A 53,543-nucleotide genomic window follows, 5' to 3' on the forward strand; every position below is an offset into this window, starting at 1 on the left:
GTACCGCCTCGCGGTGACATCGTTTTTATGTCAACCTTGGTCTAACAGAGCCATACAAAAAGGAGGTGCTCGGTTGAATCTGACTTTTGAGGGATTTTTGAAAGGCTATTGCCGGGAGCTATCCGGACAGCAGTCGCTGAGTTTTAGAAAACTGGTTGAGCAGGCGACGACGGTTGCGCCGCGCGTGGCGGAGCCTCTGTTTTTGCTCGCTTTGGCGCAAGGAAAAGCCGAATACGTTCTGGGTTTATCCGAGGGCTCGTGGATGGAAGAGGATTACCGAGGCGTTTTGTCCTTGTACGATCAAGCGGGTGGCATGGCGTCTCTATGCGCCAAAAGTGAGCTCCCTAACCGTTATGCCAACGTTTGGCGTGCGTATAGAGCGGTGAAGGAAAAGCCAGTGGCGGACAGAAGGATCAACGCCCTGATGCGAAAAAGAACATTGGGGGCGCTAGGGGAATCGGGCGTAACGTGCTACGGTCTCTGCCGCGATTTGAATCTGAATAAGGGAAACGTATACGCATACTTGGCCGGCGATGACTCAAAGGTGAGCAGGAAAACGGCGCGCCGCATTATGGAATATGCGGAGGAGAGGGGCGCCCAAGAAGGGGCCGGGCGCCCAGTGTGTGTGGCGGGGTAAGATTGATCGCGGCTTTGATTGGTGCTCGATTGGGTTTGTTGGGCGGAGTTTATGTCTGCTATTGATATTGTGCTTGTTGTGATCGCCTTGGTGGCGGTGGGGGTTGCTGTGGCTTGCGCCCTGCAGCTTAAAGGTCTTCGTGCCGAGTTGCGAGAGCGTGGCGGCAACGAAGCGGAGACGCTCGCGGCGCTCGAGCAGGCCAACAGCACGCTCGATGCCCTCAACGTCGCGCTTGCCGAAACCCGCCGCACGGCAAACGCCATCGCGCAGCAGCAAGCGACCGATGCGGCCGTGGAGCAGCAACGCTACCTGACCATCGCGCGTGAGTTCTCGCAGGCCGGCGACCGCATGGACGACCTGCGCCGCGAGACGGCCCAACAGCTTGGCGCCAACCGCGAAGGCATCGAGCATCGCCTGGACAAGGTGCGCGAGACGGTCGATGCCCAGCTGGGCGCCATTCGCAAGGACAACAACGTGCAGCTCGATCAGATGCGCGCAACGGTGGACGAGAAGCTCTCCCGCACGCTCAACGATCGCCTGTCTGCATCGTTTAAGCAGGTGAGCGACCAGCTCGAGGCCGTGTACAAGGGCCTGGGCGATATGCAATCTATCGCCACCGGCGTGGGCGACCTTAAGCGCGTGCTGGGCAATGTGAAGGCGCGTGGCATTTTGGGCGAGGTGCAGCTGGGCGCGATCTTGGCGGACATCCTTACGCCCGACCAGTATCTGGAAAACGTGGCCACCAAGCCTGGCGCCTCAGAGCGTGTTGAGTTTGCCGTCAAGCTGCCGGTAGACGAGGGCGATCCCGTGCTGCTGCCGATCGACTCCAAATTCCCGGGCGACGCGTACGAGCATCTGCTCGACGCCCAGGAGTCGGGCGACGCGGAGGCCGTCGCCGCTGCGCGCAAGACGCTCGATGCGATGGTCAAACGCGAGGCCAAGGACATCTGCGAAAAGTACCTGAGCGTGCCCGCGACGACCAACTTTGGCATTCTGTTCGTGCCGTTTGAGGGCCTGTATGCCGAGGTCGTCAGCCGTCCCGGGCTTATCGAGACCCTGGGCCGCGACTATCACGTCAACGTTGCCGGCCCCAGCACCATGGCCGCCATCCTCAACAGCCTGCAGATGAGCTACCAGACGTTTAAGTTGCAAAAACGCACCGATGACGTGCTGCGCGTACTTTCCGCCGTCAAGGCCGAGCTGCCACGTTACCAGGCAGCACTGCGTCGCGCCCAACAGCAGATCGAGACCGCGGGCAAAACGGTCGAGGGCATCATCACCACGCGCACCAATGTTATGGAGCGCAAGCTTAAGGATATCGACGCGCTGGAAGACGTGCGGGAGGCCGACGAGATTTTGGGCTTGGAGTCCGCAGGGTTACTTGCGGGCCAGGAAGACGAGGACTAGCCGCAACGGACGGCGGCGCGCCGGCGTAAACGCGGGGCGCGGGCGCTTTTCGCATTGCACTTGCCTAAAGCGCACTTTAATGTGCAACAATGGCCTTTCGCCCTATCAGACGCGAAAGGAAGCCCATGTCTCAGAGAAGCACCAGCCCGCTCAAACGCTCAACCGTGCGCCGCACGCTGCAGCGTTTTTGGGATGTCACGCGCACGCAGCCGCTGATCGTCTTTCTCTCGGTGTTCTCGTCGGCGGGCTACATCTTTTTGCTCACGTTTGCCAACACCTACGTGATGGCCCTCATCGTCGACCGCGTTCAGGCCGGCCCCGTGGCAGGCGATCAAGTATTCGAGGTCTTTGGCCCTTACATTCTGGCGCTCGTGCTCGTTAACCTGGTGGGTCAAATCCTCTCCAAGCTGCAGGACTACACCGTCTACAAGCTCGAGATTGCGGGCAACTACCACCTGGCGCGCCTGTGCTTTGACACGCTTTCCAATCAATCCATGACATTTCACACCAGCCGCTTTGGCGGGTCGCTCGTCAGCCAGACGAGCCGTTTTATGAGCGGCTATACGGGCTTGGTCGACGTGACGGTGTATTCGCTCATCCCCACCATCACCTCGGTCATCTGCACCGTGGCCGCACTCGCTCCGGTGGTGCCCACATTTACCGTGATCCTGGTGGGCATCATGGTCGTCTACATTGCGTTTGTCTGGCTTATGTACAAGCGCATCATGCCACTTTCGGCCGCGACGTCCGCCGCGCAGAATAAGCTCTCGGGTGTGCTGTCCGACGCGGTCACGAACATCTTGGCCGTCAAGACCTGCGGGCGAGAGGACTTTGAACGCGATCTGTTCGACACCGCCGATCGTGCCGCGCGCGACGCTGAGACGGTCTCGATGCACGCCATGATGCAGCGCAACTTTACGACCTCGGGCCTTATCGTCATCACCATGGCCGTGGTGAGTGTGTTCGTGGCGGGCGGCAACGCGTGGTTTGGCATCTCGGCCGGCTCGCTCGTCATGATCTTTACCTACACGTATAACCTCACCATGCGTCTGAACTACGTGAGCTCCATGATGCAGCGCATCAACCGCGCGCTGGGCGATGCGGCCGAGATGACGCGCGTGCTGGACGAGCCGCGTCTGGTGGCAGACGACGAGAACGCCCCCGAGCTCAAGGTGCGCGAGGGCGCGATTGATTTTGAGCACCTGAGCTTTGCATACCGTGATGCCGCGGCGGGCGAGAGCGTGTTCGACGACCTGACGCTCCATGTGGCGGCGGGCCAGCGCGTGGGCCTGGTGGGCAAATCGGGCTCGGGCAAGACGACGCTCACCAAGCTGTTGCTGCGCCTGGACGACGTGCAGGGCGGCCGCGTGCTCGTGGACGGTCAGGACGTCTCGCGCTGCACGCAGCAGAGCCTGCGCCGCCAGGTTGCCTACGTGCCGCAGGAGGCGCTGCTGTTCCACCGCTCCATTCGCGAGAATATCGCCTACGGCCGCCCCGATGCCACCGACGAGCAGATCCGCGAGGCCGCACGCCTGGCCAATGCCCTGGAGTTCATTGACCGCCTGCCCCGTGGCTTCGACACCATGGTGGGCGAGCGCGGCGTCAAGCTTTCGGGCGGCCAGCGCCAGCGTGTGGCCATCGCCCGTGCCATCCTCACCGACGCACCGATTCTGGTGCTCGACGAGGCGACGTCTGCCCTCGATAGCGAGTCTGAGGCGCTGGTGCAGGAGGCGCTCGAGAACCTGATGCGCGGCCGCACCTCCATTGTGGTGGCGCATCGCCTGTCCACCGTGGCCTCGCTCGACCGCATCGTGGTGCTGGCGGATGGCGAGATCGTCGAGGATGGCACGCATGCGCAGCTCGTCGAGGCGGGCGGCGAATACGCAAGCCTGTGGAGCCGTCAGACCGGCGCATTTTTGGAGGCGTAACGACCCCATACGTGGGACAATCGTGCCCGTAGTTTTGTTGTGCCGCTGAGCCGAGGAGTCGTTATGCCACGCGAGACCAATGCCGCCAAACGCGAACGCGCCGTTGAGGTGTGCGAGCGCCTCAACCGCCGCTATGGACCGGTCGAGTGCTTTTTGGACCACGAGAATCCCTTTAGGCTGCTCATTGCGGTACTGCTCTCGGCTCAGACGACCGACGCGCAGGTCAACAAGGTGACGCCCCAACTGTTTGCCCAGTGGCCCACGCCCGAGGCCATGGCGGGGGCAAGTGTGACCGACGTGGCGGACACCATTAAGTCACTCGGCTTTTATAAGAGTAAGGCCAAGCATGCTGTGGAGGCTGCGCAGATGATTGTTGCCGACTACGGCGGCGAGGTGCCGGCCGACATGAAGGAGCTTGTAAAGCTGCCGGGCGTGGGGCGCAAGACGGCGAACATCGTACTCAACGTTGGGTTTGGCATCGTGGAAGGCATCGCGGTGGATACGCACGTCAACCGCATCGCGCACCGCCTGATGCTGAGCCCCAAGACGCATGCCAAGGAGCCGCTCAAGACCGAGCAAGATCTGCTCAAGATTTTGCCACACGAGTATTGGGAGTCGGTCAACCACCAATGGATCACCTTTGGTCGCGAGATTTGCGATGCCCGTAAGCCCAAGTGCGACGAGTGTCCGCTGGCAGATTTGTGCCCCAGCGTGCGTGTGACGGGGTAGGGCGGAACGCATCTTCGTCTGGCGTTTTTTGCGGGGCTGGGCGTACGCTTGGGCTGGAGTTCTCTCCATGCGTTACCATGACAGGCAACGAATTTGACGAACGACCCGCCGAGCTTGCCTCGGCGGGCTTTTGGCGTTGCAATGCCGGAGGAACAGCATGCTCATTCACCGTATAGCCGCGCAGCTCTACACTGCCGAGGCACTGCAGACCGTCGAGGCCGGGCTCGATTCTGGCGAGGACGTGACGCTGGCCGTGTCTCAGTCGGGCCGAACGCTTATGGCCGCCGCCCAGTTTGCGCGTCGTCCGCGCCCCACGGTCTACATCGTAAGTGGCGAGGACGCGGCCGATCGAGCCGCACGTAGTCTGGCCGCCTATGTGGGCCTGGCGCACGTGTGCCGCTTTCCCGAGCGCAAGGACTATCCTTGGCGCGAGCAGGCGCCCGACGACGCCGTGGTGGCCCAGCGCTGCGAGGCGCTCGGGCGTATCGTGCGCGGGGACAACTGCATCATGGTCGCCTCGGCCCGCGCACTGCTGCGCTGCGTGCCGCCGGTCGAGAGCCGCTACTGGGAGTCCACTACTTTTGCGGTGGGCGAGGAGATTCCCTTTGACGAGGTGCCGCAGCGACTGGTGGGCATGGGCTATACCAATGCCGGCGCCGCCGACGCGCCCGGCCTGTTCCGTGTGCACGGCGACACCGTCGAGGTGTTTCCGGCGCAGGAAAAGGCGCCCGTGCGTATTGAGTTCTTTGGCGACGAGATCGACCGCATCCGCCGCATGGTGAGTTCAACGGGCCAGACCATCGGCAACGAAGACAGCATCGAGATCTTCCCCTGTCGCGAGCTCGCGCTTACCGACGAGGCCGTCCACAACATGCATGTGGCGCTCTACCGCGCCAGCCAGGACGACAGCAAGCTGGCGGCGCTGCTCGAGATGGTGGATGCGCGCATCGTCACGCCTGAGCTCGACCGCTTTTTGCCGGTGATGTACGGCCAGACCGTGAGCCCGCTGTCGCATGTGAGCGGCAAGGCGCTCGTGGTGCTGTCCGAGCCGCGCTCGCTGTTCGACGATTGCCTGCGCGCCTACGAGGATATCGAGGCACGTGCCGGCGAGGCGGGGGTCGACCGTCTGGACGGCCTGTACGTGCGTGCCCAGCAACTCGACTTTGGCTCCCAGCAGCGCCTGAACTATGTGAGCCTCATCCGTGCCGGCGGTGCGGTGACGGCCGAGCTCAAGATTGAGCAGCCGGCCATCGCAGGCTCGGACAACCGTTTTATGACGCGCATCCAGGAGGTCGTGGGCAAGCGCTATGCCTGCGTGTTTGCCATCCCCGACCGCGGTGCGCGCGAGTCGATGGAGCTCACCTTTGGCGACGAGGGCATTACCTTTGAGGAATCGCTGACCGCGGCGCCCGAAAACGCCGGCGCTATCGGCGACCGTGTGCGCGTGGCAACGGCGGATTCTGCCGATCGCGCCGCCCGCCAGGAGGCCCATGCTGCAATTCGCGAGCGCAAGGCCGACGCGCTCAACGCTCGCTCACTCGAGGCGGGTGCCGCCCAGGCTGCCGCCGGTGCCGCCGTGCCCACCATCTCGCACGGACGCGTAACCTTTGTCGATGCCGCCCTGCCGCAGGGTGTGGTGGTGCCCGATGCCAACCTGGCCGTGTTCTCAATCGCCGACCTCAACGCCCGCATGGACGCCAACCGCGCGCGCAGCCGCCGCAAGGTGGACATTACGCAGATCACCTTCCCGTTTAAGCCGGGTGACTACGTGGTGCACGCTACCCACGGCATCGCGCTCTTTAGCGAGATCGCGCGCCAGGAAGTGGGCGGCAAGGAGCGCGATTACTTTTTGCTGGAATATGCCGACGGCGACAAGCTCTACGTGCCGTTGGAGCAGGTCGACCGCATCACACGCTATGTTGGCCCCGACGGCGACAAGCCGCGCCTGACCAGGCTCAACACCGCCGACTGGACGCGTGCCACCAACAAGGCGCGCAAGAATGCCAAAAAGCTGGCGTTTGACCTGGTCGACCTGTATACGCGCCGCTCTTCGATTACCGGTATCGCCTGTCCGCCCGATACGCCCGAACAGATCGAGATGGAGGAGAGCTTCCCCTACGACGAGACGCGCGACCAGCTGGAGGCTATCGCCGACATAAAGGCCGACATGGAGGCACCCAAGCCCATGGACCGCCTGCTGTGCGGCGACGTGGGTTTCGGCAAGACCGAGGTCGCCCTGCGCGCGGCGTTTAAGTGCGTGGACTCCGGCCGCCAAGTCATGGTGCTCTGCCCCACGACCATTCTGGCCCAGCAGCACTACGAGACGTTCTTTGAGCGCTTTGCCCCGTTTGGCCTCGAGGTCGAAGTGCTCAGCCGCTTCCGCACCCCGGCGCAGCAAAAGCGCGCGCTCAAGGCGTTTGCCGAGGGCACGATCGACGTGCTGATCGGCACGCACCGCCTGCTTTCTGCCGACGTGAACCCCAAGAACCTGGGCATGGTGATCATCGACGAAGAGCAGCGCTTTGGTGTGCAGCACAAGGAGCAGCTCAAGAACCTGCGCGAGCAGATTGACGTGCTCACGCTTTCGGCAACGCCGATTCCGCGAACCATGCAGATGGCCACGAGCGGCGTGCGCGACATGAGCCTGATCACCACGCCGCCGACCGGGCGCCGCCCCGTGATCGTGCACGTGGGAGAGTACGATCCCGACGTGGTGAGCGCGGCGATTCGCCTGGAGGTGGGCCGCGGCGGCCAGGTGTATTACGTGTCCAACCGCGTCAAGACCATCGACGACGCCGTGGCGCGCGTGCACGAGGCCGCGCCCGAGGCGCGCGTGGGCGTGGCGCACGGCAAGATGAGCCCGCGCGAGGTCGAGGACGTGATGATCGAGTTCGCGACCAAGAAGATTGACGTGCTCATCGCCACGACCATCGTGGAGAGCGGTATCGACAACGCGACCGCCAACACGCTCATCATCGAGGACTCGCAGCGCCTGGGCCTGGCACAGCTCTACCAGCTCAAGGGCCGCGTGGGCCGCTCAGCCACGCAGGCATACGCGTACTTTATGTTCCCAGGCGAGCTGCCGCTTACCGAGGAGGCCACGGCACGCCTGACCGCGCTTTCCGAGTTCCAGGACCTGGGCAGCGGCATGCGCATCGCCATGCGCGACCTGGAGATCCGCGGCGCCGGTTCGCTTATGGGTGCCGAACAGCACGGTAACCTGTCGAGCGTGGGCTTCGACCTGTTTACGCAGATGCTGGGACAGGCCGTGGCCGAGGCGCGCGGCGATGACGATGCCGGCGTGGAGGCGGCGAGCGTGGGCATCAACCTGCCGGCCGATTACTTCTTGTCCGAGGAGTACATGCCGGCGGTGGATCAGCGCGTGCTCGTGTACCGCAAACTTGCGGCGGCCGAGGACCTGGAGAGCATCGATGAGGTGCAGGAGGAGACCGAGGCCGCGCACGGTGAGCTGCCGTTGGCGGGGCTCAACCTGTTCAACCGCGCGCGCATCCGTATCCGCGGCGAGCGCCTGGGACTCGAGAGCGTCACACTCAGTGGCGGCCGCATCACGTTTTTGGGCGTCGACGTGCCCAAGAAGGTGGCTTTTGAACTAAAGACCCGCTATGGCGCGGTGAACTTTCCCAAGAGTCGCAAGCTCTCCGTGCCCTACAAGGCGGGCGCCGGCGCGGGCAGCGGCCTGGGTCGCGGCCTCGATGCCAACGACGGCACCGGCCCGGTGGCGGCTGCGCTCATGCTGCTGCAGCAGCTGGGCGCGAGCGACGATGACTAACGGGTCGACGCTGCAAACGCCCCATTTGGGCAATCTGGTTCCATCGAAAGGAAAGCATGTTCGGGTACATCTATAAGAAAGACGCCGCTGCTATCGCGGTTATCCTTGCCCTCTGCCTGGGCGTGGGCAGTTTCTTCGATTATCAGATTTCGAGCGCGCTGTTCAACATCGGCAGCATGTACGGTCGCTTTGTCGAGGCGGCCGGCGAGCTACCGTTTGAGCTGACGGCGAGCATCGCGGGCGTTATGCTCGTGCGAGCGGTGCGCCCCGATTCCAAGGCAAGCAAGTGGCTCGCCGCGCTGGGCATTCTCATCAACGTGGGCCTGCTCGGCTACGAGATTGTCGGATCGCAGCGTGTCGGCGGCAAACTCATCGCGTTTCAGCTGGTGCTGACGTTTGTGCTGGTCATCGCTGCCAACCTTATCGCCTACCGCCTCACACGCGACACCGATCCCGACGAGCTCACGCGCTGGGCGTTGATGGTGCTTGCCGTGTGGGTCGCTCAGGCCATTATCCTCAACGTGATCGTCAAGCCGCTGTGGTCGCGCCCGCGCATGCGCGTGATCGAGGTCACGCCGGGGCTCAATTTTCAACCGTGGTGGGTAATCGGCAATCCCGATAAGTGGAGCTATATTGCCGCCGGCGTGATCAAGGACGGCTTTAAGTCGTTCGCGAGCGGGCACACCGCGCACGCGGCGATCGGCCTTATGCTCGCCGGGCTTCCCGCGGCGGCCTTTAAGGAAAGGCCGTCGCGCCGCCGCGTGGTCTTTTGGGCTGCCGCTGTGGTTGCGGCGCTCGTCGCTTTTGGCCGCATCGTGATCGGAGCGCACTTTTTGAGTGACGTGAGCTGCGGCTTTGCCCTGGTGCTGGCACTTGAGTGCCTTGCCGCGCGCATTGCCTATCCCAACGGCGTACAATAGCCCCGTTTGAATCATCTGGCCGATACCCGGTAAGAGAGGATTGTCATGCTCGCGTTTAACAACGACTATTCCCACGGCGCCCATCCGGCGGTGCTGCAGGCGCTCGTCGACACCAATATGGAGCCGCAGCCCGGCTACGGCACCGATGCGCACACCGAGCGTGCCAAGCACCTTATTCGCGAGGCCTGTCAGGCCCCCGATGCCGACGTGTTTTTTCTGGTGGGCGGCACGCAGGCCAACGCGACGGTGATCGACATGCTGCTTGCGCCCTACGAGGGCGTCGTTGCTGCTGAGACTGGTCACGTCGCCTGCCACGAGGCGGGCGCCATCGAGTTTGGCGGCCACAAGGTGCTCACCATCCCCGGCTACGAGGGCAAGATGCACGCCGAGGACCTCGAGAACTATATCCAGGTGTTCTACGAAAACGAGAGCTACGAGCACACGGTGTTCCCGGGCGCCGTGTACGTGAGCCTATCGACCGAGTACGGCACGCTGTACTCCAAGGCCGAGCTCGCGGCAATTCATGCGGTGTGCCAGAAGCGCGAGATTCCGCTGTTTGTGGATGGCGCCCGACTGGCCTATGCGCTGGCAGCCGACGAGTGCGACCTCACTCTGCCCGAGCTGGCACAGCTGTGCGACGTGTTCTACATCGGCGGCACCAAGTGCGGCGCTCTGTGCGGCGAGGCCGTGGTGTTTTGCGGCATGCACGCTCCGGCGCATCCCATTCCGCGCATTAAGCAGCACGGTGCGTTGCTGGCCAAGGGCCGCCTGACGGGCGTGCAGTTCGAGGCTCTTTTTACCGATGACCTGTATTATGAGATTGGTCGCCAGGCGATTGAGACCGCTCAGGCGCTGCGTCGCGTGCTGCACGAACGCGGCTACCAGTTCTTCTTGGAGACGCCCACAAACCAGCAGTTTGTGATTCTGCCCAACGAGGACATGGCGCGCATTCGCGAGCATGCCGCGATCGAGTATTGGGAAAAGTACGACGAGACCCACACCGTGGTGCGCTTTTGCACCAGCTGGGCCACGACGCAGGAGGACATCGACGCGCTGGCGGCTGTCCTGTAGCTTGATGTAATGACGAGGGGCCGCCCTACGCCTGGGTTTGGCGCAGGGCGGCCTTTGCTTTTGTGGGGGAGGGGCTGTATGCCCGAGATGTCCGAGCCGACGATTCGCCTGGCGACGCCCGATGATGCGCCGGCGCTGCTTGCCATCTATGAGCCGTATGTACGCGAGACGGCGATAACCTGCGAATACGAGGTGCCGAGCGTTGAGGAGTTCGCCGGGCGCATCGAGCGTACACTCAAGCGCTATCCGTATCTGGTGATGGAGTTGGACGGGCGTCCAGTGGGCTATGCCTATGTGAGCGCGCTTAACAGCCGCGAGGCCTATGACTGGTCGGTCGAGACGTCGATCTATCTGGCGCGCGACGTGCGCCACGGCGGGCTGGGCCGCAGGCTGCACGACGCGCTCAAGCAATGCTTGGTCGCGATGGGCATCACCAGCATGTGCGCGCTCATCGCCGTGCCGCACGATAAGGACGACGAGTATCTGACGCACAACAGCCAGGATTTCCATGCCCATATGGGATATCGCCTGGTGGGCGCCTTCGATCGCTGCGCCCAAAAGTTCGGTCGCTGGTACGACATGTGCTGGATGGAGCTGGTCCTGGCCGAGCGCACGCCCAACCAACCCAAACCAACCTGGTTTCCCGCACTTGTCGTCCAAGGTTTCAAACCTACCATATAGGGACAGGTTTTTGGCTGTCTTGCGGTATCAAATCGCCGCAAGAAGTGCAGCGTTCGTACGCTATTTTGACCTGAATCGTCCCTTCGGGACGCCTTGCGAGCTAAGTGAGTAGACTTTTTGGCGCAAAGCGAGCACAAAGCGTATCTGTTTTAGTAAAACCGCAGGTCACGGAGGCGGCTGTTTTGGGTGTGCTCGGCAGGTCGCGAAAAATCTACTCACTTAGGTTTACGGTGCTGGATATTCTGAGCAGGAACAGTTGAGCTTGGACGGCGCGTATTGCCAGGCGATGCCGGCACTTGCGCCATGCTGGCTTGAGATTTAATAAAAACCGCAGGTAAAACGTTTATTAGGTACATTTTGCCTCGTTTGGTGCGCTAGCCGATGGGCTCGGTGTATTTGGCGCGGTCGGTGCGTTGGATACGCTTGGAGACATGGAGCGGGCGGCCGTCGGTGTCGTAGACGTAGTCGGTGATCAAGATCAACGCCTGCCCACGCTCAACGTTGAGCAAAAACGCCTCGTTTTGTGAGGCATAGCACACCTCAAAGGTCTTATGTCCCTGTGCCGGCGCGCGATGGAATTCTTGGCGCAGCGTGGCGTAGAGCGAACCGTTGATATCGCGATCGATGAGTGCCTCAAAGCTCGGCGGTAGATAGGTGGTTTCCAGGCACAGTGGCGCATCGTCCAGATAACGCAGGCGGACAAGTTTGACGAGCTTGCTGCCCACGGCGGCATCGAAGAACTTGGCCACGTTGCCCGTTGCCTTGGCAAAGCCCGAGTCCACCGTGCGCGTGGTGGGCTTCATGCCCTGGCCCTGGACCTGTGCCGTGTAGCTCGAAAACACCAGGTTGTTCTCGTGGAGCGCTGGCGTTTCGGCCACAAAGGCGCCGCGCCCGCGCTCGGTACGAATCAGGCCCTCGTCAACTAACACCTTAAGCGCGTGGCGCACGGTGCTGCGCGAAAGCCCCGATTCGTCCATGAGTTCCATCTCGGACGGCAGCTTGTCTCCGCGTGCGTAGATGCCGGCGGCGATGCGGTCACGCAGCGTACCCGCCAGACGCTCGTATTGGGCCAAGTTCTTTTTCGACGAAGTGCTCATGCGAACAATCTGTATCTAACCTGTATGCTTACTGAACCAAGCATGTATCCAACATGACAACAAAACCGCTGATAATGGATTGCCGAAAACTTTACCAGCAAAATATCTAAGACAAATATAGCATACAACTAGTCGACATAACCAAAACATGTATGTAACTTGTATGCCATCAAGAGCATCAAACGAGAAGAAAGGCTGATGCACGATGACTACTCAGGAACAGGTTAAGGACGTCGTCTCTCAGGTTTTGGCTGACAAGGCAGACAAGGGCGGCATCAAGCGCGTCGTGTGGATTGGCGCCGGCGGATCCAACGGCGGCAACTATCCTGCCCAGTACTTTATGGAGCACGAGGCCACGCAGGTCGTGAGCTCCAGCTACACCAGCAACGAGTTCGTGCACGCCACCCCGGCCTACGTCAACGAGAACACCCTGGCCGTCGTCGTGTCCATGCGCGGCACCAAGGAGACCATCGTCGCCGCCCAGGTCGCCAAGGACCACGGCGCCAGCACCATCGCCATCTATGTTGACGAGTCTGGCCTCACCGAAGTCTGCGACTACAAGATCCAGTACGACAGCCTTGCCATCGACGAGTCCTGCATGGGCCGCACCAACTCCGCCGTCGTGACCATGATCGCCATGGAGCTCACGCAGCAGATCGAGGGCTATGCCGAGTACGAGACCGCTATGGCCGCCTTCGACCTGGTCGATCCCATCTATCGCAAGGCCGTCGAGTACACCCGTCCGCTCGCAGCCAAGTGGGCCGAGCAGAACGCCGACAAGCCCTGCATCAACGTTATGGCTCAGGGCCCGCTCTTTGGTGCCGCCTACGTCTTTAGCATCTGCAACGTGCAGGAGATGCTGCAGATCGACTCCTGCACCATCAACACCTGCGACTTCTTCCACGGCCCCTTCGAGATCCTGGACAAGCGCACCTCGCTGTTCCAGCTCATCAGCGTCGGCCGCAGCCGCTGCAACGACGAGCGCGGCATCCGTTTCGTCAACCAGTACGGTGGCGATCGCGTCTATCAGCTCGACGCCAAGGAGCTTGGCCTCAACGACATCAAGGACAGCGTGAGCGAATACTTCAACCACCTGATCTTTGCCCCGATCCTCAACAACGTCTACATGCGTGCGCTCTCCGCCGTCACCCACAAGGATTACATGACGCGCCGTTACATGTGGAAGCTGGATTACTAAGGGATAGAGCGGCCTAACAGCCCAATACCCCTCATGAGTTGCGGTGGAATAGTTCCTGTTTGGGAGCGTGAAGCCTCTGTTTGAGAACTATTTCACCGCAACTGCTAGAGCGGCACTTGGGGACGTTCCCTTTCTGCCGGCACCTGCGACACTCCTTGTTTCAAGAGATTTCCCGTTCGCCGATTTGTGTCTTGAAAAATGTATATAACGACTATAACGTAGTATGAAACATATTGGAAACAATACCGAGGAGGCTGCGTTGAAGAGGAGCAATCTGGGCTATGTGCTGGTGCTGATCGCCGCGCTTATGTGGGGCAGCATCGGAATCTTTGTAAACGGCATCTCGGCCATGGGCGTTACGTCTCAGAGCATGGCGGCCTTTCGCCTGTTGTCGGGTGCCGTCTTAATGGCTCCGGTCTTGGCATTCATGGGTTGCCAGGGAGGTGCTCGTGAGGGAAAGGCATCGGGTCCCCTGGCACTGTTCAAGGCAAGTCCTAAAGAGCTTGTTCCTTGTGCGCTTCTTGGCATTATCGGCCTCGCCACCGCTAACACGCTTTATTACGAGTGCATGGGCGAGGTGGGCATGTCCACGGCCTCGGTGCTGCTCTACACCTCGCCGGTGTTTGGCGTCATGCTCGGCCGCGTACTTTATCGCGAGGATGTGACTCCCAACAAGCTCGTTGCCATCGCTTTTAACATCGGTGGCTGTGTACTTGCAGTGACCGATGGCGACCTTTCCGGTTTTCATTTTTCGGTTTGGGGCGTCACGTCGGGCGTGATTGCGGGCTTTTGTGGCGCGTCGCTCGCGGTGTTTAGCCGGATCGCAACCAAGACGGTCCACCCGCTGGCTGTCACGTTTTGGGGCCTTGTTTTTGGCGGTGCGGTTATGGCGGCTATCGCGGCTCCGTGGCCAGATGTCGCCGCGGCAATGTCGCCACAGCTGCTGCTGCTGTTCCTTGGCTTTGGACTCATCCCCACAGCCGTGGCCTATGTCTTATATATGCAGGGTCTGTCCATGGGGCTCGAGACGTCGAAAGTTCCCGTCGTAATGTCATTCGAGACAGTCGTCACCGTACTGCTGGGCATTGGTGTCTACGCCGAGCCCGCCGGCGCGATCAAAGTTCTGGGCATCGTTTTGGTGCTCGCGTCCATCGTGATTATGAACACCGACTTTTCCAAGCTGCGCAACAGTGTGTTTGTCGGTCATGTCGTTGAGAGCATGACCTTTAAGCCCAACGCGTGGTGGACGGAGAAATCGCAGGACATGGATCTCTTCCGCGAGCGCACCGGCATCGCGCTGGAGCCCACCGTGCAGGAAAGCCCCTGGTACTTCGTGCGATAGGGGATTGCGCACAGGGTCCGACTTGGGGTTATCCCGCCAGTGCCGGCCTGCCCAGCCCCAACGTTTCAAGTACGTTAAACCCGTCAACGGTCGATTTTCACCCGCGAACGGTCTTTATACTAATTAGCAATATCCGCAACGTATAAGACGTTATAATGACCATAACGAAAAGGAGGAGGCAAGATGAATCAGATCATTCTCGCATCTCATGGCGGCCTGGCCGCAGGCGCCAAAGACACGCTCGAGATGGTTCTCGGCGACGTGTCGAACGTCCACGTCGTGTCGCTTGCTCGTGACGACAAGGAGCCCATCACCAACAAGGTGGACGCCATGATCGCCACGTTCAACGCGGACGACACCGTGTATGTGCTAACCGATATGCTCGGTAGCTCGGTCAACAACAACATGGTCGAGCTTTCCAAGAACGGCACGAAGTTCACGGTTGTCAGCGGTTTCAACATCCCGCTGGCGCTCACGCTTGCTATGAGCCCCGCCCCCGTCAAGGGCACCGAGCTCGCGGCCCTCATCAACGAGGCCCGCACCGGTCTGACCAACCCCAACGCACCGGTCGAGGTCGCCGCGGCTCCCGCCAAGAAGGCCAAGGCGTCCCGTCACAGCTCCGGTCCCGCCAAGATCGTCCTCGCACGTCTTGACTACCGTCTGCTGCACGGCCAGGTCGTCTTTACCTGGACCACCAAGGTTCAGGCCGAGCGCATCATCGTCGTCGACAACGCTGCCGCCAACGATGACATCAAGAAGGGCGCTCTTAAGCTGGCCAAGCCCCAGGGCGTGCGCCTGAACGTCTTCACCGTTGAGCGTGCCCTTGCCAAGATGGACAAGCTCAACACCCTCGGCGAGCGCGTCATGTTCGTCTTTGGCAACACTGCCGAGATGCTGCAGTTCTGCCAGGGCTACAAGCTCGACGCCATCAACCTGGGCGCCACCGCCAACCACGACGGTGCCGAGCAGGTCGGCGGCAAGGACAGCTCCGTCTTCTTCGACGCCACCCAGAAGGCCGACGTCAACCAGCTGCTCGACATGGGCATTAAGCTCTACGTCCAGCAGACCCCTACGTATCAGAGCGTCGACATCGACGCCAAGCTGTAATCAACCAGGCGTTTGCCTGACTGAAAGGAGAAGGGTATGAATACGTTCATCAGTGCGGTGCTCGTCGGCCTCGTCGGCGTGTTCTGCATGTGGGACTCCCGCCTGCTCGGTCGTCTTAACTTCGAGCAGCCCCTCGTTGGCGCTACGCTCGTCGGTTTGCTGCTGGGCGATGTGCCCACCGGCCTTGCCGTCGGTGCCGCCGTCGAGCTCGTGTCCATGGGCCTGGTGCAGGTCGGCGCTGCCGTTCCGCCCGATATGGTCCTGGGCGGCATCGTGGCCGCTGCCTTTGCGTGCCTGACCGATGCTTCCGCCGAGACCGCCATGACGATCGCCATCCCGGTCGCCGTCCTGGGCCAGCTCCTCGGCATCGTGTTCCGTTCCATCATCGCCGCCCTCACCCATGTGGCAGATAGCGCGATCGATAACGGAAAGTTCAAGACCGCCTACCGCATGCACATCTGCGCCGGCTCCGGTCTGTACGCCGTCATGTACTTCCTGCCGATCTTCCTGGCCGTCTTTGTTGGCACCGACCTGGTTCAGGCCATCGTCAACATGGTTCCCGAGTGGCTGTCCACTGGTCTTAACGTTTCGACCAAGATCATGACCGCCTACGGCTTGGCCCTGCTGCTCACCATGATGATCAAGAAGGGTATGACTCCGTTCCTGTTCATCGGTTTCCTGCTCGCCGCTTACCTCAACCTGTCCGTCATCGCGGTCGCTTTGATCGGTGTGTGCCTGGCTGTCGTCTTCATGGGCTTCAAGTTCAACGGTTCCCATGCAGCCGCCGGTGTCGATTCCGACTACGATCCGCTCGAAGACGACGAAGACTAAGGAGGAACACACTATGGCAACCGCAACCAAGGACGTGTCCCTGAACAAGAAGGTCAGCCAGTTCTTCTGGCGCTCCTGGGCCATCCAGGCCTCTTGGAACTACGAGCGTCAGATGAACATGGGCTTCCTCTACGGCATGGTTCCCACGCTCGATCGCCTCTATCCGGATGAGTCCGATCCCAAGCAGCTCGCTGCTAAGAAAGAGGCTTACCACCGTCACATGGCGTTCTACAACTGCACCCCGCAGACGAGCGCTTTTGTCCTAGGCCTCGCCGCCTCCATGGAGGAGGAGTACGCCAAGGATCCCGAGAACTTCGATCCCGATTCGATCAACGCGGTCAAGACCTCCCTCATGGGTCCGCTTTCCGGTATTGGTGACTCCTTCTTCCAGGGCACCATCCGCGTCATCGCCTTTGGTCTGGGCGTCCAGCTGGCTCAGCAGGGCTCCATCATGGGCCCGATCCTGGCCATGCTCATCTCCATCGTGCCTTCCGTGCTGATCACGTGGTTTGCCGCCAAGATCGGCTACCAGGGTGGCCACGAGTACCTGAGCAAGCTCCAGGGCGGCGACCTCATGGAGAAGCTCATGTATGTCTGCGGCATCGTGGGCCTTATGTCCGTGGGCGGCATGATCGCTACACTGATCGGCGCCACCACCCCGCTGCAGTTCGCTGAGGGTACCGTCGTTATCCAGGACATCCTGGACGGCATGATGCCCCAGATGATCTCCCTCGGCCTCACCGGCCTTATGTACTGGCTCATCAAGAAGAACGTCAACACCGGTTGGCTTCTCGTGATCGCCATTGTGGGCGGCATCGCCCTCTCCGCGGCCGGCATCCTGGCCTAGTCGCGACCCAATGCTTCCCCCGGGGGCCTGCCTGGCATCCCATACCCCAGGCAGGCTTCCATCCCTAACATGTGACAAAGGGACAGTTCCTTTGTCACATCCTCAACGGGCCGGCGACTCGGTCCTAACCACGGTAACCCTGCGAGCGTCCGGCAATGTGGCGCCGCAACAAATCGAAAGGAATGTGTCAGATGTACGAGATCGACCTTAACCTCCCTAAGCAGATCGTCGCTGACGTCCTGTCCAACCACGAGATTCACAGCGTCGCTTTCGTCGGCTGCGGTGCTTCCATGTCCGACCTTTACCCCGCCAAGTACTTCCTGGCCAACAACACGGACAAGCTGAACGTTCAGATCTTCACCGCTAACGAGTTCAACTACGACACGCCTTCCTGGGTCAACGAGCACACCTTCGTGATCACCTGCTCCCTCGGTGGTTCCACGCCCGAGACCGTCGAGGCCAACAAGACTGCCAAGAAGCACAACTGCCCGGTCGTCTCCCTCACCAACAAGGCTGGCTCCGCTCTGACCGTCGACGCCGACCACGTCATCGTTCACGGCTTCCACGCCAACTTCGCTGCCAAGTGCGAGAAGCCCGGCTACGCCATCGCTCTTGCTCTCGAGATTCTTCAGCAGACCGAGGGCTATGACCACTACGAGGACATGATCACCGGCCTCACCAACGTCTTTGAGCTCTGCGAGAACGCTGCTCAGTCCTGCAAGAAGCTCGCCAAGAAGTTCGCCGAGGACTTCAAGGACGACAAGATGATCTACTTCATGGCCTCCGGTGCCTCCGAGAAGATGGCTTATTCTCACGCCGCCTTCCTGTTCACCGAGATGCAGTGGATCGACGCCGCCGCCTACAACACCGGCGAGTACTTCCACGGCCCGTTCGAGGTTTCCACCGAGGGTAAGCCCTACGTCTTCTTCATGTCCGATGGTGCTACCCGTCCGATGGACGCTCGCGCCCTCACCTTCCTTGAGCGCATGGGCGCCAAGGTCGCTCTGATCGACTCCAAGGACTACGGCCTGGCTGACGCCGTGCCCGCGAGCGTCGTCACCTACTTCAACCCGCTGCTGCACCTCGCCGTTATGCGCGAGTACGGCAACCAGATCGCCGAGGCCCGTCAGCACCCGCTGACCATGCGTCGCTACATGTGGAAGCTTTCCTACTAATCACAAGTAAGTAGACCTTACGGGTTGATTGAGAGGGGATGGGGTTTGCGCCCCGTCCCCTTTTTGCTTTGGGGGCGTGTCTGTCGCGTCGCAAAACACCAGATAAAACCTACCAAAATAAACCTGTCCCTTTTTGGCAGGTGGGAGGAGATGCGTATGATCAAGGCGGTGCTGTTTGATATGGACGGCGTGCTGGTCGATACTGAGTGGTTCTACAACCGTCGCCGCGTGGCGTTTATGGAAGAGAAGGGGTTCCACTTTGACGAGATCCCCGATCTTTCGGGGTCTAACGAGCCCGCCATTTGGGAGGCGCTGGTGCCCGACGATGTTGAGCTGCGCGAGCGCCTGCGCGTGGAGTACAAGCAGGTCTACAGCCCGGACCATCCCGTTCCGTATGCCGAGCTACTCAACGAGCAGACGGAGCCGGTGATGCGTGAGCTGCACGAGCGCGGCGTCAAGTGTGCCATCGCGAGCTCGTCCTATCGCGAGCTCATTGACGAGCTGGTGGAGATTGCCGGTATCACCGACGTGCTGGACTACACCATCAGCGGTCACGAGTGCAGTGCATTTAAGCCCGACCCCGAGATCTACCTGCGTGCCATGGAGGCGCTGGGTGTGGAGCCTACCGAGTGCCTGGTTATCGAGGACTCGCCTTTGGGCATCGAGGCCGGCAAGCGCTCCGGCGCGCGCGTCCTGGCACTGCGTCCGCACGAGGGCGTTAACCTGGACCAAACGGGAGCCGACGCCGTCATCGACAACCTCGCCGACATTCTGACCGCTTTGTAGCGTCAATTCGCCGCAAGAAGTGCGGATTCACACGTCTCTTGCGGTGGATTGGCTCATTTTGGCTTCGATTTAGATCCGTTTGGCTTCGACTCGGACTAAGTGAGTAGACTTTTTGGCACATGCCGAGCACAAAGCGTATCTGCCTTAGTAAAACCGCAGGTCGGAGAGGTGGCTGTTTTGAGTGCGCTTGGTAGATCGCGAAAAGTCTACTCACTTAGAATTTGGCTCTTTGGTTGGGGAGCTGCTGGCTCGTTTTGGTTGTCGAGAGAGGGTGAATTGAAGCGCCCTCTCGCGCTCCATGCTACAATCGCCGGCATGCCCCACAATTACATCTGCCTTCGAAAGGAGCCTACGTGGCGAACGCCATCGATCAGCTCACGGACCGCGTGCTCGTGCTCGGCCGTCTCACCATCGTCCGCCGCGCCATTACTGCCGTGGCGGTCACCATCTCCGCCGTTCTCCAGACATTTCTGATTCAGGCGTTCATTCGCCCCGCCGGCCTGCTTCCGAGCGGCCTCACCGGCGTCGCGGTCCTGCTCGATCGCGTCACCTCGCTCGGCGGCGTTCATATCGACATCTCGCTCGGCATGCTCGCGCTCAACATCCCCGTGGCGCTCCTTTGCTGGAGCGGCATCAGCAAGCGCTTCGTCATCTTCTCGATGATGCAGGTCATGCTCTCGTCGCTGTTCCTCAACATCTTTCACTTCGCCCCGTTTTTGGGCGACAAGATCATGCTCATCATCTTTGGCGGCGTGGTCTCGGGCCTGGGCGCCGCCATCGCGCTTAAGTCCGGCGCATCCACCGGCGGCACCGACTTTATCGCGCTGTGGGTTTCCAACCATACAGGCAAGACCATCTGGGGCGTCATCTTTGGCTTTAACTGCGCTATCCTGGCGATCTTTGGCTTTATGTTTGGCTGGGACAATGCGGCGTATTCCATCGTGTTCCAGTTTATTTCGACCAAGACCATCGACAGTTTCTACCGACGCTACGACCGTGTGACGCTGCAGATCACGACACGCAAGGCAGACGAGGTCATGACAGCCTATGTTGACCATTTTCAGCATGGCATTAGCTGCGCCGAGGTCATTGGCGGATACAGCCGCGAAAAGATGTATCTGCTGCACGCCGTTGTCTCGACCTACGAGAGCCAGGACATTATCAAGCTGGTGTGCGATATTGATCCCGGCGCCGTGATCAATGTGTTCCACACGCTCAACTTCGTGGGCGGCTGGTGGGGCGGTCATGTCGACGAGCCCATGCCCACGGCCGTACCCGATCCCGACAAGCCCGCGCGCATGGCCAGCAGGCAGGCGCGCCTCAGCGAGCAGGACAGTCTGCAGCAGGACGACGGCAAGTAAGGATTTGCTGTATGTGGTGTATCGTTTTATCAAACTGAGATAACATATAAAAAGACGTTATATACGTATTAGTTATTTCGCTATTTTGATAAGAGTGATCAGATATGCCCGCACCCAAAAATGCACCACTTTACCAGCAGATTTACGACGAAATCAAGGATGCGATCGAGAAAGGTGTTTATGCACCCAAGGAGCGTATCCCGTCCGAGCTTGAGCTTGCCGAGCAGTACGAGGTAAGCCGCATTACGGTGCGTCGCGCCGTTGAGGAGCTGTGCTCCGATGGCTACCTGGTTAAGCAGCAGGGCCGCGGCACCTTTGTCTCCACGCCGCACATCAACCGCCAGTTCCACGCCTCGACGCTGCAGACGTTTACCGCGCTGTGTGCCGACAATGACATGAAGGCGGGTGCACACGTGGTCGATCGCCAGATTGTGCCGGCACGTCAAAACGAGATGGAGTTCTTTGGCCTGCAGAAGGACGCGCTGCTACTGCACATTAAGCGCGTGCGTACGGCCGACGGCGAGCCCATCTTTGAGGAAAACATCTTTGTGCCGTTTGATACATACCGTGAGCTGTTGACGGCCGATCTTGAGGACAAGTCGATTTTTGCCGAGGTCGAGCGTGTTGGCGGAACGCCGATTGTCTCGGTTGGCTACCGTACGGTCGAGGCCGTTCGCGCTAACGCCGAGCAAGCGGCCGAGTTGGGCATTGCTCCGCACGATCCACTGCTCAATCTGCGTGCCGGCTTTATCGGCCCCAATGGCGAGCCGGTCCTGATGGGTAAGCAGTACTACGTGGGATCGCGCTACGTTATGGTGATGTAGCTCTAGTTGCGCGGTTTTCCAAACCGCGCAACGGCTCGACGCTGCAAGCCCGCCAGAGCGGCAATCTGCCTTTCAACTTCGGCGGCATGATCAGAAGTTTTGTTCCGTCGTTCTAACGAACGACGGACCGGTCGACGCTGCAAACGCCCCTAGGCGGCAATCTGACGTTCAATCGTCGGTCGCGTACCGAAGTACGCTTCCCTCCTCTTTCACGTCACCTTGCTCGCTTAGGGGCGTTTTCGCTGACTCATGCTCAACCAGCGACGTTTCCACGCTCATCCGCCTTGGATCGTATTGCCCGTGGCCGGTAGCCGTGCGGCACTGGTCCGCGTGGCGGCGTATAATCGGCGGCAGATGATTCTGACGTTAGGAAACCATGACCGATAGCATGCAGCAGATGGCGATCGACACGCTCGGCGCCTATTTTGGCTACACCTCGTTTCGCCCGGGGCAGGACCGTATGGTCGATGCGATTCTTGCCGGTCGCGATGCGCTGGGCGTTATGCCCACAGGCGCCGGCAAGTCCATTTGCTACCAGGTGCCCGCGCTCATGCTGCCCGGCATCACCTTTGTGGTGAGTCCGTTGCTCTCCCTTATGGAGGACCAGACCCGTGCGCTGCTCGCGGCGGGCGCGCGACCCAGCTATCTCAACTCCAGCCTTACTCCGGCCCAGCAAAATACCGTGCTCAAGCGGGCGCGCGAGGGCCGCTACCAGCTTATGTACGTGGCGCCCGAGCGCCTGCTCGAGCCGCGCTTTTTAGCCTTTGCGCAGGAGGCCGCGGCGGACGGCGGCATTGGCGTGCCGCTCGTGGCCATTGACGAGGCTCACTGCGTGAGTCAATGGGGCCAGGATTTTCGACCCGCCTACCTGCAGATTCGCGAGTTCATCGATTCTCTGCCGCAGCGCCCCATCGTGGCGGCCTTTACCGCCACGGCGACCGAGCGCGTGCGTGCGGACATTCAGCAGATGCTCGGCCTGCGCGACCCGGCTACCGTCGTGACGGGTTTCGACCGCAAGAACCTCTACTTTGGCTGCGAGGAGATGGGCGACAAGGCCAAATCCGCGTGGGTGCGCGACTACGTAATCGCGCATTCGAGCGAGAGCGGCATCGTGTACTGCTCGACCCGCAAGACCGTCGATGAGCTGGCAGGTGAGCTTGCCGAGGCGCTGGGCCCCAGCGGCATTCGCGTGGGCCGCTACCATGCCGGCATGGGCAATGACGCCCGCCGCCAGAGTCAGCGTGCCTTTATCGACGACGACATCCAGGTGATGGTTGCCACTAACGCCTTTGGCATGGGCATCGACAAGCCCAACGTGCGCTACGTGATTCACAACAACGTGCCCGAGAGCATCGAGGCCTACTACCAGGAGGCGGGCCGCGCCGGTCGCGATGGCGACCCGGCCAGCTGCCACCTGCTGTGGAACGGCAACGATTTTCGCATGCGTCGTTTTTTGATCGACCGCGGCGATGCGGCCGACGAGGCGCTCGACGACGAGCAGCGCGCGTGGGCGCTCCAGAATCGATATCGTCTGCTCAGCCAGATGGAGGGCTACTGCAATACCACCGGCTGCCTGCGCGAATACATGCTGCGCTACTTTGGCGACGAGGCCGCGGCCGAGCATGCGGCAGCGGCTGGTGCGGGCAGCACCGCCACGGACGAGGCCGAGGGCTGCGGCAACTGCAGCAACTGCCTTACGCAGTTCGAGGTCGAGGACGTCACCGATATGGCCCGCGCCACCGTGCGCTATGTGGCCACGCGCCCCATGCGCTTTGGCAAGTCGCTCATCGCCGACGTGCTCCACGGCGGCAACACCGAGCGCATTCGCCAGATGCATCTGGACGAGGATCGCGGCTATGGCGAGCTTTCGAGCGAATCGGTTGGGCGCATCAAGGATATCATCGGCCAGCTGTGCGGCCGCGGTTATTTGGCCACCTCGCAGGGGCAGTACCCGGTTGTGGGCCTGGGTCCGCGTGCCGGCGAGGTCGAGGACGAGGCGTTTGCCTTTACCGTTAAGCGCCGCGCGTCCAAGCGCAAGACCTCGGCCCGCGCTCGCCGTGCGGTGGACCTGCTGCGCGAGGAGGCCGAGCTGGACCAGCGCCCGCGCGTGGGCGACGATGCCGAGCTGTTCGAGCGTCTGCGCGTCCTGCGCAAGGAAATCTCGACCGAGCTGGAGATGGCGCCGTACATGGTCTTCTCCGACAAGGCCCTGCGCGGTCTGTGCCGCCTGCGTCCACAGACGCGCGACGAGCTGATCCAGGTCAACGGCATCGGCGAGAAAAAGGCCGACGCCTTTGGCGAGCAGTTTATGGCGGCGATTGAAGAATTTGAGTCCGAGCATGCGCGGGATGGAGCGTAACGATGGCAACCGATAACAAGACCGAACGTTCTGAGCGCGCCGAGGTTTCCGCCGTGCCTCTGTACCAGCAGGTTATGGACGACCTAAAGGGCGAGATCGCGCGCGGCGTGTACACAGCCGGCTCGTGCATTCCTTCCGAGATGGAGCTCGCGAAGTCCTACGGCGTGGGTCGCGTCACCGTGCGCCGCGCCATCGAGGAGCTGTCGCGTGCGGGCTATCTCAACCGCCAGCAGGGGAGGGGCACCTTTGTGTGCGCTCCCAAGCTCAAGCGCAAGATTCGCCAGAAGGGCGACGTTCAGAGCTTTTCCGAGGGTTGCGCCGCCAACGACATGGTGGCCGGAGCGCGCCTGGTGTCGCGCACGGTGGTTGCGGCGACGCGTGAGGATGCGGCGTTTTTTGGGGTGGAACCCGGCTGCGAGCTCATCGTGGTCGAGCGCGTGCGCACGGCAGATGGCGTGCCCGTCATGCTCGAGAACAACGCCTTTGTGCTGGCTGACCATCCCTATCTGCAGACACTTGCCGATAAGGACCTCGCCGATAACTCGATCTTTGCGCTCGTTGCCGAGCATTCGGGCCGCGCACCGCTCAAGTCCGACCCTTGCACCGTGGAGATTGCGCTTGCCGATGCTCAGGCGGCCCCGCTGTTGGAGGTGCCGGTCGGCGAGCCGCTCTTCTATATGGAGGCGTACTTTACCGATGCGGACGAGCGGCCCTTGCTGCTCGGACGCCAAAAGATCGTGGGTTCGCGCTACGTGTTCGACATCTAACATCCACAGATAGAACAACATAGAACAAGTTTGGCGAAATGGCTTCACGAGCGTCGTCGTGCGTGCTATAAATAGGACAACATAGAACGACAGCAGGTACGAGCTGCCGTCATCCAAAGCCGCCACACAAGGAGGAGCGTCACCGTGAACGCACACGATCTGATTCAGGAAATCATCGAGCGCAAGGGCAAGATTGAGAATGTCTTTTGGATCGCTTGCGGCGGTTCGATGATCGACCTGATGCCGGCCAACGAGCTGCTCAAGCGCGAGGCCACCACGTTTACCTCGACGGTCTACACGGCACGCGAGTTTTGCCTGATGGCCCCTAAGAGCCTTGGCGAGAAGTCGCTCGTTATTGCCTGCAGCCACAGCGGCAACACGCAGGAGGTCGTTGATGGCTGCGAGATGGCGCTGGCAGCCGGTGCCGAGGTCGTTGCCCTCACCGACTGCGAGGGCTCCAAGATCGATAACGGCAAGTGGACCACCTGGGTCTATCCGTGGGGCGAGGGCGTGTCACAGGCCGAGGTGCCGCAGGGCATCGGCGCTCTGATCGCCGCCGAGTTGCTCGACCAGCAGGAGGGTTACGAGGCGCTCGCCGACATGTATGAAGGCCTTAAGCAGATGGATGCGCTGCTGCCCGCCGCGCGCGAGAAGGTCAACGCCGAGCTGGGCGCCCGTTTTGCCGAGCTCTGCCAGCAGCACAAGTTCTTCTACATCCTGGGCTCCGGCCCCAACTTTAGCCAGACCTACGCCATGGCGATTTGCTCGCTCATGGAGATGCAGTGGCAGCACTGCTGCTATATCCACTCCGGCGAGTATTTCCACGGCCCGTTTGAGGCCACCGAGCCCGGCGTGTTCTACTTTGTGCAGCTCGGATCGGGCGAGTGCCGCCCCATGGAGGAGCGCGCGCTGGCGTTCCTCAACACGCACACCGACACGATCATGGTGCTCGACGCACTCGAGTACGGCGTGGGCGACGTGCCTGCCAGCGTGCGTTCGTACCTGGAGCCGATCTTCTTCTACAACATGAGCTGCGAGCTGCGCGCCGCCCGCGGCAAGGTGTTTGACCACAGCCCCGAGGTTCGTCGTTATATGGGCATCGAGCAGTACTAGGTACCGGGAAAAGTATTCACCTTCGATTCGCAAGCGAACAGCGTGCGTAAAAAGCGGGCCGCGCCGGTGGGTTTCCGGCGTGGCCCGCTTTGCATGGCATCCGTATGAGCGAGGTGTCGCGGCAAGCGGCGGACTACTTCGCGTCGTAGGCCTCGGCGTCCCACCAGTCGAGTTGGGCGATGTTGTCGCGGATGTGCTGGCAGCTCTTGTGGAAGCCCTCGAGCTCGTACTCGGACAGGTCGAGCGTGTAGACCTCCTCGACGCCCTCGGCACCGATCACGCACGGCAGGGAGGTAAAGATGCCCTCCTCGCCATACTGGCCGGTCATAAGCGTGGAGGCCGAAAGCACGGCGTGCTCGTTGTGCAGCACGGCGGCGCAGACGCGTGCGGCGGAGTTGGCGACGGCGTACTCGGTGCACTGCTTGCCCTGGTAGGTTACGTAGCCGCCCTTGCGTGCGAGCTCCTCGATCTCCATGTGGTCGAAGGCATACTTGTCGGGGTTCTCGGCCTGAAGTTCGTTAAGGCTCTTGCCGGCGATGGTTGCGGCCTTAAAGGCGGCCAGCTGGCTAAAGCCGTGCTCGCCGATCATGTAGGCGTCGATAGACTTGGGGCTCACACCGACCTTCTTGGAGATCTCGGTGCGCAGGCGGGCGGAGTCCAGGCCGCAGCCCGAGCCGATGATCTTCTTGGGATCGTAGCCGGTCAGGTGCCACAGCTCGGTGCACACGACGTCGCAGGGGTTGGAGATGCTCACGAAGATGCCGTCAAAGCCGGCGTCGACGATGCGCTTGGCAAAGGTGCGGGCGGCGTCGGTGGTAAAGAACAGCTCGCCGTCGCGGTTGCCAGCGGCCAGCGCAACCTTGCCGGCGGCGTTGACGATGACGTCGCAGCAGGCAAGCTCCTCGTAGTGGTCGTAGCAGTTGACGATCTTGGTGTTGTACGGGACAAACGAAAGGGAGTCGCGTAGGTCCTGGACCTCGGACGTCACCTTGGCCTCGTTGATATCGCACAGGTACAGCTCATCGGCAATGCCTTGCATAAGCAGGCTGTTGGCGACATGTGCTCCTACGTGGCCCTGGCCGACCACACCGATCTTACGCGTCTGGTACATATATGTATCCTTTCGGCCGAGTTTCTCGCATCGAACCATTGTAGCGTCCTGCTGTCACTTTGCTAAGCTAAAGCGAAGTAGATTTTTGGGACATGCTTTAATCTCTACTTTTGGAGTGATTTGGGCCGCTGGCGACATCGCCGGGCGATGTGCTCGCGCGGATGGGGCCGCTCGTTGTACCATAGCTGCAACTGACTCGTAAGGAGCATCCATGCCCATTCGCATCCCCGACGCCCTCCCTGCCGCCGCGCAGCTCGAGAGCGAGAACATCTTTGTCATGACCGAGTACCGCGCGCTGCACCAGGACATCCGTCCGCTGCGTGTGCTCATCCTCAACCTCATGCCCACCAAGATCGCCACCGAGACGCAGATTATGCGCAAACTCTCCAACACGCCGTTGCAGGTGGAGGTGGACCTGCTGCGCACCAAGACGCACGAGGCCACGCACGTGAGCGCCGGCCACCTGGAGACGTTCTACCGCACGTTCGACGACATCCGCGACATCCACTACGACGGCCTGATCATCACGGGCGCGCCGGTGGAGCAGATGCCGTTCGAGGAGGTCGACTACTGGCCCGAGCTCTGCCAGATCATGGATTGGTCCACCACGCACGTGCACTCCACGCTGCACATTTGTTGGGGCGCGCAGGCGGGGCTCTACCATCATTACGGTATCCAGAAGTACGACCTGCCGGCAAAGGCGAGCGGCGTATTTGAGCATTATCTGGTGAAGCCGCAAAGCCCGCTGGTCCGCGGCTTTGACGACCGCTTCTATGCCGTGCATTCGCGCAACACCGATGTGCGCCGCGAGGACGTGGAGGCCGAGCCGCAGCTTGAAGTCGTGGCCGTGTCCGACGAGGTAGGCCTGTATATCGTCAAGTCGACCGACAGCCGCCGCTTTTTTGTCTTTGGCCATCCCGAGTACGATACCGACACGCTGCGCCTGGAGTACGAGCGCGACGTGAAGCGCGGGCTCAACCCTCAGGTGCCGGCGCATTACTTCCCGGGCGACGATCCCACCGCCGAGCCGCGCAACGTCTGGCGCAGCCAGGCTCAGCTGCTCTACACCAACTGGCTCAACTACTACGTCTACCAGACCACGCCCTACGACCTGGCTCGCGCCGGCGAAGAGCACTAGGCCGCTGTCGTGGCTGTGGCTGCGGCGGTTACCGTGGCCGCTACGCGACGAGCGTGGATAATCGGACACACGAGCGTGGATAATCGGATGCATGTTGAATGAGCGTGGATAATCTCCCACTTTTGGTCGAGGAACAGGCCCAAAGTGGGAGATTTTCCACGCTCGATTTTTCTGCGGCTGTCGTAGGCGGCAGCACCACGCGTCGAGTGTTTACGGACAGCATCGCAAACTAGGTAGTTTCGAGCCACAGCATATTTTCTTTTAAGGAAATCGACGGCTTTTGAGGCATAAAGATGTGGAGACAGGGACCTCTGGACAACCGCTCTACCTGCAGATATAGAGCATTGGCCTAAAACGTCCAAAACCGTCAAGCATTTGGTCAGCTGCTGGACAGCATTTGGTCAGACTTCGCATGAAACCGTCTGGTACGTTGGCGCCGTTCCAAGAGTTTGGAGGCGACATGGCAAACATGACGGCGAATCAAAGACTTGCAGGTCACATTAAGGCATGCGAACAGCAGATGAGCTGCGTGTACGCGCGAACTGCGGCGGAGGCAAAGCAGATTGAGCGACGGGTGGCGGCGGGAAGTCTAGAGGCGGTCATGCCAGGGCTGTATGCGCGTCCGGAATATTGGTCCGAACTCAAGTTTCGACAGCGTTATCTGCATCGGGTGCGGGCCCTTGCGCAAAAGCATCCCGACTGGACGTTTTGCTCCTATACGGCGGCTGTTATCTATGGCCTTTCGGTTTCGCATGCCAATTTGACGCACATCCATATCGCCGTGGCACCGGCACAATCAACGACGCCGGGCTCTCAGGTCGTTCGCCATCGTTATGTTCGTCAAACACGGGCCACCCAGATGGACATTGCCGTGACCGATATCGATCAAACGATTACGGATTGCCTGGTCGATGCATCGTTTGTCGAGGGACTGATCATTGCGGACTCGGCGCTTCATGAGCAGCTGTTGTCGAAGGAGCATCTCGTTGAGGCAGTCAACAAGCTTGGCTTAAATCGTCGCGGTGTTGTGACGGCGCGCAGGGTTGCACGGTATGCCGATGGCCTGTCGGAAAGCGGTGGCGAGTCCAAGGCGCGCGCCCTGATGATCGAGCGCGGCTGGCAGACGCCGGAGCTGCAAATTGAGCTGTTCGACCCGGTTGAGCCGGGACGGCCGTATCGCGTCGACTACTTGTGGCGCGTGGAAGATCGGCTGATCATCGGGGAATTTGACGGATTCGTTAAAAGCGAGAAGGCAGCGGAGGAGGGCAAGCTCGCAAAGGCGCAGTTTGATGAGCGCCAGCGCGAGTCGAGGCTTTCGCTGCTTGATAACTGCAGGATCGTGCGCTTGTGCTGGGATGATCTGAGGGATCCGGCAAAGCTCGATCGCAAGCTCAAAGTTGCCGGCGTGCCGCGTGCATGTTGAGGCGGTTGCGGGGCGTTAAGCTGCACGAGCGTGGATAATCGGACACACGAGCGCGGAAATCTGGACGCGCGTTGATTGAGCGTGGATTTTCAGACATACGAGCGTGGATTATCGGACGTTTGAATAATGAGCGTGGATAATCTCCCGTTTTTTGCCCCCGAACAGTCCCAAAGTGGGAGTTTTTCCACGCTTATCTTGCGGGTGCGATACAACGACATTTAGGCGCTGACGATGTTGGGCAGCGGCAGGTCGTGGACGTCGGTGGGGACGTGGTCGATGCGCTGTTCGTCAAAGGCGATGCCGACGATTTGACATGCGGGCGAGAGCATGGACAGGTAACGGTCGTAGCAGCCGCCGCCGTAGCCCAGGCGCGCGCCGGTTTGGTCGAAGGCCACGAGCGGCACAACAATCATGTCGAGTGCTTCGGCAGGCACGATGGGGAAGCGGTTGCTGCCGATGTCCGCGGCAGCGAAGGCTCGCGTGGGATGAGTGATAAACGGAGCCGCGGACGCATCGTCGGCGGCAACTGCCCGCATGCACATACGCTGGCCACAAGCTGCGGCTTCGGCTGCCGAGAGCATGCACGGATAGGCTGCGCGCCAGCCGCGCGCGGCGGCCGCAGCGGCAAACGCGGCAGGGTCTGCCTCGGAACCCATCGCGGCATAGACGGCAACGGTGCGCGGCGCCGCGGCATCCAAGCGGCCCAGCAGCTCAACCAGCCGTGCACAGATATCAGCAGACTTCGCTGCCCGCAAGTCCAAATCAAGAGCATCGCGCCGAGCAATCACCGCCCGCCGCAACTCAGCCTTATCCATTCCAGCCCCCTCTCCCAAACCTACCAAAAAGGGACAGGTTTATTTTGGCAGGTTTTATCTGGGCAAATGTCGAAACCACCACAAAGGTGCCTGTCCCCTTTGTGGTGGTTTTGCTTGCTGTGGCTAGCCCAGCAGGTCGACTACGTTGAAGTTGGCGTTGCTCTTGGCGATGACGTCGCGGCCGCCAAAGACGCAGGTGGGCGACTCGGCTGCGATGCGCGTCACGTCGGTGCCGAGCGAGCGCAGCTCACCGGGCGTGGCGGCGAGCATCTGGGCGCGACGCTCCTCGCGCGCATGCGGATCGAGCCCGGCCAGGTAGGTCGTGTTGCGGCGCTTGGTGAGCGCGTACGGCTTCACCGGCGCGTCCATGCCGCTCACGCAGCTCACGATAAAGCCCTCAAAGGCGGCTTCGTCGGGCTCAAAGCTGCCAAGCCATGCACCCGCGCGCGCCACGCGCTCAATCGAGGGATCGATTGCCGGGTCGCGGTAGGTGTAGAACGCCGTCTGGCGCTCGCCGGCTGCGCGGAATCCGCAGCCGTATGCACCGCCCTTCACGCGAATCTCGTTCCACAGGTAATCGTAGGAGAGCGCGTTGGCAGCCACGGCCCAAGCGCCTGTCACGTCAATGCCTAGGCGACGCGGGTCGCACGCGCTTGCCGCAAAGCAGATGTCGCTGGGGATGACAAAAGCCTCGTGGCGATTGCACGGCGTCGGCACCACGAGCGCGTCGCGGCCGGCATCGGCGCCGTCGCCCGCGCCAAGCCCCAGGTTACCCGCGGCATCCCAGTACGCGTCAAAGTCCTCGTCGCTGCCGGTAAAGCTCGCCATGCAGCCATCGGCCACAAAGATGCGGTCTGCCAGCTCGGCAAGCTTGGCGCGCAGGCCGTCCAGGCGCTCGTCAAAGTGCTCGAGCAAATCGCGCAGGAACAGGTAGAAGTCCACGCCCGAGAGCTGCTCACGAACCACGGCCGAAGGCGAGCTGTAGCTCATCGCGCGACCGAGCGCCGCCGAGTGGCCGTTGTTGATAAAGCCCTGCTCAAGCCCAATGCGAATCTGCGTGAGCACGTCGCGCACGCGGTCGGCGTCGGCATCTGCCAAAAGCGTGCTCGACCATACCTCGCGCGGCAGGCTCGCCAGCGCATCGATCTTCTCGGACAGGGCGCCGGCGCTCACCAGCAGGTAGGGGCGCACGCCGTCCACTTCGGGCTGCGTCATGACCTCGGTCGTAAAGCTCAAAAAGCCCAGCTTGCCGGCGAGCAGGTTGTCGAGCTCCTCGGCCGAGTGCTCGCTCGTGGGCAGCTGTTTGAGCAGGCGGCAGAGCAGCGTCACGTAGGGCAGGTCCTCAAACGCGACGCATCCCAGGTCGAAATACTGCATGGCATAGGCCAGGCGGTTGGTGGGGATGTCGTGGCGCAGGCAGGGGATGGGCGTGGTCGTGTCTACGACCAGCGGCGGCTCGGGGCGCGCCTCGCCAATGTCGGACACGCGCAGGCGCGGCAGCGTGGCCTTGGCCTCGGGCGTGTCTTCTGCCTCCTGCGCGGCACGCAGCGCGGCCGTGCGCTCGACCACGTCGGCCAGCTCGGCATCGGTCATGGCATCGCGCTTGGCTGCCAGCTCGGCGGCCTCGGCACCCTCCGAACCCTCGGCGGCGTCCACCGGCACCAGCTCGACCAGTGCCATGTGGTCGTTTTCCAGCACCAGCTCGCGCAGCAGGTCCTCAAAATAGCTGCCGTCCAGCTCGCTACGAAGCTCCTCGTACACCGGGCCGTACTTGAGCGCCAGCGTCGCGGCGTCGTCATCGTAGAGCCAGGTGCTCAGCGCGTCGCACGCAATGGCCACGCCGTCGGCGATACCGTAGTCGCGCTGGCGCAGGTCGTATTCGTTGCTGCTGATAATGGCTTCCAGGCGCTCGCGCGGAACGCCGTGTTCGCACAGGTCGCGGCAGGCGTTCTGGAACACACGACGCAGCTCGCGCGCCACGCCGGGCTGCGCGTTTTGCAGCATGATGAGCTCGTAGGGCTGCAGGCTCTCGGCCGCGGTGTAGCTCACCACGTTGCCGCCCAGGCCGGCGGCCAGAATGGCCTTCTTAACCGGCGCTTCGTTGGAGCCCAGCAGCGTCTCGAACAGGATATCCGCCGCGATCGTACGCTTGCGGTCGAGCGCGCTGCCCAGTACCAGGCCCAGGCCCACCAGGGCGTTCTCGGGCGTGGTGGCCATCTCGACGCGCTTATACTCGCAGGTCGCAGGCGCCTGCACGTCCAGCGGATTGGGCGCCAGCGCGGACGGGTCCTCGCCGGCGGCAACGGCGGCGTCCATGCGACGGCTTGCGGCACTCGACTGCGACAGATAGCGCTCGTCCAAAAAGGCAAGGGCGCGGTCCACATCTAGGTCGCCGTAGAGCGTTATATAAGAGTTGGAAGGATTGTAGTGGCGCGCGTGCGTGTCCAAGAACTGCTCGTAGGTGAGCGCGGGAATCGCGCGCGGGTCACCGCCGCTCTCGTGCGCATAGGCGGTGTCGGGATAGAGCGCGGCGTTGACGGCGTCGTCCAGCACGCTCATGGGGTCGGACAGCGCGCCCTTCATCTCGTTGAACACCACGCCGTTATAGTGCAGCGTGCCCTCGCGCAGGCTCGCGGAGCTGTCGCCGCCTTCGACGTCCTCCGGCAGGTCTAGCTCGTAGTGCCAGCCCTCCTGCTCAAAAATGGTGGGCTTGGTATAGATGGCCGGGTTGAACACCGCGTCCAGGTACACGTCCATCAGGTTGTACAGATCCTGCTCGTTGGTGGTGGCGACGGGGTAGATGGTCTTGTCGGGGTAGGTCATGGCGTTGAGGAACGTCTGCATGGAGCTCTTGATCAGATCGACAAATGGCTCCTTGACGGGGAACTTAGCCGATCCGCACAACACCGAGTGCTCAAGAATATGGAACACGCCGGTGGAATCGGCCGGCGGCGTCTTAAAGCCAATGGCAAAAGCCTTGTTCTCGTCGTCGCACGCCAGGTACAGCAGGCGCGCGCCCGATGCGGCGTGGCGCAGCACGTAGGCGTCCGAGTCGAGCTCGGGCACGGTCTCGCGGCGCTCGACGGCAAAGCCGTGGCAGGTGGTGCCGGGCACCAGCAGTGCGGCGGCAGCGGCGCGCGGGTCGGTTGAGGTGGTGAGCATATGCAGTCTCCTTTGACGCCCCAGCGGGGGCGAATCGAGTCGAATCCCCGAGAGTATACCCATATGGGGCCTTCGACCAATCTGCCGCACGAGCGTGGATTTTCGGACACACGAGCGTGGATTTCCGGACGCATGCCGAATGAGCGTGGATTTTCGGACGAAATCGGCCGCCAAAAGCCCAAAAACCGTCCAAATATCCACTCTCGATATCCGACCGTTCATAATCCACGCTCATCCGCCGCCCGCACAACTCTCATATCTCATTCGTCTCTAATACGAGAGATAACAGATAGATGAGAGATAAATATGAGAGATAACAATGCTGCAAAGAGACGGGCAACCATGGTATTGTCTCAATATAGATTGTTTTACCAGCAACAACATGTTTAAATGAAACAGATGACAGACATCTTATCTTTCATCTCTCACTCATCTCTAATATGAGAGATAACAGAAAGATGAGAGATAATTACGAGAGATAACTGAGAGACGAGGGAAATCTATCCGCGGCATTCTTCGCAGAACCGAGCGAAAGGACGTGCAGATGAACGAAAACGAACTGACCGGTCTGCTCGAGTCTTTAAGGCGCATGGGCTCGGACGATCTTAACGTCGAGGTCAAGGAGAGCGCCACGACACTTTCCCGCGACGTATGGGAAACGGTCAGCGCTTTCGCAAACACCGCCGGCGGCATCATCGTACTCGGAGTGAGCGAGCACGCGGGTTTTGTCCCAGTTACAAACTTTGAGACCGAGAAAGTGCTCAACCAATTCGTGGCGGGCATGGGCGATGCCGGCGGTCGTGGAAAGCTGGCCAATCCGCCCAAATACACCATTGAGCGCGTGGAGCTCCAGGGCACCGTGGTTCTGGTCATCACGATTGAGGAGCTCGACCCGTCGAGCAAGCCTTGCTATGTCATGGAGCGGGGCGCTCAAGGTGGCAGCTACAAACGCATCGATGACAAAGATGTCACGCTTTCGTCGACCGAGGTTTTGGCACTGTCGTCATATGAACGGACGAGTCCTAGCGATCGCGATGCGGTGCCCGGTACGAGTGTGGGCGATCTCGACGAGTCGATGGTCGACCGCACGATAGAGCGTGCCTATTCGCTGACGCCTCGAGCGATGCGCGGTGCGGCGGACAAGAAGACAAAGATGGAGCGTCTGAATTTCCTCGACTTCCAGGGCAATGTTACCAAGGCCGGCCTCCTTGCCGCGGGCGTTTACCCTCAGCAGTTCTATCCCAAGCTCTTCATTGATGTGGCTGTCCACGTGGGAACTCAAAAGGGAGCTGCGGGGCCACTAAGGTTTATGGACCGCACAGTCTGCGAGGGCACCCTGGGCGAGATGATTTCGGATGCCGTCGCAGCTGTCGCCAAAAACCTGCGCCGCATCTCGACCGTCCAAGGCGTCTCGCGTATCGACTCGCTGGAGATCCCCGAGGAGGTCCTGCGCGAGGCAGTCGCCAACGCGGTTATCCACAGGGAATACGGGGATCGGTTCTGTGGGCAATCGATCGCCGTCGACGTCTTTGACGATCGTGTCGAGGTGACGAATCCTGGCGGCCTTTACGGGGGAAAGACTCGAGAGAACTTGTTTGACGGCAGCTCCCGATGCCGTAACGCGACGCTCGTGAAACTCATGTCGATTGTCCCGCTTCCGGATGGCGCAGGTTCGCCGGCTGAGGGCAATGGCTCGGGCATCCCGATGATGATCGATGCCATGCGCGCGCATGGTCTGGCCGAGCCCCTGTTCTGCCCGGGGTTCGATCGGTTCAAGGTCGTACTTTACCGTTCAAAGATCGAGCCGGTCGATCATGGCGGAGGCTTAATTGTGACGGCACTCAAACACTACGGCGAGCTGGGGACGCGTGAGCTGGCAAAACGCACGGGGCTTACAATTTCCCAGGTTAGGTCGCGCGTCAACGCGCTCATTGCTCAAGGCGAGCTTGAGCCCACGGCGCCGTCGACAAGCCGCAACCGCAAATATCGACTGTCAGAGCGCGTGGAATAAATGCGTTAGTGGACGAGGCGACCCAATAATCGACCCTCGATTGGCGCCCACTAAGGTAAAGCGGTTGTTGCCCAGTCGACGGTGATGCTAAAGACTCGGCTTACGCCGGCATGGCCCCGAACCCGTCCATCAGGAACAGCCTGAGAACCAGCTTGATGACATTTCCCGGTTTGACTTCAGCCGTGCCAAAGACGCTGCGCTCGGCGAGCTCGCTGCAGTATGCGTAGATATCGCGGATAAGGTCCGCGCCCGAAAGCGTAAACATGTAGCCTGCGTCCGAAAGCGCATTGGGCGCGGCGGGCAACTTGGCCATGTGACAGAACGTTTGCAGGTCGGGCGCCATAACATTCTGGTAGTCGAGGTGGCCGCTGGCATCCTGCGCGGCAAGCTCCAATTGGCGCACAAAATCCAGCGCCGCCGCTAACACAAAGCTCGGCGTAGGCGCATTGACGTCCTGAGTGGTCGCCACAAGCCTGCCCGCCGCCTGCGTGACAAGCCAGGCGACCTCGCGCTGGCAACGCACGGCCTTGCGCGTAACCGGCTTGATGGACGAAGAAGAAACGCTCCCCTTAGGCGGATTCGAAGCAGCCATAAGACCCTCCCATGAACAATCCGGCCCAACAAGCCCGGATGAAACACTTGCTACATCAGTATACAGGGGAGTGGGGTAGCGGGGTACAAGCGCGCCAGCGGCAAACCGAGAGCATCAACAATGTGCCTCCGCTCTATTTGGACGATGGTACGTGGGTCATTAAGTACTCGGTTCAAGCGCCGGGTACCGTTGGTTTTCGAGACCAGAATTACAACCGTAAAATGCTCAACTGCATGGAATGTGGCGTCCCAGTCGGAGTCATATTTGCAACTGAGGTGGGCTATAAGGTGCTCGGCCTTGCGTTTGTTGAGCGGTTCGAGCCCGAAAACGGATGGTTTGTTCTGCACGGTCCTGTTCATAAAGGCGGACCGGACCCTCGTTTTGCGCCTGACATGAGTTATCTGAAGCACATACCCGTCGATATTGAGTTTGCCGGACAGGGTGCGACCGACGATGAAATTTGGCTTTGGCGGTCTTTTACGATCGTGCTGTTTGATCGGATCGCGTGGCGATGCAATCTCGCGCACGCCTGCCGGTGCATGCTCTTCCTGATTTGTATAGCGAGAGGGGAGCGAGCGTGAGCTGGCGAGGCGATATTGCGATGGGGAAGTACGGAAAACTGCCGTGCGCCCTTATAGACAACAAAATGTTTCCGAGCGTAGAAGTTGATTGCGGGTCGTTTGTCGTCGCCTGTCCTTGCTGCGGCTCGCAAATACCGTGCCTCGACATTCGGTTCATCGATGCGTGCGACAGACTTAGCGACGAAGTGAGAAAACGGACAGGCGTTCATATGCCGGTGTATCAGGAGAAATGCCCTGTTTGTGGCCTCGATATCGTGTATGACGCCGGCGACGAGGGATAGGTGATGCGGAGGAGCTGGCTGTGAAGGCATCTCTGTCCCTATAAATAAACCCCCTCACCGAGCTGCTTGTGGAACTCGGCGTGATGGTCGCGTGCCCAAGTAAAGAGTGCCTGGTCAAAGTCGGTGCGCGTGGCCGGGACGCCAAAGACGCCGGCAACTTCGACGCGCACAAACTCCAGTGCCGGCAGCTTGTTGATGGCAGTGAGGGCAAACGGGGACGAGGGCTCCTCGAACAGATAGCGGCTGCCTTGCAGCGCGTCGCAACTGGTGCACGTGTTGCCGAGCGACGGGGTTTTGAAGGCTCGCGCGCCTACGGGCTTGTAGCCGCAGCGCTTATGAAGGTAGTCGCGGATCTCGCCCGGCGCGCAGCCAAGAGCGGGCACGATGGCGAGTGCGTTGGCGTTGGCCGTGTCGATGGCAATGTGCCCGGCCTTGTTGGGCGCGTGCGCGATGGCGATGCTCTGGTCGTTATCGGTTCGATAGGGAATGCCGAAGGCCGCGACCGAGGTCTCTTTGTGACACTTCCAGCACTCGCGCTTGCCCAGTACTAGATATATATACGGCGCTGAGGGGTCGGATCGGTCAACACCGGGCAGCCACTCGGCAAAGGGCTCGGGGTTGACGCCGCTGGGTACATACCAGATCTTCTTGGTCCGGTCCCATTTGGCGCCCAGTGCTTTGGCTTCTTCTTTGTGCGAAAAGGGGACATCGAGCTCGGTGCGCATGGCGGCTCCTTGGTGCTGCGGGTGCAAGTGGCTCAAGGATACCGCAGGGCGCAGACATCGCGGCGTTTTGCTGAGAAGTTGCGGTGCGGACTGATTGGTTATGCCGATGGATAGATTGGTAAGTAGATGGTCGGCTTTTGGCCAGTTGGGCGGTTGGAGCAGCTTGTGGCGCAGTTTTGTGTCTGGCTATTGTTGGTGTTGGGGTATTGAATTTGTTTGGCAGCCATTTGTCAGGTGAATTGGTGTTACGTTGCGATGACGGTTGGAGCTGCCAGTGGATTTGGCGACATAAAACAAAACAGCCCAGAGGACATAGCCTCTGAGCTGCGAACATTTGGTGGGCGTTAGAAGATTTGAACTTCTGACCTCTTCCGTGTCAGGGAAGCGCTCTCCCCCTGAGCTAAACGCCCGATCAAGGGTGCGCAAGCGCGCAAGGGATAATATAACGGAGCCTGAACTCGGTGGCAAGAACATTTTTAAAAATCGCTTACATTGTGGAATTCGGGGGCTTTGTCATATCCATTTCAAAAGAGCCCGCTGCCGCGATTTGACTGTCGCATAATGCAAGGCCATTGCGGTATCGAGCTATGGAAAGACGTCTGCGGAATTGTCCTACCGATAAGCGGACAAGCCTTCGGCTGGTGCCTTCGCCGTGGTAAGGTAAGCCGAATTGTTTCCAGGCTGCTTCGAGGGAATGGAATGAGCAAAGAGCGTGTCGAGCAGGTCGAAGGCGCAGGGGCTTCGGTGCCGATGACCGATATATCGAACATTGATGTGCCCGAGGGCACCGATGAGCTCAGCCGTAGCACCCGCCGCGCTTGGCGCGAGCGCCTGAACAGCGCTTCGACGCGCAAGATGATCACGGGCGTCTTGGCTACGCTGGTGGGCGGTTCGTTTTGGGGCTTCTCGGGCACCAGCGCGAGCTTTCTGTTCGATACCTACCACGTCGACACCTTGTGGCTTATGAGCGTGCGTCAGATTCTCGCCGGTCTACTCTTTATGGCCGTGGTTGTTACGCGCGACCGCGAGCGCCTGATTAAGCTCTGGACCACACCCGCCGATCGCAAGCAGCTGCTGCTCTTTACCGCCTTTGGTCTGCTGTTCAACCAGTTTTGCTATCTTTCGGCCGTGCGCCTGACGAACGCCGGAACCGCGACGGTGCTCCAGTGCCTGCAGCTCGTTATCGTCATGGGCTACACCTGCGTGACCGATCGCCGCATGCCTCGCGTGCGTGAGGCCGTTGGCATTGGGTTGGCCCTGGGCGGCACCTTTTTAATCGCTACCGGCGGCGACCCTACCAGTCTGAGCATATCGCCGCTTGGCCTGGTCGCAGGCCTTATGTGTGCGGTCAGCGCCACGTGTATGGCGGTGATTCCCGCCAAGATCCTGCCCGAATACGGCAGCCCCATCGTCACGGGCTCGGCAATGCTCACGGCGGGCGTGGTCTCGTGCGTCTTCGTGCAGCCTTGGGCGCATATGCCGGCACTCGACGCTGCCGGCGTCGAGGCGCTCGCGGTATTCGTGGTTATCGGCTCGTTTTTTGCTTACATGCTCTATATGCAGGGCGTTAAGGACATCGGCTCGGTGCGTGCGAGCCTCATCGGAACTGTGGAGCCGGTTTCGGCGACCATCACCAGCGCCGTTATGCTGGGCACGGTGTTTTTGCCGACCGACCTTATCGGCTTTGCCATGATCATCGTGATGATGTTCCTCACGGTGTAGCTGGCGCCGCCGCCAAGACAGAAAAGGTGTTGTGCCGCATTTTCGCCAATTGACGTCCGTGTCTGGAGTTTAGCTGTCGATGCTCAAAATGCCATAAACTAGTAATGTTATGGATTTTTTCATTGCGACTCAATTGCGAGGATTTCTTTATGGCTGGTAATCACTTTAAGGGCAGCGATAGCGGCCGTCCTGCAGTTCCGCCGCGTCCGAACGGGGCTGGTAAGGCCGGCACGCCGGGCGGCGCTGGGCAGGGCGGTTCCGGTAAGCGCGTGTCCCCGGGCGAGACGGCGATGTTTACCGCTCTGTACGAGCAGTCTCAAAAGGCAAAAAAGACCGGCCGTGCAAGAGGGAATGTCTTTGCGGGCGGTGCAACCTCCACGTCGCAGCCGAGCGGGGCCCCTTCGATACCTGCGAACAACGCAGGTGCTGCCAACGCCGCGAATACCGCCGGCAACGTTAATGCCGGCAAGGCCGCCAACAATACTCCCTCTGCCGGTGGCGCGGGGCTTACGGGTAACCTTGGCACGATTTACACCGGCGCCTCCGAGACTGGCACGTTCGCCCGCCTGGATGATAGCGGTGCCGAGTTTGCGGGCTCGGGTTCCAAGGAAGATTATTACGATTTTGGCTTGAACTACGGTAGCGACGCTTCGTCGAGTTCGACCTCTGACGGTCTGGTCCGTCATCGCCATCGCAAGGGCGAGCGCAAAAAGCGTCACACTGGCGCCATTATTGCCGCTGTAGTCGCGGTGCTTCTCGTTGCGCTTGGCGCAAGTGGCTTTATGCTGCTTAACTCGGCAAAGACCGTAAAGAGCGAAGCGAAGGAGGCTGTCGAGATCGTCGGTGGCCTTAAGGACAAGGTCACGTCGGGCGATTTTTCGACGCTGCCTGACGACGCGAAGAAGATCGATGAGCTCTGCGATAGCATGAAGGCGGAGACCTCGAGCCCGCTGTGGACGGTGGCTTCGTTTATCCCGGTGTATGGCAGCGACATCAATGCGGCCCGCACCATGATTGATGCCCTGTCCGATGTCTCGAGCAACGCGCTGGTTCCCATGGCCGACAACCTTTCGCAGGCCACGCCAGGCAAGCTGTTCCAGGACGGCATGATTAACGTGTCCGCGCTGCAGGCCGTTGCCGATTCGCTTTCCGATAGCTCCAAGGTGTTCAAGAGCGCCAACGAGAAGATCCAGGGTATTGGCGATACTCATATTTCCCAAGTGACCGAGCTGGTCGATAAGGCCAAGGACGGCTTTGCCACCCTCAACGGCGCGGTTGACGCGGCTGAGAAGGTCGCCCCCGTCCTTCCGCAGATGCTCGGCGCCAACGGCCAGACGCGCAACTACCTTGTGTACGCCATGAACAACGTCGAGATTCGTGCCTGCGGCGGCTTTGGCGGTTCGCAGGGCCTGATTTCGGTCACCGACGGCCAGATGTCGATTGGCGAGTTTGTTCCCCGCATTGGACTCAGCGAGGATGAGGCAGTCGAGAGCGTCGACGAAGAGGATGAGGCGCTGTTCGGCAACCACAGTAACCTGTACAACTCGGGCAATACCTATTCGCCTGATTGGCCCCGCAACTCGCAGCGTGTCGCAGCCCTGTGGAAATCTCAATATGGCCAGGACGTTGACGGCGTCGTGGGTATCGACCCGGTGTTCCTGCAGTATCTGCTGGGCCTGGTCGGTAACGTGTCGCTGCCCGACGGAACGGTTGTCGACGGCACCAACGCCGCAAAGGTCCTCATGCACGATGTGTACTGGAACTATCCGGTCGAGGAGTCGGACGGCATCTTTGCATCCGTCGCCAGCGCTGCCTTCGACAAGATCCTTGGCGGTATCGGCGATGTCGATGTTACGAAGCTTGTCAGCGCCGTTGAGCGCGGTGCCGAAGAGGGCCGCCTGATCGCGTGGATGAAAAACGATGACGAGCAGAACGCTATCAAGGAGATGAACATCGACGCCTCGCTGCCCGATCCGGATGACCCGAGTGAAGATCCCGTTGCTGGTGTCTACTTTAACAACCTGAGCTTCTCCAAGCTCGACTGGTACCTGAATGCCGATACGCAGATTGGCCAGGGCATCAAGAACGGTGACGGCACATGCTCGTATCGCATCACCGTTACCCTGACGAACATCATGACGCAGGAGGAGGCCGGCAAGCTGCCCGACTACGTCGCGGCGAGCGCGCCCGATGCCGCGCGCGACGACGAGCGTCTGAATGTCTCGTTGTTTGCCCCGACGGGCGGCATCATTACTGATCTGACCGTCGAGGGCACCCAGTTTGGTCTTGGCGCCGCTACGTGGCATGGAATCCCCTTCTATTCGGGCACCGTTGACCTGCATGCTGGCGAGACGACGACGATCACATATACGCTGACCACGTCAGCCGAGGCGGGGGACAAGTCGCTTACGCTGCGTCAGACTCCTACATGCCAGGCGGCTCGCGACAGCGCGTCGGCGTAGGGTTTTTCTGGTAGCGCAGATAATCGAGTACCATTTTGGGGCGGACAGGCAATCTGTTCGCCTCTATTTTGTAAGGAGAGCGCATGAAGTACTTTGGCACCGACGGCTTTCGCGGTGAGGCTAACGTTGGGCTGACGGTAGAGCACGCTTATAAGATTGGCCGTTTTGTGGGCTGGTATTACGGCGCCAACCGCGAGCGCAAGGCGCGCGTCATCGTGGGTAAGGACACGCGTCGCTCGAGTTATATGTTCGAGGCGGCGCTGGTGAGTGGCCTGGTCGCGAGCGGTGCGGACGCCTATATGCTGCACGTGATCCCCACGCCGGGTGTAGCGCATCAGACCGTGGAAGGCTGCTTCGATTGCGGCATCATGATCAGCGCGAGCCACAACCCGTTTTGCGATAACGGCATTAAGCTCGTCAATAGCGACGGTTTTAAGATGGACGAGGACGTACTGGAGCTCATCGAGGACTACGTCGATGGCAAGAGCGAGGTGCCACTGGCCACGGGCAACCACATCGGCGCCACGGTGGACTACATGCAGGGCCGCAACCGCTACATTGCCTCGCTCATCGCCAGCGCGAACTTTTCGCTGCAGGGCGTCAAGATCGGCATCGACTGCGCCAACGGCTCGGCGTCCTCGGTGGCCAAGCCGGTGTTCGACGCGCTGGGCGCCGACGTGCGCGTGATCAATGCCGCGCCTGATGGTTTTAACATCAACGCGACTGCGGCTCCACGCATATGGAGCGTCTGCAGCGCCACGTGGTGGAGCAGGGCCTGGACGTGGGCTTTGCCTATGACGGCGATGCCGACCGCTGCCTGGCCGTGGACGAGCGCGGCCGCGTGGTCGATGGCGACCAGATCCTGTACGTGTGCGGCGTGTACCTGAACAAGCACGGTCGCCTTTCGGGCGGTACCGTGGTTCCGACGATTGCCGGCAACTTTGGCCTGATCAAGTCGTTGGAGCTTGCCGGACTGAGCGCCGTGACCAGCGGCGTGGGCGACCGTCACGTGTATGCCAAGATGCGCGAGGGCGGCTACAGCCTGGGCGGCGAGCAGACGGGCCATACGATCTTTGGCGATATCGAGCGCACGGGCGACGGCATTATGACCTCGCTGCGCGTGATGGAAGTGATTCGTGCCGAGCGCGAGACGCTCTCGCAGCTCACGGCTCCGTGCAAGCTGCTACCGCAGGCGCGGGTGGCCGTGCGCGTGGCGGACAAGGACGCCGCGCTCGAGAACATGGGCGTGCAGAACGCCATCGCCGAGGCCGAGGCTGCGCTGGCAGGCGAGGGCCGCGTGCTCGTGCGCAAGAGCGGAACCGAGTCGGTTATCCGCGTGCTGGCCGAGGCGCCCGACCAAGCATCCGCCGATGCCGCCATGAAGCGCATCGCAAGTGCTTTGGAAGCTCTTTAGTTACGCTGTTTTACCAAACCGCGTAACTGCTCGACGCTGCAAACGGCCCCAAGCGGCAATCTGACGTTCAATTTCACCCGGCACTTGGGGACGTTCCTATTGTGCCGGCATGAAAGGAACGTCCCCAAGTACCGGGTCTCTGGCTTAGATGAAAAAGGGGCGCCGCGGAACCAACCCGCGGCGCCCCCTTTGCGTTGGCGTGTCGCCTAAGCTTTACAGCTGATACAGCGTGGTGAACTTGTCCTGCAGGTAGCTGCAGTAGTAGCGGGCATCGAACGCCATGCCGCAGGCGCCCTTGATGAGCTCCGGCGCGTCCTTGGCGCGGCCCCACTGCCAAATGCGCTCGCCCAGCCAGGCGCGGACGGGCGCCAGGTCGCCGCTCGCACAGGCGCCGTTAAGGTCGACACCGTCGCGGCACATGGCCGGCACAAACATGGCGTCGTAGGCGCTACCCAGTGCATACGTGGGGAAGTAGCCAAACGAGCCGCCGCTCCAGTGCGTATCCTGCAGGCAGCCGTGCGTGTCGTCGGGAACGGGAATGCCCAGGTACTCGTTCATAAAGCGGTTCCAAAGCGCGGGGATGTCCTTGGCCGTGGCCTCGCCGGCAAACAGCATGCGCTCGATCTGGTAGCGCACCATAATATGCAGCGGATAGGTGAGCTCGTCGGCCTCGGTGCGGATCAACGACGGCTGCGCGATGTTCACGGCGCGGTAGAGCGTGTCCTCGTCGACGTCGCCGTAGACCTCGGGTGCGTGGCGGCGCAGCACCTCGAGCAGCGGTCCCATAAAGGCGCGGCTGCGACCCACGGTGTTCTCGAAGAAGCGGCTCTGGCTCTCGTGGATGCCCATGGAGGTGCCACCCTCAAGACAGGTGCGCGCATAGGCAGGATTGACGCCCAGCTCATACATGGCGTGTCCCGCCTCGTGGATGATGCTGTAGACGTTGGAGATGCAGTCGTCTTCGTAGATGTGCGTGGCGATGCGCGCGTCGCCCACCGAGAAGCCCTCGCTAAACGGGTGCTCGGTAAAGGCAAGCGTGGTGTCGTCCAGGTTCATGCCGACAAGCTTCATCAAGTCGAAGCTCATGGCGCGCTGGGCGGCCTCAGGCACGCGGGCGTGCAAAAAGTCGGCAGCGGGCTGCTGGCCGCGCTCGCCAATGGCATGCACGAGCGGTACGACCGTGGCCTTGACCTCGTCGCAAAACGCGTCGAAGTTCTTGGCGGAAAGGCCACGCTCGTACTGGTCGAGCCAAACATCGTATGGGTCGCGCTTGGGGTCCATGAGCTCGGCCTGATGCTTAAGTTGGGCGACGATTCTATCTACATAGGGCTCAAAGCTCGCCCAGTCATTGGCCGTCTTGGCCTTGTGCCACACGGCGTCGGCCTCGCAGGTGAGCCTGGTCCAGGCCTCAGCCTCCTCGGTGGGAATGACGCTTGCCTCACGCTGGTCGCGGCCGAGCACGCGGATCTCGTCGAGCAGCTGCGGGTCGTCTACATGTCCGCCCGCGACGGTCTCTCGTGCCAGCGAGCGCACAAGTTCGACAGACTTTTTGCTGGTCAGCAGCTTGTGATGCTCGCCAGCAAGGGTGCCCATAGCATCGGCGCGGGCCGCGGCGCCGTTGGCGGGGGCAATGGTCGCGCCGTCAAACTCGGCAATCTTGAGCAGGTACTCACGAGTCCACAGCTTGCCTTCGAGCTTGCGGAATTTTTTGACGGCCTTATCGACCTTCATGCCTTTGGATGTCTTGCCCGCTGCAGGCTCGGCCTTCTTATCGAGTTTCTTTCCCATACCATATCCTTGATCTCGTGAGCCGAGCGCTTCGGGTGGGCGCGCGGCCAGTTTGCACAGCTACCTGCCTTGTACCCAGCACGAACAAAACGGAACGCGGCGATACGCCCACACAATGTGGTATCCTATAGCCCAATGCGTTGACGGAGAGGGTTTTGCCCGCCGCGTCGCCGGCAAGAGAGGGAAGGTCATGGGCTGCAAGCCTTCCTGCGGTGGCAAGGGCCAAGCGTTCACTCCCGAGCAGCGACCTCAACGGGCGCGCGGCTAGCGGCGGCGAAGCCCCAGTAGGGAAGCCGTGAGCCTCGCGATAAGGGGCGCAGAGTGGGCACGGCGGGCCAGACATCCGCCGGGTCAAACAAGGTGGTACCGCGGAATTCAACCGTCCTTGGGCAATGCACATGCCCGAGGACGGTTTTTTGTTACCGAACCGGGCCGCGTTTTCGCAACGCCGGGCGGCGGCAGTCGTCCCGGCGAGCGGGGAGCGCGAGAGACGAAAGGGAAGACATGAGTCTGATTGATGATCTGGTCAAACTCGAGGAAGAGGCCAAGGAGCTCGTCGCAGGCGCCGACGACGCCGCCAAGCTCGAGGCTGCGCGCGTCGAGCTGCTCGGCCGCAAGGGCCGCATCACCGGCCTGATGCGCATGATGGGCAAGCTTGCCCCCGAGGATCGCCCCGTCATGGGCAAGCGCGCCAACGAGATGCGCCAGCTGATCGAGGGCATGCTCGATGAGCGCACCACCGAGATGAAGGCCGCCGCCCTCAAGCACGCACTCGAGCACGAGGCCGTCGACATCACGCTGCCGGGCATCCGTCCGCAGATTGGTCACCAGCACCTGATCAAGCAGATCATCGAGGAGGCCGAGGACATCTTCTGCGGCATCGGCTACACCGTCGAGTCCGGCCCCATGGTCGACACCTCCTACTACAACTTCACCGCGCTCAACGCCCCCATGGATCACCCGAGCCGCTCGGCCCGCGATACCTTCTACGTGGTCGACAACAACCCCGGCAGCGTCGCGCACCCCGAGGCCCACGCCCATGGCGAGTCCGACGTGCTGCTGCGCACCCAGACCTCGGGCGTGCAGATCCACACCATGGAGTCGCAAAAGCCGCCCATCTACATGATCTGCCCGGGCACCGTTTACCGTCCCGATACAGCCGACGCTTGCCACCTGCCGCAGTTCAACCAGATCGAGGGCCTGGTCGTCGACGAGGGCATCACCTTTGGCGATCTTAAGGGCACGCTCGACTACTTTGTTAAGTGCATGTTTGGCGAGGATCGCAAGACGCGTTACCGCCCGCACTTCTTCCCCTTCACCGAGCCCAGCTGCGAGGTGGACGTGAGCTGCCACGTCTGCGGCGGCAAGGGCTGCAACTTCTGCAAGCACAGCGGCTGGATCGAGATCCTGGGCTGCGGCATGGTCGACCCCAACGTTCTTATCAACTGTGGCATCGACCCCGAGAAGTATACCGGCTTCGCCTTTGGCATTGGCGCCGAGCGCGTCGCGGCCCTGCGCTACGACCTGCCCGACCTCAGAACGCTCATGACGGGCGATATGCGCTTCCTGAACCAATTTTAAGTTGACCTGTCCCGGCGGCTTCCCGAGCCACCGCACCTTGCCTTTCAATCGTCGGTTGCGTACCTAAGTACGCGGCCCTCCTCTTTCAAGGCAATCTGCGGCACCTCGGAAACCCGTCTCCGTAGCTGGAGTTTTCCGACTGTTTATTGCAGGCGTTACAGATGAAAGGAGACCAGTTAGATGCGTGTTTCTTACGACTGGCTCAAGACCATGATCGATATTCCGGAGGATCCCAAGACCCTTTCGGACGAATATATCCGTACCGGCACCGAGGTCGAGGCGATTGACACCGTGGGAGAATCCTTCGACCACGTGGTGACCTCCAAGGTGCTCACCAAGACCCCTCACCCCGATAGCGACCATATGTATGTGTGCTCGGTCGACGTGGGTGACAAGAACCTCGACGCTGACGGCAATCCCGCTCCGCTGCAGATCGTCTGCGGCGCGCAGAACTTCGAGGCCGGCGACCACATCGTCACGGCCATGATCGGCGCAGTTCTGCCCGGCGACGTCAAGATCAAGAAGAGCAAGCTTCGCGGCGTCGTGTCCATGGGCATGAACTGCTCCGCACGCGAGCTCGGCCTGGGCGGCGACCACTCTGGCATTATGATCCTGCCCGAGGATACGCCCTGCGGCATGCCGTTTGCCGAGTATGTGGGCTCGAGTGATACTGTGCTCGACTGCGAGATCACGCCCAACCGCCCCGACTGCCTGTCCATGATCGGCATGGCCCGCGAGACCGGCGCCATTTTCGATCGCGATTTCCACGTTGAGCTGCCCGCCATCAAGGCGGAGACTGGCCGCGCGACCGACGACGAGCTTTCCGTCGAGATTGCCGACGAGGGCCTGTGCGACCGCTATGTCGCCCGCATCGTGCGCAACGTGAAGGTCGGCCCGTCGCCCGACTGGATGGTCAAGCGCCTTAACGCCCTGGGCGTGCGTCCGCACAACAACATCGTCGACATCACCAACTACGTGATGATGCTCACCGGTCAGCCGCTGCACGCCTTTGACCTGGACACCTTTGCCGAGCGCGATGGCCACCGTCGCGTGGTGGTTCGCGCCGCCCAGCAGGATGAGAAATTCACGACGCTCGATGGCGAAGAGCGCGTGCTCGACGCCGGCATGGGCCTTATCACCGACGGCGAGCGCCCCGTGGCGTTGGCCGGCGTTATGGGCGGCATGGATTCCGAGATCGAGGACGACACCGTCGACGTGATGGTCGAGAGCGCTTGCTTCAACGCCGGTCGCACCTCGCACACCAGCCGCGATCTGTCGCTGATCTCCGACGCCTCCATTCGCTTTGAGCGCCAGGTTGACGAGACTGGCTGCGTGGATGTCGCCAACGTTACCTGCGCGCTCATCGAGGAGATCGCCGGCGGCGAGGTTGCTCCCGGCTATGTCGATGTTTTCCCCGCGCCCAAGACCATCGACAGCATTAAGCTGCGCCTGGCCCGCGTGCATGCCATCTGCGGTGCCGACATCGAGCCCGACTTTATCGAGCGTTCGCTTACCCGTCTGGGCTGCACCGTCGAGCGCGACGGCGAGGACTTTATGGTTACCCCGCCGAGCTTCCGTCCCGACCTGCCGCGCGAGATTGACCTGATCGAGGAGGTCCTGCGCCTATGGGGCATGGGCCGTGTGACGGCGACCATCCCGGCTGCCAAGAACCACATCGGCGGCCTGACCCGCGAGCAGAAGCTCACCCGCAAGGTCGGCGAGATCCTGCGCGCCTGCGGCCTCAACGAGACCACGACCTTTGGCTTTGCCGCCCCGGGCGACCTGGAGAAGATCGGCATGTCCACCGAAGGCCGCGGTTGCCCCGTGGTGCTCATGAACCCGCTGGTAGCCGAGCAGACCGAGATGCGCCGCTCGCTGTTGCCAGGCCTGCTGCAGTCCGTTGCCTATAACGAGGCCCACGGCACGCCCAACGTGCACCTGTACGAGGTCGGCAGCCTGTTCCACGGTCGCGAGAACGCCAGCCTGCCCAAGGAGACCAAGTCCGTGGCGGGTGTGCTCTCGGGCCAGTGGAGCGAGCAGTCCTGGAACATGAAGTACCGTAAGCTGCGCTTCTTCTTTGGCAAGGGCATTGTCGAGGAGCTGCTCGCCCAGCTGCGCATCGAGAAGGTTCGCTTCCGTCCCGTCGAGGGCGAGGGCTACGCTTTCTTGCAGCCGGGTCGTGCGGCCGAGGTTCTGTCCGGCGGAACCGTGCTGGGCTGGGTCGGCGAGATTCACCCCGAGGCGCGCGAGGCGATGGGCATCGATGAGGTCGTCGTTGCCTTTGAGCTCGACTTGGACAAGCTGATCAAGGGCGCCCGCAACCAGGAGAACTACCGTGAGTTCTCGCAGTACCCGGCCGTTGAGCACGACCTTGCCATTGTGGTTGACAACTCCGTGACCTGTGAGGATCTTGAGCGCCGCATTACGAGCGCCGGCGGTAAGTTGCTCGAGGGCGTGCGCCTGTTCGACGTCTACCGCGATCCCATCCGCATCGGAGCGGGCAAAAAGTCCATGGCCTTTGCGCTTACGTATCGCTCCGACGACCACACGCTTACCAGCGAAGAGGTCGAGAAAGCGCACCAGAAGATTGTCACCAAGGTATGCAAAGGCGTAAACGGCGAGGTCCGCGGCTAGGGCTTGCGATGGGGGGCGTAGGGCCTGATGGCGGTTGCTGCGGAGCTCTGCGCGACCGCGGTGTTCGGAATAAGGCATCGCTGACCCTGCATATATGACACGCGCATTACAAAACGGCGTGCTGCTTTTGTGGCGGCGCGCCGTTTTGCTATCATAGCCTGCGGCGTGTTACGAATCATCTAGCTCGTAACACTGATGAAATGGTTCAAGCGGCGCTGCAATCCCATGTGCCGGCAACCGGGAGGCGTATATGCACATTCCAGATAACTACCTGTCCCCGCAGACCGATGCCGTTATGGCGGTGGCGATGGTGCCCGTATGGGTTCACTGCATCAAGAAAGTGCGCGCCACGCTCGATCGCGAGCATATGGCCTTTCTGGGTATTTGCGCTGCGTTCTCCTTTTTGCTCATGATGTTCAACGTGCCGCTGCCCGGCGGCACCACTGGTCACGCCGTCGGCGGCGCACTCATCGCGCTGCTGCTGGGCCCCGAGGCCGCGGCTATCGCTGTCTCGGTCGCGCTGGCGCTGCAGGCGCTGCTGTTTGGCGACGGCGGCGTTTTGTCGTTTGGCGCCAACTGCTTTAACATGGCCTTTGTGCTGCCGTTTGTCGCTGCTATCGTGTTCCGTGCGCTTAACAGCCGTCTGCACGACAAGAGCTGGGGCACCTCGGTTTCTGCCATCGTGAGCGGTTGGGTCGGCCTGTGCCTGGCGGCCCTGTGCGCGGCAATCGAGTTTGGTATTCAGCCGATGCTCTTCACCAACGCTTCGGGCGCCCCTCTGTACTGCCCCTTCCCGCTGTCCGTGGCTATTCCGGCCATGTTGATCCCGCATATGCTGGTTGCCGGCGTGATCGAGGGCGTGGCGACGGCCGCCATCTACGGCTTCATTAAGAAGACGGCGCCGAGCATTATCGTCGGCCCCGAAGCCGCCGATGGCCAGCTTGCCGCCGATGGTACCGCCAAGAAGACTTCCCTGATTCCCACGCTCATTCTGGTCGCCGTGCTTGTCGTGGCTACGCCGCTCGGCTTGCTCGCCACCGGTGACGCCTGGGGTGAGTGGGACGCCGAGGGCGCCGCGACCGCCGTTCAGGAGGCTGGCGACGACAGCCTGCAGGCTTCGGTCGGCCTCGATACCCCGACCTTTGCCGACGCCCTGCCCACGGGCGATTATCTGCAGGCCTATTCCGAGGAGCAGGGTCTTGGCTTTGCCGGCCAGGCTGCCATGTATATCCTCTCGGGCGTGATTGGCGTGGCGGTGCTGACCATCGCATTCCGCCTGGTCTCGCTGACGGTCAAGGAAAGCGGTGCTCATGGCAATAGCCGAGCTGCCTAGCTGGCTTACGGTCGAGCAGCGTTACGAGCCCGCGGGGGCTCGGCATCGTGTGATGCAAAAGAATGTCCTGCACCTGGCGAGCCTGCTTGAGCGGGTTCGCCTGGGTGGAGGCGCGCACGAGGGCGGGTCGATGGTCGACCGCGCCCTTTCTTGCGTTTCGGCTCCGGTGCGCCTGTTAGGGATGTTCGTTTGCGTCCTGTGCGTGTGTCTGACGCAAAGCCCGCTGTACCTGATGTTGATGGCGGCGATCGCGTTGGTGCTGGTCGCGGTGCGCCCCGTACGCGGGCTGCGCGCTACCTTTGTGCCGGCGTTGGCTGCCACGGGGTTTGCCGTGGTTCTGGCGCTGCCTGCCCTGCTGCTGGGTGCTTCTGCCACGGGCGCCATGCTCAAGATTGCACTCAAGACGTTCATTAACGTGTCGCTGGTGCTGGGTGTTTCGTGGACGCTCACCTGGAGCCGCATGTCGGCGGCGCTCAAGATGCTGCATCTACCCGACGAAGTTATCTTTACGTTTGATATGGCGCTCAAACACATCGAGGTGCTGGGACGCACGGCGCACGATCTGTGCGAATCGGTCATGCTGCGCAGCGTGGGTCGTGCACCTGCGGGTTTTTCGCGCACCGACTCGCTGGCGGGTATCATGGGCATGACGTTTATCAAGGCGATGGAATGCAGCCGCGCGATGGACGAGGCTATGCTTTGCCGCGGCTTTGCCGGTGCGTATCCGGCACCCGCGCGCGCCGGGTTTGGCTGGCGTGATGCGGTCTATGCGGCCGTCGTGGTGCTGCTCGCCGTGTTGTGCGCGGTGCTGTAGCGCGGGCGGCCGAGCCGTCGATGTGGATAGGGAAGGGCGACGTTTTGGCAAACGATACGAATGGCGTGATGGGCGCGAGCGGTGCTACTGGCGCCAAGAGCGTGCCGCTCATCGAGTTTCGCGACGTGGTGTTCTCCTATGCGGGGCATACGGTTGTCGATGGTGTGTCGCTGCAGGTCGATCGTGGTGAACTCGTTGCCCTACTCGGTCCCAACGGCTGCGGTAAGACGACGATTATGCGCCTTATCAACGGTCTTGAACTAGCGGACGCGGGTGCGTACCTGTTTGACGGGCACGTGATCGATGCGGCATATCTCAAGGATTCCGCAGCCGCTCAGCGTTTTCATCAGCGCGTGGGCTTTGTGTTCCAGAATGCCGATGCGCAGCTCTTTTGCGCTACGGTGGGCGAGGAGGTCGCGTTTGGTCCCGCGCAGATGGGGCTGCCGGCAGACGAGCTCGAGCGCCGCGTGCGCGATGCCATGGAGCTGTTCCAGGTTGCCGATCTGGTCGATGCCTCGCCCTATCAGCTTTCGGGCGGGCAAAAGAAGCGCGTTGCGCTGGCTGCGGTGGTGTCGATGAACCCCGATATCCTAGTGCTCGATGAGCCCACCAACGGGCTCGATGAGGACTCGTGCGACATCGTAGTCAACTTTTTGCTGGCCTACGTTGCTGCCGGTAAGACGGTTTTGATGAGTACGCACCATCAAGATTTGGTGCGCCGCCTGGAGGCCCGTGCCATCTATATCGATCGATATCACCATGTGGTCGAGGCGCCCGTGCCGTCGTATGGAACCGAAAGCGGTGCTGCGGAATAGTTGCTGCGTAGGGTATGTATGGTCGCCTGTGCGACTCTGCCGTGATGGTATAGTTAACCAGGTTTTATGGGGGTGGCTATGCCAAGTTGGAACATTCATATCGCTCAAACGGAGCGCTTGCTGGCACGTGCTAGCGTGCTTGCCGATAGCGTGCGCGACCGCAATGCCTTTTTGTTTGGCTGCGTGATTCCGGATATCTTCGTGGGCTATATGGTCCCTGGCATCGCCGATCCCATTCCGTATCGCATTACGCACTTTGCAAAGCCCGAGCCTATCCCTAAGCCGCGCGAGCACGAGTTCTGGGATACCTATGTGGCGCCGCTGCTTAAAGGCGCACCCGCGGGCGAACCTGCTGAGGCTACCTCGATTGTCGAGGAGCGCGAGCGACTGAACCGCGTGCACTATCCTCAGCGCTACAGGGATGCCGAGCCGGTTGTCGGTCCCGGCGCCTGTGAGTTCTCGCTTGCGTCCGAAGATGTGGCGCAGTCGCTGCTCGATTTAACGCTGGGCGTCTGGTCGCATCTGGTGGCCGACACGGTATGGAACACGCGTGTGAACCAGTATCTGGAAGCACACGGCGGCAAGCCGTGCGAGGAATTCCGCATTAAAAAGCAGGGCGATTTTGACTGGTTTGGCAAGACGCTGGGCATCGTTTCCATTCCGCGTGCGACCGATCGCCTCTATACCGCTGCGACGCGTTTTGGGCAGTATCCCATCCATAAAGAATATGTGCTCAAGACTATCGGCGTCATGCACGAGATTGTACGCGAAAACCCCGGCGAGCCCGATCATCCGCCGTATCGCCTGCTAACCGAGGAGTTTTTCGATGCAACGTTTACCGAGGTCATCGAGCTGACCGAGGCGGGATTTGCGGCTCGCGTTGCTGCTTCTGACGTTCCCGCAGTCCCCCTGATCGCTAGCTGCTAGCCGGCCGGCTTAACGGTGAACAGTTCATTCCAATTGACCAACGGCTCCCGTCGCAGGGCGTCTTCGGTGGTGCGCTCGGCATCGGAGAGGCTTGCGACTGAACACAAATCGATGATGCGGCATACGAAGAAGGTCTAAAAAGGGCCCGGAAGGCGAAGCCTTCCGGGCCCTTTGCAATGCAAGCATGCTTGCAAGTGCGATTTAGCGCACCTGAGCGACGTAAGCGACGTTGGTCGAGGAGACC

The 53,543-nt window shown here is 61.2% G+C and carries 39 protein-coding genes, 1 tRNA gene and 1 pseudogene; 33 read left to right on the top strand and 8 right to left on the bottom strand.

Annotated elements, in window-relative coordinates:
• The 8 genes from DWV32_RS05585 to DWV32_RS05620 form a co-directional block, all read left to right on the top strand.
• A partial coding sequence (locus DWV32_RS05585; protein WP_222847438.1) for a hypothetical protein occupies nucleotides 1-637 on the top strand: 637 nt, incomplete at its 5' end.
• A 51-nt stretch (nucleotides 638-688) separates the two neighbouring features.
• Nucleotides 689-2,044: a DNA recombination protein RmuC gene (locus tag DWV32_RS05590; protein ID WP_117757522.1), complete on the top strand. Its 1,356-nt coding sequence runs from the start codon at nucleotides 689-691 to the stop codon at nucleotides 2,042-2,044.
• A gap of 125 nt (nucleotides 2,045-2,169) precedes the next feature.
• Complete coding sequence (locus DWV32_RS05595; RefSeq protein WP_089573233.1) at nucleotides 2,170-3,972, top strand: ABC transporter ATP-binding protein; 1,803 nt, start codon at nucleotides 2,170-2,172, stop codon at nucleotides 3,970-3,972.
• 63 nt (nucleotides 3,973-4,035) lie between these two features.
• Entirely contained in the window at nucleotides 4,036-4,701 is a 666-nt protein-coding gene (gene nth, locus DWV32_RS05600) for an endonuclease III (protein WP_089573232.1), read from the top strand.
• A 157-nt stretch (nucleotides 4,702-4,858) separates the two neighbouring features.
• Nucleotides 4,859-8,491 (top strand): transcription-repair coupling factor, encoded by a 3,633-nt coding sequence (mfd, locus tag DWV32_RS05605; RefSeq protein WP_117757523.1) that lies wholly within the window; start codon nucleotides 4,859-4,861, stop codon nucleotides 8,489-8,491.
• A 56-nt stretch (nucleotides 8,492-8,547) separates the two neighbouring features.
• Nucleotides 8,548-9,411 carry a phosphatase PAP2 family protein gene (locus DWV32_RS05610; RefSeq protein WP_117757524.1) on the top strand — a complete coding sequence of 288 codons (864 nt, stop codon included), beginning with the start codon at nucleotides 8,548-8,550 and terminating at the stop codon, nucleotides 9,409-9,411.
• A gap of 45 nt (nucleotides 9,412-9,456) precedes the next feature.
• A complete protein-coding gene (locus tag DWV32_RS05615; RefSeq protein ID WP_117757525.1) occupies nucleotides 9,457-10,482 on the top strand; it encodes a low specificity L-threonine aldolase in 1,026 nt (341 codons plus the stop codon).
• Between the two features lie 78 nt (nucleotides 10,483-10,560).
• Nucleotides 10,561-11,163 (top strand): GNAT family N-acetyltransferase, encoded by a 603-nt coding sequence (locus tag DWV32_RS05620; RefSeq protein WP_117757526.1) that lies wholly within the window; start codon nucleotides 10,561-10,563, stop codon nucleotides 11,161-11,163.
• 374 nt (nucleotides 11,164-11,537) lie between these two features.
• Here the strand turns inward: DWV32_RS05620 and DWV32_RS05625 are convergent, their stop codons facing one another.
• Nucleotides 11,538-12,260: a GntR family transcriptional regulator gene (locus DWV32_RS05625; RefSeq protein WP_117757527.1), complete on the bottom strand. Its 723-nt coding sequence runs from the start codon at nucleotides 12,258-12,260 to the stop codon at nucleotides 11,538-11,540.
• Nucleotides 12,261-12,465: 205 nt separating this feature from the next.
• Between DWV32_RS05625 and DWV32_RS05630 the strand changes: the two genes are divergently transcribed.
• The 12 genes from DWV32_RS05630 to DWV32_RS05685 all read left to right on the top strand — a co-directional run bounded on the left by DWV32_RS05630 (nucleotide 12,466) and on the right by DWV32_RS05685 (nucleotide 25,970).
• Nucleotides 12,466-13,458 (top strand): SIS domain-containing protein, encoded by a 993-nt coding sequence (locus tag DWV32_RS05630; RefSeq protein ID WP_117757528.1) that lies wholly within the window; start codon nucleotides 12,466-12,468, stop codon nucleotides 13,456-13,458.
• Between the two features lie 259 nt (nucleotides 13,459-13,717).
• Entirely contained in the window at nucleotides 13,718-14,800 is a 1,083-nt protein-coding gene (locus DWV32_RS05635; RefSeq protein ID WP_158558607.1) for a DMT family transporter, read from the top strand.
• A gap of 183 nt (nucleotides 14,801-14,983) precedes the next feature.
• Nucleotides 14,984-15,907: a PTS mannose/fructose/sorbose transporter subunit IIAB gene (locus DWV32_RS05640; protein ID WP_117757530.1), complete on the top strand. Its 924-nt coding sequence runs from the start codon at nucleotides 14,984-14,986 to the stop codon at nucleotides 15,905-15,907.
• 36 nt (nucleotides 15,908-15,943) lie between these two features.
• Nucleotides 15,944-16,738 carry a PTS sugar transporter subunit IIC gene (locus DWV32_RS05645; protein WP_006235136.1) on the top strand — a complete coding sequence of 265 codons (795 nt, stop codon included), beginning with the start codon at nucleotides 15,944-15,946 and terminating at the stop codon, nucleotides 16,736-16,738.
• Between the two features lie 13 nt (nucleotides 16,739-16,751).
• Entirely contained in the window at nucleotides 16,752-17,585 is an 834-nt protein-coding gene (locus DWV32_RS05650) for a PTS system mannose/fructose/sorbose family transporter subunit IID (protein WP_055252122.1), read from the top strand.
• A 191-nt stretch (nucleotides 17,586-17,776) separates the two neighbouring features.
• Nucleotides 17,777-18,760, top strand: a complete 984-nt coding sequence (locus DWV32_RS05655) for an SIS domain-containing protein (protein ID WP_233540417.1) — start codon at nucleotides 17,777-17,779, stop codon at nucleotides 18,758-18,760.
• A gap of 156 nt (nucleotides 18,761-18,916) precedes the next feature.
• Entirely contained in the window at nucleotides 18,917-19,546 is a 630-nt protein-coding gene (locus DWV32_RS05660; protein ID WP_158564546.1) for an HAD family phosphatase, read from the top strand.
• A 353-nt stretch (nucleotides 19,547-19,899) separates the two neighbouring features.
• The gene (locus DWV32_RS05665) at nucleotides 19,900-20,907 is read left to right on the top strand and encodes a YitT family protein (protein WP_117757533.1); all 1,008 of its coding nucleotides are present in this window, start codon (nucleotides 19,900-19,902) and stop codon (nucleotides 20,905-20,907) included.
• Nucleotides 20,908-21,011: 104 nt separating this feature from the next.
• Nucleotides 21,012-21,731, top strand: coding sequence for a GntR family transcriptional regulator (locus DWV32_RS05670; RefSeq protein WP_117736865.1), 720 nt, complete (start codon nucleotides 21,012-21,014; stop codon nucleotides 21,729-21,731).
• A 376-nt stretch (nucleotides 21,732-22,107) separates the two neighbouring features.
• A complete protein-coding gene (locus tag DWV32_RS05675; protein WP_117757534.1) occupies nucleotides 22,108-24,090 on the top strand; it encodes a RecQ family ATP-dependent DNA helicase in 1,983 nt (660 codons plus the stop codon).
• Between the two features lie 2 nt (nucleotides 24,091-24,092).
• The gene (locus tag DWV32_RS05680) at nucleotides 24,093-24,857 is read left to right on the top strand and encodes a GntR family transcriptional regulator (RefSeq protein ID WP_117757535.1); all 765 of its coding nucleotides are present in this window, start codon (nucleotides 24,093-24,095) and stop codon (nucleotides 24,855-24,857) included.
• Between the two features lie 144 nt (nucleotides 24,858-25,001).
• Entirely contained in the window at nucleotides 25,002-25,970 is a 969-nt protein-coding gene (locus DWV32_RS05685) for an SIS domain-containing protein (RefSeq protein WP_117757536.1), read from the top strand.
• A 133-nt stretch (nucleotides 25,971-26,103) separates the two neighbouring features.
• Here DWV32_RS05685 and DWV32_RS05690 read toward each other — a convergent pair whose 3' ends face one another.
• Nucleotides 26,104-27,081 carry an L-lactate dehydrogenase gene (locus tag DWV32_RS05690; protein WP_117757537.1) on the bottom strand — a complete coding sequence of 326 codons (978 nt, stop codon included), beginning with the start codon at nucleotides 27,079-27,081 and terminating at the stop codon, nucleotides 26,104-26,106.
• 211 nt (nucleotides 27,082-27,292) lie between these two features.
• On the opposite strand from DWV32_RS05690, the gene metA reads away from it, so the two are divergent.
• Nucleotides 27,293-28,219: a homoserine O-succinyltransferase gene (metA, locus tag DWV32_RS05695; RefSeq protein ID WP_117629029.1), complete on the top strand. Its 927-nt coding sequence runs from the start codon at nucleotides 27,293-27,295 to the stop codon at nucleotides 28,217-28,219.
• A gap of 460 nt (nucleotides 28,220-28,679) precedes the next feature.
• The gene (locus tag DWV32_RS10130) at nucleotides 28,680-29,642 is read left to right on the top strand and encodes a hypothetical protein (RefSeq protein ID WP_147346216.1); all 963 of its coding nucleotides are present in this window, start codon (nucleotides 28,680-28,682) and stop codon (nucleotides 29,640-29,642) included.
• A 218-nt stretch (nucleotides 29,643-29,860) separates the two neighbouring features.
• Here DWV32_RS10130 and DWV32_RS05705 read toward each other — a convergent pair whose 3' ends face one another.
• Both DWV32_RS05705 and DWV32_RS05710 read right to left on the bottom strand, forming a co-directional pair.
• Nucleotides 29,861-30,457, bottom strand: a complete 597-nt coding sequence (locus tag DWV32_RS05705; RefSeq protein WP_055250581.1) for a 5-formyltetrahydrofolate cyclo-ligase — start codon at nucleotides 30,455-30,457, stop codon at nucleotides 29,861-29,863.
• 123 nt (nucleotides 30,458-30,580) lie between these two features.
• Complete coding sequence (locus tag DWV32_RS05710) at nucleotides 30,581-33,619, bottom strand: insulinase family protein (RefSeq protein WP_117757538.1); 3,039 nt, start codon at nucleotides 33,617-33,619, stop codon at nucleotides 30,581-30,583.
• Nucleotides 33,620-34,163: 544 nt separating this feature from the next.
• Here DWV32_RS05710 and DWV32_RS05715 point away from each other — a divergent pair.
• A complete protein-coding gene (locus DWV32_RS05715; protein ID WP_117757539.1) occupies nucleotides 34,164-35,630 on the top strand; it encodes an ATP-binding protein in 1,467 nt (488 codons plus the stop codon).
• Nucleotides 35,631-35,730: 100 nt separating this feature from the next.
• On the opposite strand, the gene DWV32_RS05720 is transcribed toward DWV32_RS05715, so the two are convergent.
• On the bottom strand, nucleotides 35,731-36,222 hold the full coding sequence (locus DWV32_RS05720) for a hypothetical protein (protein ID WP_089572732.1): 492 nt from the start codon (nucleotides 36,220-36,222) through the stop codon (nucleotides 35,731-35,733).
• 11 nt (nucleotides 36,223-36,233) lie between these two features.
• On the opposite strand from DWV32_RS05720, the gene DWV32_RS05725 reads away from it, so the two are divergent.
• Nucleotides 36,234-36,803 (top strand): hypothetical protein, encoded by a 570-nt coding sequence (locus DWV32_RS05725; RefSeq protein ID WP_089572729.1) that lies wholly within the window; start codon nucleotides 36,234-36,236, stop codon nucleotides 36,801-36,803.
• A 319-nt stretch (nucleotides 36,804-37,122) separates the two neighbouring features.
• Here DWV32_RS05725 and DWV32_RS05735 read toward each other — a convergent pair whose 3' ends face one another.
• Nucleotides 37,123-37,809 carry a DUF5710 domain-containing protein gene (locus DWV32_RS05735; RefSeq protein ID WP_089572725.1) on the bottom strand — a complete coding sequence of 229 codons (687 nt, stop codon included), beginning with the start codon at nucleotides 37,807-37,809 and terminating at the stop codon, nucleotides 37,123-37,125.
• A 335-nt stretch (nucleotides 37,810-38,144) separates the two neighbouring features.
• Nucleotides 38,145-38,219: transfer RNA gene (locus DWV32_RS05740), tRNA-Val, on the bottom strand.
• Between the two features lie 289 nt (nucleotides 38,220-38,508).
• Here DWV32_RS05740 and DWV32_RS05745 point away from each other — a divergent pair.
• From DWV32_RS05745 to glmM, 3 genes and pseudogenes are all read left to right on the top strand, one after another.
• The gene (locus DWV32_RS05745) at nucleotides 38,509-39,531 is read left to right on the top strand and encodes a DMT family transporter (protein WP_187361828.1); all 1,023 of its coding nucleotides are present in this window, start codon (nucleotides 38,509-38,511) and stop codon (nucleotides 39,529-39,531) included.
• A 149-nt stretch (nucleotides 39,532-39,680) separates the two neighbouring features.
• Complete coding sequence (locus DWV32_RS05750; RefSeq protein WP_158566090.1) at nucleotides 39,681-41,993, top strand: DUF4012 domain-containing protein; 2,313 nt, start codon at nucleotides 39,681-39,683, stop codon at nucleotides 41,991-41,993.
• Between the two features lie 83 nt (nucleotides 41,994-42,076).
• Nucleotides 42,077-43,407: pseudogene (glmM, locus tag DWV32_RS05755) on the top strand (phosphoglucosamine mutase).
• Between the two features lie 213 nt (nucleotides 43,408-43,620).
• Here glmM and DWV32_RS05760 read toward each other — a convergent pair.
• Nucleotides 43,621-45,195, bottom strand: coding sequence for a carboxypeptidase M32 (locus tag DWV32_RS05760; protein ID WP_117757541.1), 1,575 nt, complete (start codon nucleotides 45,193-45,195; stop codon nucleotides 43,621-43,623).
• Nucleotides 45,196-45,699: 504 nt separating this feature from the next.
• Here DWV32_RS05760 and pheS point away from each other — a divergent pair.
• The 6 genes from pheS to DWV32_RS05790 all read left to right on the top strand — a co-directional run bounded on the left by pheS (nucleotide 45,700) and on the right by DWV32_RS05790 (nucleotide 53,299).
• Nucleotides 45,700-46,776, top strand: a complete 1,077-nt coding sequence (gene pheS / locus DWV32_RS05765) for a phenylalanine--tRNA ligase subunit alpha (protein ID WP_040359117.1) — start codon at nucleotides 45,700-45,702, stop codon at nucleotides 46,774-46,776.
• Between the two features lie 180 nt (nucleotides 46,777-46,956).
• Entirely contained in the window at nucleotides 46,957-49,410 is a 2,454-nt protein-coding gene (gene pheT / locus DWV32_RS05770) for a phenylalanine--tRNA ligase subunit beta (RefSeq protein WP_117757542.1), read from the top strand.
• A gap of 250 nt (nucleotides 49,411-49,660) precedes the next feature.
• On the top strand, nucleotides 49,661-50,743 hold the full coding sequence (gene cbiM, locus DWV32_RS05775; protein WP_117757543.1) for a cobalt transporter CbiM: 1,083 nt from the start codon (nucleotides 49,661-49,663) through the stop codon (nucleotides 50,741-50,743).
• Nucleotides 50,721-51,557: an energy-coupling factor transporter transmembrane component T gene (locus DWV32_RS05780; protein WP_117757558.1), complete on the top strand. Its 837-nt coding sequence runs from the start codon at nucleotides 50,721-50,723 to the stop codon at nucleotides 51,555-51,557. The genes cbiM and DWV32_RS05780 overlap by 23 nt, the downstream gene beginning before the upstream one ends.
• Before the next feature lie 44 nt (nucleotides 51,558-51,601).
• Complete coding sequence (locus DWV32_RS05785) at nucleotides 51,602-52,372, top strand: energy-coupling factor ABC transporter ATP-binding protein (RefSeq protein ID WP_233540418.1); 771 nt, start codon at nucleotides 51,602-51,604, stop codon at nucleotides 52,370-52,372.
• 78 nt (nucleotides 52,373-52,450) lie between these two features.
• Complete coding sequence (locus DWV32_RS05790) at nucleotides 52,451-53,299, top strand: hypothetical protein (RefSeq protein ID WP_117645957.1); 849 nt, start codon at nucleotides 52,451-52,453, stop codon at nucleotides 53,297-53,299.
• Nucleotides 53,300-53,543 lie beyond the last annotated feature (244 nt).

It is taken from the genome of Collinsella sp. AF04-24, assembly GCF_003465685.1.
In the GTDB taxonomy this organism is placed as follows: Bacteria; Actinomycetota; Coriobacteriia; order Coriobacteriales; family Coriobacteriaceae; genus Collinsella; species Collinsella aerofaciens_AP.

Bases quoted from the DNA above. Each gene is read 5' to 3' on its own strand.
- DWV32_RS05670 (WP_117736865.1), top strand. From the start codon at position 21,012: ATGCCCGCACCCAAAAATGCACCACTTTACCAGCAGATTTACGACGAA.
- DWV32_RS05790 (WP_117645957.1), top strand. From the start codon at position 52,451: ATGCCAAGTTGGAACATTCATATCGCTCAAACGGAGCGCTTGCTGGCA.
- DWV32_RS05750 (WP_158566090.1), top strand. From the start codon at position 39,681: ATGGCTGGTAATCACTTTAAGGGCAGCGATAGCGGCCGTCCTGCAGTT.
- DWV32_RS05680 (WP_117757535.1), top strand. From the start codon at position 24,093: ATGGCAACCGATAACAAGACCGAACGTTCTGAGCGCGCCGAGGTTTCC.
- metA (WP_117629029.1), top strand. From the start codon at position 27,293: ATGCCCATTCGCATCCCCGACGCCCTCCCTGCCGCCGCGCAGCTCGAG.
- cbiM (WP_117757543.1), top strand. From the start codon at position 49,661: ATGCACATTCCAGATAACTACCTGTCCCCGCAGACCGATGCCGTTATG.
- DWV32_RS05710 (WP_117757538.1), bottom strand. From the start codon at position 33,619: ATGCTCACCACCTCAACCGACCCGCGCGCCGCTGCCGCCGCACTGCTG.
- DWV32_RS05610 (WP_117757524.1), top strand. From the start codon at position 8,548: ATGTTCGGGTACATCTATAAGAAAGACGCCGCTGCTATCGCGGTTATC.
- DWV32_RS05640 (WP_117757530.1), top strand. From the start codon at position 14,984: ATGAATCAGATCATTCTCGCATCTCATGGCGGCCTGGCCGCAGGCGCC.
- pheT (WP_117757542.1), top strand. From the start codon at position 46,957: ATGCGTGTTTCTTACGACTGGCTCAAGACCATGATCGATATTCCGGAG.
- DWV32_RS05760 (WP_117757541.1), bottom strand. From the start codon at position 45,195: ATGGGAAAGAAACTCGATAAGAAGGCCGAGCCTGCAGCGGGCAAGACA.
- DWV32_RS05675 (WP_117757534.1), top strand. From the start codon at position 22,108: ATGACCGATAGCATGCAGCAGATGGCGATCGACACGCTCGGCGCCTAT.
- nth (WP_089573232.1), top strand. From the start codon at position 4,036: ATGCCACGCGAGACCAATGCCGCCAAACGCGAACGCGCCGTTGAGGTG.
- DWV32_RS05715 (WP_117757539.1), top strand. From the start codon at position 34,164: ATGAACGAAAACGAACTGACCGGTCTGCTCGAGTCTTTAAGGCGCATG.
- DWV32_RS05660 (WP_158564546.1), top strand. From the start codon at position 18,917: ATGATCAAGGCGGTGCTGTTTGATATGGACGGCGTGCTGGTCGATACT.
- DWV32_RS05655 (WP_233540417.1), top strand. From the start codon at position 17,777: ATGTACGAGATCGACCTTAACCTCCCTAAGCAGATCGTCGCTGACGTC.
- DWV32_RS05620 (WP_117757526.1), top strand. From the start codon at position 10,561: ATGCCCGAGATGTCCGAGCCGACGATTCGCCTGGCGACGCCCGATGAT.
- DWV32_RS05615 (WP_117757525.1), top strand. From the start codon at position 9,457: ATGCTCGCGTTTAACAACGACTATTCCCACGGCGCCCATCCGGCGGTG.
- DWV32_RS05780 (WP_117757558.1), top strand. From the start codon at position 50,721: ATGGCAATAGCCGAGCTGCCTAGCTGGCTTACGGTCGAGCAGCGTTAC.
- DWV32_RS05650 (WP_055252122.1), top strand. From the start codon at position 16,752: ATGGCAACCGCAACCAAGGACGTGTCCCTGAACAAGAAGGTCAGCCAG.
- DWV32_RS05590 (WP_117757522.1), top strand. From the start codon at position 689: ATGTCTGCTATTGATATTGTGCTTGTTGTGATCGCCTTGGTGGCGGTG.
- DWV32_RS05645 (WP_006235136.1), top strand. From the start codon at position 15,944: ATGAATACGTTCATCAGTGCGGTGCTCGTCGGCCTCGTCGGCGTGTTC.
- DWV32_RS10130 (WP_147346216.1), top strand. From the start codon at position 28,680: ATGGCAAACATGACGGCGAATCAAAGACTTGCAGGTCACATTAAGGCA.
- DWV32_RS05725 (WP_089572729.1), top strand. From the start codon at position 36,234: ATGAACAATCCGGCCCAACAAGCCCGGATGAAACACTTGCTACATCAG.
- DWV32_RS05705 (WP_055250581.1), bottom strand. From the start codon at position 30,457: ATGGATAAGGCTGAGTTGCGGCGGGCGGTGATTGCTCGGCGCGATGCT.
- DWV32_RS05735 (WP_089572725.1), bottom strand. From the start codon at position 37,809: ATGCGCACCGAGCTCGATGTCCCCTTTTCGCACAAAGAAGAAGCCAAA.
- DWV32_RS05690 (WP_117757537.1), bottom strand. From the start codon at position 27,081: ATGTACCAGACGCGTAAGATCGGTGTGGTCGGCCAGGGCCACGTAGGA.
- pheS (WP_040359117.1), top strand. From the start codon at position 45,700: ATGAGTCTGATTGATGATCTGGTCAAACTCGAGGAAGAGGCCAAGGAG.
- DWV32_RS05720 (WP_089572732.1), bottom strand. From the start codon at position 36,222: ATGGCTGCTTCGAATCCGCCTAAGGGGAGCGTTTCTTCTTCGTCCATC.
- DWV32_RS05745 (WP_187361828.1), top strand. From the start codon at position 38,509: ATGAGCAAAGAGCGTGTCGAGCAGGTCGAAGGCGCAGGGGCTTCGGTG.
- DWV32_RS05630 (WP_117757528.1), top strand. From the start codon at position 12,466: ATGACTACTCAGGAACAGGTTAAGGACGTCGTCTCTCAGGTTTTGGCT.
- DWV32_RS05595 (WP_089573233.1), top strand. From the start codon at position 2,170: ATGTCTCAGAGAAGCACCAGCCCGCTCAAACGCTCAACCGTGCGCCGC.
- DWV32_RS05625 (WP_117757527.1), bottom strand. From the start codon at position 12,260: ATGAGCACTTCGTCGAAAAAGAACTTGGCCCAATACGAGCGTCTGGCG.
- mfd (WP_117757523.1), top strand. From the start codon at position 4,859: ATGCTCATTCACCGTATAGCCGCGCAGCTCTACACTGCCGAGGCACTG.